This is a genomic window from Rhizobium sp. RCC_161_2 (genome assembly GCF_041355235.1).
Taxonomy (GTDB): Bacteria; Pseudomonadota; Alphaproteobacteria; order Rhizobiales; family Rhizobiaceae; genus Rhizobium.
On the sequence record NZ_JBFUPL010000004.1, the window covers coordinates 166,765 to 219,125 of the forward strand.

72 protein-coding genes, 2 tRNA genes and 2 pseudogenes (2 of these 76 only partly in view) are annotated in these 52,361 nt (G+C 59.3%); 31 read left to right on the forward strand and 45 right to left on the reverse strand.

Translation table 11 applies throughout. From position 1 onward, the window contains the following. On the forward strand, positions 1-745 hold the 3' portion of the coding sequence (locus tag AB6803_RS12390) for an aspartate aminotransferase family protein (protein WP_371109171.1). 623 nt of this gene lie to the left of the window's left edge; only the last 745 of its 1,368 coding nucleotides appear in the window; its start codon lies off the left edge, out of view; the stop codon is at positions 743-745. Here AB6803_RS12390 and AB6803_RS12395 read toward each other — a convergent pair whose 3' ends face one another. Both AB6803_RS12395 and AB6803_RS12400 read right to left on the reverse strand, forming a co-directional pair. Next, entirely contained in the window at positions 746-1,366 is a 621-nt protein-coding gene (locus tag AB6803_RS12395; protein ID WP_371109172.1) for an NUDIX hydrolase, read from the reverse strand. A gap of 53 nt (positions 1,367-1,419) precedes the next feature. Beyond that, positions 1,420-2,439: a glycosyltransferase family 2 protein gene (locus tag AB6803_RS12400; protein ID WP_371109173.1), complete on the reverse strand. Its 1,020-nt coding sequence runs from the start codon at positions 2,437-2,439 to the stop codon at positions 1,420-1,422. 93 nt (positions 2,440-2,532) lie between these two features. Between AB6803_RS12400 and AB6803_RS12405 the strand changes: the two genes are divergently transcribed. Next, positions 2,533-3,492 carry a lysylphosphatidylglycerol synthase transmembrane domain-containing protein gene (locus AB6803_RS12405; RefSeq protein ID WP_371109519.1) on the forward strand — a complete coding sequence of 320 codons (960 nt, stop codon included), beginning with the start codon at positions 2,533-2,535 and terminating at the stop codon, positions 3,490-3,492. Positions 3,493-3,498: 6 nt separating this feature from the next. Here the strand turns inward: AB6803_RS12405 and AB6803_RS12410 are convergent, their stop codons facing one another. From AB6803_RS12410 to AB6803_RS12425, 4 genes are read right to left on the reverse strand one after another with little or no spacing between them, the layout of a single operon-like run. After that, positions 3,499-4,740: an RNA polymerase sigma factor gene (locus AB6803_RS12410; protein WP_371109520.1), complete on the reverse strand. Its 1,242-nt coding sequence runs from the start codon at positions 4,738-4,740 to the stop codon at positions 3,499-3,501. 10 nt (positions 4,741-4,750) lie between these two features. Continuing rightward, on the reverse strand, positions 4,751-5,128 hold the full coding sequence (locus AB6803_RS12415) for a YciI family protein (RefSeq protein ID WP_371109174.1): 378 nt from the start codon (positions 5,126-5,128) through the stop codon (positions 4,751-4,753). Between the two features lie 18 nt (positions 5,129-5,146). Then, complete coding sequence (locus AB6803_RS12420) at positions 5,147-5,509, reverse strand: YciI family protein (RefSeq protein WP_371109175.1); 363 nt, start codon at positions 5,507-5,509, stop codon at positions 5,147-5,149. A 10-nt stretch (positions 5,510-5,519) separates the two neighbouring features. Then, the gene (locus tag AB6803_RS12425; RefSeq protein WP_371109176.1) at positions 5,520-5,879 is read right to left on the reverse strand and encodes a YciI family protein; all 360 of its coding nucleotides are present in this window, start codon (positions 5,877-5,879) and stop codon (positions 5,520-5,522) included. Between the two features lie 155 nt (positions 5,880-6,034). On the opposite strand from AB6803_RS12425, the gene AB6803_RS12430 reads away from it, so the two are divergent. Next, positions 6,035-6,265, forward strand: a complete 231-nt coding sequence (locus AB6803_RS12430; protein WP_371109177.1) for a hypothetical protein — start codon at positions 6,035-6,037, stop codon at positions 6,263-6,265. Positions 6,266-6,285: 20 nt separating this feature from the next. Here AB6803_RS12430 and AB6803_RS12435 read toward each other — a convergent pair whose 3' ends face one another. The 3 genes from AB6803_RS12435 to AB6803_RS12445 all read right to left on the reverse strand — a co-directional run bounded on the left by AB6803_RS12435 (position 6,286) and on the right by AB6803_RS12445 (position 8,654). After that, positions 6,286-7,788, reverse strand: a complete 1,503-nt coding sequence (locus tag AB6803_RS12435) for an AMP nucleosidase (RefSeq protein WP_371109178.1) — start codon at positions 7,786-7,788, stop codon at positions 6,286-6,288. 123 nt (positions 7,789-7,911) lie between these two features. Further along, positions 7,912-8,088 carry a hypothetical protein gene (locus AB6803_RS12440; RefSeq protein ID WP_007693156.1) on the reverse strand — a complete coding sequence of 59 codons (177 nt, stop codon included), beginning with the start codon at positions 8,086-8,088 and terminating at the stop codon, positions 7,912-7,914. 227 nt (positions 8,089-8,315) lie between these two features. Beyond that, on the reverse strand, positions 8,316-8,654 hold the full coding sequence (locus AB6803_RS12445; RefSeq protein WP_371109179.1) for a DUF2147 domain-containing protein: 339 nt from the start codon (positions 8,652-8,654) through the stop codon (positions 8,316-8,318). A 455-nt stretch (positions 8,655-9,109) separates the two neighbouring features. Here AB6803_RS12445 and AB6803_RS12450 point away from each other — a divergent pair, with 455 nt between their 5' ends. After that, positions 9,110-9,373: a sel1 repeat family protein gene (locus tag AB6803_RS12450; protein ID WP_007693152.1), complete on the forward strand. Its 264-nt coding sequence runs from the start codon at positions 9,110-9,112 to the stop codon at positions 9,371-9,373. Between the two features lie 219 nt (positions 9,374-9,592). Here the strand turns inward: AB6803_RS12450 and AB6803_RS12455 are convergent, their stop codons facing one another. The 3 genes from AB6803_RS12455 to AB6803_RS12465 all read right to left on the reverse strand — a co-directional run bounded on the left by AB6803_RS12455 (position 9,593) and on the right by AB6803_RS12465 (position 11,807). Next, positions 9,593-10,705 (reverse strand): pyridoxal phosphate-dependent aminotransferase, encoded by a 1,113-nt coding sequence (locus tag AB6803_RS12455; protein WP_371109180.1) that lies wholly within the window; start codon positions 10,703-10,705, stop codon positions 9,593-9,595. Positions 10,706-10,919: 214 nt separating this feature from the next. After that, positions 10,920-11,249 (reverse strand): hypothetical protein, encoded by a 330-nt coding sequence (locus AB6803_RS12460; protein WP_371109181.1) that lies wholly within the window; start codon positions 11,247-11,249, stop codon positions 10,920-10,922. A gap of 159 nt (positions 11,250-11,408) precedes the next feature. Beyond that, positions 11,409-11,807, reverse strand: coding sequence for a PilZ domain-containing protein (locus AB6803_RS12465; RefSeq protein WP_174016490.1), 399 nt, complete (start codon positions 11,805-11,807; stop codon positions 11,409-11,411). Between the two features lie 226 nt (positions 11,808-12,033). Here AB6803_RS12465 and AB6803_RS12470 point away from each other — a divergent pair, with 226 nt between their 5' ends. From AB6803_RS12470 to AB6803_RS12480, 3 genes are all read left to right on the forward strand, one after another. Continuing rightward, the gene (locus AB6803_RS12470) at positions 12,034-12,480 is read left to right on the forward strand and encodes a host attachment protein (RefSeq protein WP_371109182.1); all 447 of its coding nucleotides are present in this window, start codon (positions 12,034-12,036) and stop codon (positions 12,478-12,480) included. 251 nt (positions 12,481-12,731) lie between these two features. Beyond that, the gene (locus AB6803_RS12475) at positions 12,732-13,169 is read left to right on the forward strand and encodes a glyoxalase superfamily protein (RefSeq protein WP_371109521.1); all 438 of its coding nucleotides are present in this window, start codon (positions 12,732-12,734) and stop codon (positions 13,167-13,169) included. Positions 13,170-13,235: 66 nt separating this feature from the next. Beyond that, on the forward strand, positions 13,236-14,603 hold the full coding sequence (locus AB6803_RS12480; RefSeq protein ID WP_371109183.1) for an MATE family efflux transporter: 1,368 nt from the start codon (positions 13,236-13,238) through the stop codon (positions 14,601-14,603). Positions 14,604-14,652: 49 nt separating this feature from the next. Here AB6803_RS12480 and iolB read toward each other — a convergent pair whose 3' ends face one another. From iolB to AB6803_RS12505, 5 genes are all read right to left on the reverse strand, one after another. After that, positions 14,653-15,450 carry a 5-deoxy-glucuronate isomerase gene (gene iolB, locus AB6803_RS12485; protein WP_371109184.1) on the reverse strand — a complete coding sequence of 266 codons (798 nt, stop codon included), beginning with the start codon at positions 15,448-15,450 and terminating at the stop codon, positions 14,653-14,655. Positions 15,451-15,463: 13 nt separating this feature from the next. Next, positions 15,464-16,381 carry a myo-inosose-2 dehydratase gene (gene iolE / locus AB6803_RS12490; RefSeq protein WP_371109185.1) on the reverse strand — a complete coding sequence of 306 codons (918 nt, stop codon included), beginning with the start codon at positions 16,379-16,381 and terminating at the stop codon, positions 15,464-15,466. Positions 16,382-16,449: 68 nt separating this feature from the next. After that, on the reverse strand, positions 16,450-18,300 hold the full coding sequence (gene iolD, locus AB6803_RS12495) for a 3D-(3,5/4)-trihydroxycyclohexane-1,2-dione acylhydrolase (decyclizing) (protein ID WP_371109186.1): 1,851 nt from the start codon (positions 18,298-18,300) through the stop codon (positions 16,450-16,452). A gap of 25 nt (positions 18,301-18,325) precedes the next feature. Next, positions 18,326-20,260: a 5-dehydro-2-deoxygluconokinase gene (gene iolC, locus AB6803_RS12500; RefSeq protein ID WP_371109187.1), complete on the reverse strand. Its 1,935-nt coding sequence runs from the start codon at positions 20,258-20,260 to the stop codon at positions 18,326-18,328. Positions 20,261-20,443: 183 nt separating this feature from the next. Continuing rightward, a complete protein-coding gene (locus tag AB6803_RS12505) occupies positions 20,444-21,319 on the reverse strand; it encodes a MurR/RpiR family transcriptional regulator (protein ID WP_371109188.1) in 876 nt (291 codons plus the stop codon). Between the two features lie 232 nt (positions 21,320-21,551). On the opposite strand from AB6803_RS12505, the gene AB6803_RS12510 reads away from it, so the two are divergent. The 3 genes from AB6803_RS12510 (at position 21,552) to AB6803_RS12520 (ending at position 24,362) form a co-directional block, all read left to right on the forward strand. Then, a complete protein-coding gene (locus tag AB6803_RS12510) occupies positions 21,552-22,670 on the forward strand; it encodes a Gfo/Idh/MocA family protein (protein ID WP_371109189.1) in 1,119 nt (372 codons plus the stop codon). Positions 22,671-22,815: 145 nt separating this feature from the next. After that, entirely contained in the window at positions 22,816-24,033 is a 1,218-nt protein-coding gene (locus tag AB6803_RS12515) for an NAD(P)/FAD-dependent oxidoreductase (RefSeq protein WP_371109190.1), read from the forward strand. Positions 24,034-24,161: 128 nt separating this feature from the next. After that, positions 24,162-24,362 (forward strand) — tRNA-Ser (locus AB6803_RS12520). Between the two features lie 55 nt (positions 24,363-24,417). Here the strand turns inward: AB6803_RS12520 and AB6803_RS12525 are convergent. Further along, positions 24,418-24,768, reverse strand: a pseudogene (locus AB6803_RS12525) (tyrosine-type recombinase/integrase); the annotation flags it as partial. Between AB6803_RS12525 and AB6803_RS12530 the strand changes: the two are divergent. Next, positions 24,664-25,032 carry a hypothetical protein gene (locus AB6803_RS12530; RefSeq protein ID WP_371109191.1) on the forward strand — a complete coding sequence of 123 codons (369 nt, stop codon included), beginning with the start codon at positions 24,664-24,666 and terminating at the stop codon, positions 25,030-25,032. The pseudogene AB6803_RS12525 and the gene AB6803_RS12530 sit on opposite strands and share 105 nt — an antisense overlap. Positions 25,033-25,468: 436 nt before the next feature. Here AB6803_RS12530 and AB6803_RS12535 read toward each other — a convergent pair whose 3' ends face one another. The 27 genes from AB6803_RS12535 to AB6803_RS12665 form a co-directional block, all read right to left on the reverse strand. Beyond that, positions 25,469-25,735 carry a hypothetical protein gene (locus AB6803_RS12535; protein WP_371109192.1) on the reverse strand — a complete coding sequence of 89 codons (267 nt, stop codon included), beginning with the start codon at positions 25,733-25,735 and terminating at the stop codon, positions 25,469-25,471. Further along, entirely contained in the window at positions 25,728-26,033 is a 306-nt protein-coding gene (locus AB6803_RS12540) for a hypothetical protein (RefSeq protein ID WP_371109193.1), read from the reverse strand. The genes AB6803_RS12535 and AB6803_RS12540 overlap by 8 nt, the downstream gene beginning before the upstream one ends. Continuing rightward, positions 26,026-26,322 carry a hypothetical protein gene (locus tag AB6803_RS12545; protein ID WP_371109194.1) on the reverse strand — a complete coding sequence of 99 codons (297 nt, stop codon included), beginning with the start codon at positions 26,320-26,322 and terminating at the stop codon, positions 26,026-26,028. The genes AB6803_RS12540 and AB6803_RS12545 overlap by 8 nt, the downstream gene beginning before the upstream one ends. Beyond that, positions 26,315-26,653 (reverse strand): hypothetical protein, encoded by a 339-nt coding sequence (locus AB6803_RS12550; protein ID WP_371109195.1) that lies wholly within the window; start codon positions 26,651-26,653, stop codon positions 26,315-26,317. The genes AB6803_RS12545 and AB6803_RS12550 overlap by 8 nt, the downstream gene beginning before the upstream one ends. Continuing rightward, entirely contained in the window at positions 26,650-26,922 is a 273-nt protein-coding gene (locus AB6803_RS12555; RefSeq protein ID WP_371109196.1) for a hypothetical protein, read from the reverse strand. Before AB6803_RS12555 ends, AB6803_RS12550 begins: the two co-directional genes overlap by 4 nt. Before the next feature lie 236 nt (positions 26,923-27,158). After that, positions 27,159-28,628, reverse strand: a complete 1,470-nt coding sequence (locus AB6803_RS12560; protein ID WP_371109197.1) for a hypothetical protein — start codon at positions 28,626-28,628, stop codon at positions 27,159-27,161. Beyond that, positions 28,615-29,043, reverse strand: coding sequence for a hypothetical protein (locus AB6803_RS12565; protein ID WP_371109198.1), 429 nt, complete (start codon positions 29,041-29,043; stop codon positions 28,615-28,617). The genes AB6803_RS12560 and AB6803_RS12565 overlap by 14 nt, the downstream gene beginning before the upstream one ends. Positions 29,044-29,262: 219 nt before the next feature. Further along, the gene (locus tag AB6803_RS12570; protein ID WP_371109199.1) at positions 29,263-30,078 is read right to left on the reverse strand and encodes a hypothetical protein; all 816 of its coding nucleotides are present in this window, start codon (positions 30,076-30,078) and stop codon (positions 29,263-29,265) included. Further along, positions 30,075-30,449, reverse strand: a complete 375-nt coding sequence (locus AB6803_RS12575; protein WP_371109200.1) for an HNH endonuclease — start codon at positions 30,447-30,449, stop codon at positions 30,075-30,077. The genes AB6803_RS12570 and AB6803_RS12575 overlap by 4 nt, the downstream gene beginning before the upstream one ends. Continuing rightward, positions 30,449-30,811, reverse strand: coding sequence for an NAD(+)--rifampin ADP-ribosyltransferase (locus tag AB6803_RS12580; RefSeq protein WP_371109201.1), 363 nt, complete (start codon positions 30,809-30,811; stop codon positions 30,449-30,451). Before AB6803_RS12580 ends, AB6803_RS12575 begins: the two co-directional genes overlap by 1 nt. Next, positions 30,796-30,963 carry a hypothetical protein gene (locus AB6803_RS12585; RefSeq protein WP_371109202.1) on the reverse strand — a complete coding sequence of 56 codons (168 nt, stop codon included), beginning with the start codon at positions 30,961-30,963 and terminating at the stop codon, positions 30,796-30,798. Before AB6803_RS12585 ends, AB6803_RS12580 begins: the two co-directional genes overlap by 16 nt. Continuing rightward, entirely contained in the window at positions 30,960-31,316 is a 357-nt protein-coding gene (locus tag AB6803_RS12590; RefSeq protein WP_371109203.1) for a hypothetical protein, read from the reverse strand. Before AB6803_RS12590 ends, AB6803_RS12585 begins: the two co-directional genes overlap by 4 nt. Next, entirely contained in the window at positions 31,313-31,648 is a 336-nt protein-coding gene (locus AB6803_RS12595) for a hypothetical protein (RefSeq protein ID WP_371109204.1), read from the reverse strand. The genes AB6803_RS12590 and AB6803_RS12595 overlap by 4 nt, the downstream gene beginning before the upstream one ends. Further along, positions 31,645-32,070, reverse strand: coding sequence for a hypothetical protein (locus tag AB6803_RS12600; protein ID WP_371109205.1), 426 nt, complete (start codon positions 32,068-32,070; stop codon positions 31,645-31,647). The genes AB6803_RS12595 and AB6803_RS12600 overlap by 4 nt, the downstream gene beginning before the upstream one ends. Position 32,071: 1 nt before the next feature. Beyond that, entirely contained in the window at positions 32,072-33,064 is a 993-nt protein-coding gene (locus AB6803_RS12605; protein ID WP_371109206.1) for a hypothetical protein, read from the reverse strand. 9 nt (positions 33,065-33,073) lie between these two features. Next, positions 33,074-33,406, reverse strand: a complete 333-nt coding sequence (locus tag AB6803_RS12610; RefSeq protein WP_371109207.1) for a hypothetical protein — start codon at positions 33,404-33,406, stop codon at positions 33,074-33,076. Then, complete coding sequence (locus AB6803_RS12615; RefSeq protein ID WP_371109208.1) at positions 33,403-34,449, reverse strand: hypothetical protein; 1,047 nt, start codon at positions 34,447-34,449, stop codon at positions 33,403-33,405. Before AB6803_RS12615 ends, AB6803_RS12610 begins: the two co-directional genes overlap by 4 nt. After that, on the reverse strand, positions 34,433-34,669 hold the full coding sequence (locus AB6803_RS12620; RefSeq protein WP_371109209.1) for a hypothetical protein: 237 nt from the start codon (positions 34,667-34,669) through the stop codon (positions 34,433-34,435). The genes AB6803_RS12615 and AB6803_RS12620 overlap by 17 nt, the downstream gene beginning before the upstream one ends. Beyond that, positions 34,666-34,986 carry a hypothetical protein gene (locus AB6803_RS12625; RefSeq protein WP_371109210.1) on the reverse strand — a complete coding sequence of 107 codons (321 nt, stop codon included), beginning with the start codon at positions 34,984-34,986 and terminating at the stop codon, positions 34,666-34,668. Before AB6803_RS12625 ends, AB6803_RS12620 begins: the two co-directional genes overlap by 4 nt. A 2-nt stretch (positions 34,987-34,988) precedes the next feature. Further along, on the reverse strand, positions 34,989-35,234 hold the full coding sequence (locus AB6803_RS12630) for a hypothetical protein (protein ID WP_371109211.1): 246 nt from the start codon (positions 35,232-35,234) through the stop codon (positions 34,989-34,991). A gap of 5 nt (positions 35,235-35,239) precedes the next feature. Beyond that, the gene (locus AB6803_RS12635) at positions 35,240-35,581 is read right to left on the reverse strand and encodes a hypothetical protein (protein WP_371109212.1); all 342 of its coding nucleotides are present in this window, start codon (positions 35,579-35,581) and stop codon (positions 35,240-35,242) included. A 286-nt stretch (positions 35,582-35,867) separates the two neighbouring features. Continuing rightward, a complete protein-coding gene (locus AB6803_RS12640) occupies positions 35,868-36,305 on the reverse strand; it encodes a type II toxin-antitoxin system HicB family antitoxin (RefSeq protein WP_371109213.1) in 438 nt (145 codons plus the stop codon). Between the two features lie 13 nt (positions 36,306-36,318). Then, a complete protein-coding gene (locus AB6803_RS12645) occupies positions 36,319-36,507 on the reverse strand; it encodes a type II toxin-antitoxin system HicA family toxin (RefSeq protein ID WP_371109214.1) in 189 nt (62 codons plus the stop codon). Positions 36,508-36,634: 127 nt separating this feature from the next. After that, positions 36,635-36,868, reverse strand: a complete 234-nt coding sequence (locus tag AB6803_RS12650) for a hypothetical protein (protein ID WP_371109215.1) — start codon at positions 36,866-36,868, stop codon at positions 36,635-36,637. Between the two features lie 10 nt (positions 36,869-36,878). Continuing rightward, positions 36,879-37,283: a hypothetical protein gene (locus AB6803_RS12655; protein ID WP_371109216.1), complete on the reverse strand. Its 405-nt coding sequence runs from the start codon at positions 37,281-37,283 to the stop codon at positions 36,879-36,881. Between the two features lie 72 nt (positions 37,284-37,355). Next, positions 37,356-37,676 (reverse strand): hypothetical protein, encoded by a 321-nt coding sequence (locus tag AB6803_RS12660; protein ID WP_371109217.1) that lies wholly within the window; start codon positions 37,674-37,676, stop codon positions 37,356-37,358. Positions 37,677-37,696: 20 nt separating this feature from the next. After that, complete coding sequence (locus AB6803_RS12665; protein WP_371109218.1) at positions 37,697-38,488, reverse strand: S24 family peptidase; 792 nt, start codon at positions 38,486-38,488, stop codon at positions 37,697-37,699. A 76-nt stretch (positions 38,489-38,564) separates the two neighbouring features. Here AB6803_RS12665 and AB6803_RS12670 point away from each other — a divergent pair, with 76 nt between their 5' ends. The 20 genes and pseudogenes from AB6803_RS12670 to AB6803_RS12765 form a co-directional block, all read left to right on the forward strand. Beyond that, complete coding sequence (locus tag AB6803_RS12670) at positions 38,565-38,765, forward strand: XRE family transcriptional regulator (RefSeq protein ID WP_371109219.1); 201 nt, start codon at positions 38,565-38,567, stop codon at positions 38,763-38,765. Continuing rightward, positions 38,762-38,995, forward strand: a pseudogene (locus AB6803_RS12675) (DUF2312 domain-containing protein); the annotation flags it as partial. The gene AB6803_RS12670 and the pseudogene AB6803_RS12675, both read left to right, overlap by 4 nt. A 404-nt stretch (positions 38,996-39,399) precedes the next feature. After that, positions 39,400-39,717, forward strand: coding sequence for a hypothetical protein (locus AB6803_RS12680; protein ID WP_371109220.1), 318 nt, complete (start codon positions 39,400-39,402; stop codon positions 39,715-39,717). 154 nt (positions 39,718-39,871) lie between these two features. After that, entirely contained in the window at positions 39,872-40,069 is a 198-nt protein-coding gene (locus AB6803_RS12685; RefSeq protein ID WP_371109221.1) for a hypothetical protein, read from the forward strand. 377 nt (positions 40,070-40,446) lie between these two features. After that, a complete protein-coding gene (locus tag AB6803_RS12690; protein ID WP_371109222.1) occupies positions 40,447-40,842 on the forward strand; it encodes a hypothetical protein in 396 nt (131 codons plus the stop codon). A 41-nt stretch (positions 40,843-40,883) separates the two neighbouring features. Further along, on the forward strand, positions 40,884-43,133 hold the full coding sequence (locus AB6803_RS12695) for a DNA cytosine methyltransferase (protein ID WP_371109223.1): 2,250 nt from the start codon (positions 40,884-40,886) through the stop codon (positions 43,131-43,133). Beyond that, entirely contained in the window at positions 43,130-43,330 is a 201-nt protein-coding gene (locus tag AB6803_RS12700) for a hypothetical protein (protein ID WP_371109224.1), read from the forward strand. Before AB6803_RS12695 ends, AB6803_RS12700 begins: the two co-directional genes overlap by 4 nt. After that, a complete protein-coding gene (locus tag AB6803_RS12705) occupies positions 43,327-44,592 on the forward strand; it encodes a site-specific DNA-methyltransferase (protein WP_371109225.1) in 1,266 nt (421 codons plus the stop codon). The genes AB6803_RS12700 and AB6803_RS12705 overlap by 4 nt, the downstream gene beginning before the upstream one ends. Further along, complete coding sequence (locus tag AB6803_RS12710; protein WP_371109226.1) at positions 44,589-44,777, forward strand: hypothetical protein; 189 nt, start codon at positions 44,589-44,591, stop codon at positions 44,775-44,777. Before AB6803_RS12705 ends, AB6803_RS12710 begins: the two co-directional genes overlap by 4 nt. Then, positions 44,774-45,580: a hypothetical protein gene (locus tag AB6803_RS12715; protein WP_371109227.1), complete on the forward strand. Its 807-nt coding sequence runs from the start codon at positions 44,774-44,776 to the stop codon at positions 45,578-45,580. The genes AB6803_RS12710 and AB6803_RS12715 overlap by 4 nt, the downstream gene beginning before the upstream one ends. Next, complete coding sequence (locus AB6803_RS12720) at positions 45,577-45,951, forward strand: RusA family crossover junction endodeoxyribonuclease (RefSeq protein ID WP_371109228.1); 375 nt, start codon at positions 45,577-45,579, stop codon at positions 45,949-45,951. Before AB6803_RS12715 ends, AB6803_RS12720 begins: the two co-directional genes overlap by 4 nt. Beyond that, positions 45,948-46,754 (forward strand): hypothetical protein, encoded by an 807-nt coding sequence (locus tag AB6803_RS12725; RefSeq protein WP_371109229.1) that lies wholly within the window; start codon positions 45,948-45,950, stop codon positions 46,752-46,754. Before AB6803_RS12720 ends, AB6803_RS12725 begins: the two co-directional genes overlap by 4 nt. Positions 46,755-46,795: 41 nt before the next feature. Beyond that, positions 46,796-47,290, forward strand: coding sequence for a helix-turn-helix domain-containing protein (locus tag AB6803_RS12730; protein ID WP_371109230.1), 495 nt, complete (start codon positions 46,796-46,798; stop codon positions 47,288-47,290). 53 nt (positions 47,291-47,343) lie between these two features. Next, entirely contained in the window at positions 47,344-47,580 is a 237-nt protein-coding gene (locus AB6803_RS12735) for a hypothetical protein (RefSeq protein WP_371109231.1), read from the forward strand. Positions 47,581-47,816: 236 nt separating this feature from the next. Further along, positions 47,817-48,368, forward strand: a complete 552-nt coding sequence (locus tag AB6803_RS12740; protein ID WP_371109232.1) for a DUF6362 family protein — start codon at positions 47,817-47,819, stop codon at positions 48,366-48,368. Positions 48,369-48,476: 108 nt separating this feature from the next. Further along, positions 48,477-48,548, forward strand: a tRNA-Gly gene (locus AB6803_RS12745). 267 nt (positions 48,549-48,815) lie between these two features. Further along, positions 48,816-49,436: a putative metallopeptidase gene (locus AB6803_RS12750; RefSeq protein ID WP_371109233.1), complete on the forward strand. Its 621-nt coding sequence runs from the start codon at positions 48,816-48,818 to the stop codon at positions 49,434-49,436. Positions 49,437-49,457: 21 nt separating this feature from the next. Then, positions 49,458-49,967: a DUF2280 domain-containing protein gene (locus AB6803_RS12755; protein ID WP_371109234.1), complete on the forward strand. Its 510-nt coding sequence runs from the start codon at positions 49,458-49,460 to the stop codon at positions 49,965-49,967. Then, a complete protein-coding gene (gene terL, locus AB6803_RS12760) occupies positions 49,912-51,357 on the forward strand; it encodes a phage terminase large subunit (RefSeq protein WP_371109235.1) in 1,446 nt (481 codons plus the stop codon). The genes AB6803_RS12755 and terL overlap by 56 nt, the downstream gene beginning before the upstream one ends. A gap of 6 nt (positions 51,358-51,363) precedes the next feature. Next, positions 51,364-52,361: the 5' portion of an anti-CBASS protein Acb1 family protein gene (locus tag AB6803_RS12765; RefSeq protein ID WP_371109236.1), read on the forward strand. The gene runs 874 nt beyond the window's last position; the window shows 998 of its 1,872 coding nt (coding positions 1-998); it begins with the start codon at positions 51,364-51,366; its stop codon lies off the right edge, out of view.

Genomic DNA, 52,361 nt, shown 5'->3' on the forward strand with positions numbered 1-52,361 from the left:
GGAAGAAAAGATCGACGAGCTGGGCGAGGACAATGTCGCCGCTTTTATCGCCGAACCGGTGCAAGGGGCAGGCGGCGTCATCATTCCACCCGCGACCTATTGGCCGGAGATCGCGCGCATCTGCAAGGCGCGGAATATCCTGCTGGTCTGCGACGAGGTGATCTGCGGCTTTGGCCGGTTGGGCTCCTGGTTCGGTTATCAGCATTTCGGTGTCGAGCCCGATCTCGCGCCGATCGCCAAGGGCCTGTCATCGGGCTATCTGCCGATCGGTGGCGTGTTGGTCAGCGACCGCATCGCCGATGTGCTGATCAACGATGTCGGCGAGTTCAACCATGGCTTCACCTATTCCGGCCACCCGGTCTGCGCCGCCGCCGCATTGGAAAATCTTAGGATCATAGAGGATGAGCGGCTGATCGAGCGCGTCCGCGACGAGATCGGCCCTTATTTCGCAAAAGTCTGGGGAAGCTTGGCGGACCACGACATGGTGGGCGAAGCGGTCAGCATCGGTCTGATGGGCGCGCTCCAGCTCGCCGCCGACAAATCCACCCGCCGCCGCTTCGAAAAGCCGGATGCCATCGGCTCGGCCGTGCGCAACCACGCCTTGACCAACGGTCTCGTCCTGCGCGCCACCGCCGACCGCATGCTGGCCTCGCCGCCGCTGATCATCAGCCACGAGCAGGTGGATGAGATGGTCCGCATCACGCGGCTGGCGCTGGATGCCGTCTGGGCGGAGGTGAGAGCCTAGTCAGCTCTTGTTCGCCGGGGATGGCGCATCCCATTTGCCCGCCTTGTGCAGGGCAAGCGTCAGCGCCGCAACATGAATGACCTGGATCATCTTGCCCTCGAGCGCCAGCCCGATAGCCTTCCGGATCGGCATGCGGATGAGGCGGATGCGCTCGGTCGGATCGTCTGAGGGCTTCTCGGTGAGCTCGACATTGCGGGCAAGTACGATATGACACAGGTTGGTGTGGGTGGCCGGGTTGGCGGCAAGGCTGCCCACATACTCCCATTCAGGAGCAGAGAGCCCGGTCTCTTCCCTCAGCTCTCTCGCCGCCGCCTCGACCGGGCTGGCATCGCTCTCGTCAACCGCGCCGCCCGGTAGCTCCAATGCGACGACACCCAGACCGTGGCGATACTGCTGCACGAGGTAGATATTGTCCTCTGCGTCGAGCGCTATCACTTCCACCCAGTCGGGATATTCCAGCACGTAATAGGGGGCAATTTCCACGCCCTCCGCCGTGACGCACGCATCGGCCCGGACCTTCAGCCACCGGTCGTGCAGCAGATGGGTCGAGCTTTTCACCTCCCATGTTGGAAGATCGGCGGGGTCAGGCAAGGCACTTGTTGGCTTTTCGGTCGGGTCCATGAGTGGTTCCGGCGTTGAGACGACGAGGATCGGCCTATCCGTGCACCGGAAGCCTATGCATCCTGATTGTTCCGATCGAAGATCTTGCGGACGATATAGTTCGGCGACAGATCGTCCCGATAGTAGATGCGCGCGATCATTTCGGCGAGGATGCCCGTCGTGATCATCTGCACGGACGATAGCAGGAGCACGACGCCAACCAGAAGCAGCGGCCTGTTGCCGATATCGTCGCCGAAGATGAACTTTGCAATGAAGAGCCAGAGCAGGACGACTGCGGAGAGCGCTCCGAGGCCAAGGCCGAGAGAGCCGAAGAAATGCCCCGGCCGCGCCTTGTATCGCATGAAGAACATTACGGACAGCAGATCGAGAATGACGCGGAAGGTCCGCGAAATCCCATATTTCGATGTGCCGTGCTGGCGTGCATGGTGGGTAACAGGGACTTCACCGATGCGGGAGCTCGGCACGACGCCGGCGACCCAGGCCGGGATGAAGCGGTGCATCTCGCCCATCAGCTTTACCTGCTTGATGATCGTGGAGCGATAGATCTTCAGGCTGCAGCCATAGTCATGCAGCTTGACGCCGGTGATGCGGCCGATGAGGTAATTGGCGCACCAGGAGGGGATTTTGCGCAGGAGGAGCCCGTCCTGGCGATTCTTGCGCCAGCCGACGAGCAGGTCGAGCTGCCGGCGCTCCAGCTCCTCGACCATCGAAGGGATATCCTTCGGATCGTTCTGCAGGTCGCCGTCCATCGTAGCGATCAGCCGGCCGTTGGCGGCATCGATGCCGGCCTGCATGGCGGCGGTCTGGCCAAAATTGCGCTGAAGTTCGACGATGCGCAGCGTCAGCCCCTCGCGTCCGAGCGAGCGGCGCGCGTTGGCGAGCGTCGCATCCGTGCTGCCGTCATCGATCAGGATCAGTTCCCAGGGTTTGGTGAAATCCACCATGGCGGAACAGATGCGCTCGATCAGCGGTCCGACGCTTTCTTCCTCGTTAAAGACGGGCACGACCAGCGAAAGCTCAAGGGCGCTTGCTGTGTCGGCCAGGGAGAGGATCGACTCTGCCGTTGTCTGCAACTGTTCTTTCTCCTAAAAGACCGGCAGAACCTGCCGGACGGAGCGAGCGACATGTCCGGCGGCTGCCTCCGCTCGCGTTGGGTGCTCTACTACATGAAGACTCCGCTGGTTGCCAGCCGACAGAGCTGGTTTATTCGCAACCGCATGACGCTGCTCACGCTTGCCGTCGTGCTTGCCTATGCCGCCTTCATCGAGTGGTTCTGGGGCTGGAGCTCGATCCTGGCGCAATGGGGCAAGGTCGGCGCTCTGCCCATCCTGTTGGCGCTGGCGCTTCTGACCGGCACCTACTTCCTGCGCACCTGGCGCATTTACGATTATTTCCCGAAGGAGACGGGCGGCCATTTCGCGGCACTCTTCCGCGTGACGCAGGTCCATAATCTTCTCAACATCATGATGCCCTTCCGCACCGGTGAGACCAGCTTCCCCGTGCTGATGCGCTCGGAATTCGGCATTCCACTTGCCCGCAGCACCTCGGCGCTGTTCGTCATGCGGCTGTTCGACCTGCATGCGCTGCTGGCCGCAGCGGGTATCGGCCTTGCGCTTGCCTCGCCCTATACGGCACTTGCCTGGATAGTCTGGGTCGCATTCCTGTTTCTGCCGGTCGCGGGTTTTGCCCTGCGCCGGCCGCTGATCCGTTTTGCCGCCAAGGTACTGCCGAAGAAGATGCAGGGATTGGTGCATGAGCTGGAGCGCGGCCTACCCGCCGACGCCGGCGCCTTTGCCCGCGCCTGGCTGACGACGGTGGTCAACTGGCTGGTGAAGGTCGCGGTGCTTGCCTGGGCGCTCGGCTTGATGAATGTCACGCCGCTCTCGGCCAGCTTTGGCGGCGCGCTCGGCGGCGAGCTGTCGTCGGTGTTGCCGGTGCATGCGCCAGGCGGTGTCGGCACCTATCCGGCCGGCATCACCGCCGGTGCCATGGCCTTCGGCGCCTCGGGCGCAAAGGCGGCGATCGACAATTTGGCGCAGGCCAGCATCAACGCGCATCTGCTGATCGTCGTCTCGGCTTTGACGGGGACAGCACTCGGCCTGCTCGCCTCCCGGAAACGTGCCTGATCGAGCCTACCGCCCGGTCTTGCCGGCAAGTTCGGCCAGTCGTTTGCGCAGGAATGCCTGCTCGGGTGCCTGATGGCAAAGCGAAAGTGCGGTTTCGTAAGATCGTCGCGCGTCGTCGTCGCGGTTGAGCTGGCGCAGGAAATCGGCTCTTGCCGCGTGGGCGAGGTGATAACTAGCCAATCGATCCTCGCCAAGCAGAAGGTCAACGATCCGCAGTCCCGCCGCTGGTCCATCGGACATCGAAACGGCGACAGCCCGGTTGAGCTCGACCACCGGGGAGGGATGAGCCACCAGCAACAGATCGTAAAGCGCCACGATCCCTCGCCAGTCGGTCTGGTCCGGCGTTGCCGCGCGCGCATGCTCGGCAGCGATTGCTGCCTGCAGCGCATAGCTGCCGACGCTTTCGCCCGCCATTGCCTCGGCCGCGAAGGCCAGTCCCTCGCGGATCTTCGCGCCATCCCAGAGCGCACGATCCTGATCGGCGAGCAGAATGAGATCGCCGGAGACGCTTGCCCGTGCCGACCGCCGCGAATCCTGCAGCAGCATCATCGCCAGCAGACCTGCAACTTCCGGATCGGGCAGGAGCCTCAGCAGCAGGCGGCCGAGACGGATGGCCTCAGTGGCAAGGTCGGCGCGGACGATCGTTGCGCCCGAGGAGGCGGAATAGCCTTCGTTGAAGACGAGATAGATGACATGCAGCACCTGCGCCAGCCGTTCCGGCAGTTCTGCTTTTGCCGGAACTTCATAGGGAATATGGGCCGCGCGGATGCGGTTCTTGGCACGGACGATACGTTGAGCGACGGTCGGTGCCGGAACCAGAAAGGCGTGGGCGATCTCTTCCGTCGTCAGTCCGCAGACCTCGCGCAGGGCCATCGCCATCTGCGCCTCGGCAGGGATGAGCGGATGGCAGCAGGTGAAGATCAGCCGCAGCATATCGTCTTCGATTTCCTGGCGCTCGGCGATCTCCATCATCTCGCCCTCCGGATAGAGGCTGTCGGCAATATCGGCCCGGGAGGCGTCGAAGCGTGTCCGCCGCCGAATGTGGTCTATCGCCCGGAAGCGACCGGCGGAGACCAGCCAGGCATAGGGATTGGCCGGTATCGTCTCTTCCGTCCATTGCTTCGCTGCGGCTGCGAAGGCATCGTGAAGCGCCTCTTCCGCCCGGTCGAAATCGCCAAGCAGACGGATCAGCGTTGCCAGCACGCGGCGCGACTGGCTGCGGTAGATTTCGTCGATGATTGCGTTCAGGGACACGGCGTCAGCGTTCCTCCGCAAGGTCTCCCCGAAGGGTCAGGATACGCACCGGACGAATCTCGATGGCGCCGTAACGCGCCGAGGGAATGTGTTTGGCGATATCGGTTGCGCTCTCCAGATCGGGCGCTTCGATGAGGTAGAAACCGGCCAAATGTTCTTTCGTCTCCACAAATGGCCCATCCGTCACCGAAAACGTGTTGCCCTGCGGCCGGATGACGATCGATTTGTTTCGGAGTTCCAGCGCATCTGAAACAATCAGGGTGCCGTCCTGACGCAGACCCTCGTCATAGACGAAATGCTCGCCGATCAGATGGTTCATCTGGTTTTGTGTCAGCCGTCCGTCGACGTCGACGGATGTGTAGATCAGGCATAGAAATCGCATCACTCTCTCCCTTGGCGACTATTCATCCGGAAACCGGATGTCGAAGGCTGCACGGACCTCGATCATGCCGTAACGGGCAACGGGGAAGGTAGCAGCGATGCGGGTCGCTTCGTCGATGTCCTTTGCCTCGATCAGCACAAAGCCGCCGAGATGTTCCTTGATCTCGGCGAAAGGACCGTCGGTAACGGCGGCTTCGCCCTTGCGCACCCGCACCGTCCTGGCGGTTTCCGGCTCCCGCAGGGCATTGGCGACGATGAGATGCCCGCTGTCGCGCAGCCGTTCGTCGCTATCGATGGACTCCTGCGTCAGCCGCCGTCCTTCTTCCTCGGAAAGCTCGGCGATTTCGGCGGTCTCGAACCAGACCTGGCAGAGAAATTTCATCGTCGTCTCCTCAGAGTTCGGGACCGAAGGAATAGATCGGGCGCACTTCGATGGCGCCGAGCTTTGCGAGTGGAATGCCCGCCGCGACGCGAATGGCGTCGTTCAGGTCCTTGGCGTCGATCAGGATGAAGCCGCCGAGATATTCCTTGGTTTCGATGAAGGGGCCATCCGTCACCGACGTCTCGCCGTTGCGGACCCGCACGGTCACCGCCGCGCTTGGCGACTGCAGCGCCTCGGCATGGATCATGTGCCCGCTTGCCATCAGATCCCGATCGTAACCGAGCGAATCCGAATCGAGCCTGTCCTTTTCCTCTTTCGTCATGGCATCGAGCCTCGTGCCGTCGAACCAGACCTGGCAAAGATATTTCATCGCAGCCGTCTCCTCTTCCATTTGCTGACAGCCATAGACGAGCGGGCCGCGCGCAAATCGACATCCTCTCAGGCACCATGACAAAAAAACTGAACGCTGTCGAAAACAGCCCGCGCCGGTCGACAAGGTCCGTCTTCAACAAAGGAGAGATGGACATGTATAATCTGGAAGCAGCACTGCTAAGTCAGTGGAGACAGAAGGCCCTGTCGGAGAAGGAGCTGTTGGAGATCGGCGATCTCCGCAAGGACATTCTTCGCACGGCAATCGGCTTCGGCGCCTTTGCCGTGCTGATCCTCTGCCTCAGCTGGGCAGCGGAGCCCACGACCGATCATTCGCAAGTGGCTACGGTCGATCACATGCCGCAGATGTCGGAAGTAAAGGAATAAGGGGCAAGATGCCCCTTATGTCATTGAAACGCCGTCTCAAAAAAGCTGCGCAGCTTGCGCGAATGCAGCTTTTCCGGCGGCATTTCGGCCAGTTTCTGGATGGCGCGGATGCCGATTTGCAGGTGTTGGTTCACCTGGGTGCGGTAGAAGGCGGTCGCCATGCCCGGTAGTTTCAGCTCGCCGTGCAGCGGCTTGTCAGAGACGCAGAGGAGCGTGCCGTAGGGAACGCGGAAACGGAAGCCGTTGGCGGCGATGGTCGCCGACTCCATGTCCAGAGCTACGGCGCGGGCTTGCGACAGGCGCTTGACCGGGCCTGCCTGATCGCGAAGCTCCCAGTTGCGGTTGTCGATCGTGCCGACCGTGCCGGTACGCATGATGCGCTTCAGCTCGAAGCCTTCGAAACCGGTGATTTCGGCAACGGCCGCTTCCAGCGCGACCTGCACTTCGGCAAGCGCCGGGATCGGCACCCAGACCGGCAGGTCGTCGTCGAGAACGTGATCCTCGCGCATATAGGCATGCGCCAGCACATAGTCGCCGAGCCGCTGGCTGTTGCGCAGGCCGGCGCAATGGCCGAGCATCAGCCAGGCATGCGGGCGCAGCACCGCGACGTGGTCGGTGATCGTCTTGGCGTTGGACGGTCCGACGCCGATATTGACCAGCGTGATGCCGGCATGGCCTTTCTTTTTCAGATGGTAGGCCGGCATCTGCGGCAGCCGAGGCGGGGTCGTATCGCCTTCCGGCTGGCTGGAACCGGCCGGCGTAGTGATGTTGCCCGGCTCGACGAAGGCGGTATAGCCGTCCCCGCCCTTGGCCATCAGGTCGCGCGCCCAGTTGCAGAATTCATCGACGTAGAACTGATAGTTCGTGAACAGCACGAAGTTCTGGAAATGCTTGGCGCTCGTCGCCGTATAGTGGGACAGGCGGGCGAGCGAATAGTCGATGCGCTGCGCGGTAAACGGCGCGAGCGGCGAGGGTTCGCCCGGCGGCGGGATATATTCGCCATTGGCGATTTCATCGTCCGTGGTGTTCAGGTCCGGCGTATCGAAGAGATCGCGCAGCGGAATATCTGCGAAGCCGGCAGCGGACGCTTCCACATAGGCTCCTTCGCCGAAGGCGAAATGCAGCGGGATCGGCGTCGTCGATTCCGACACGACCACCGGCACATTATGGCTGCGCATCAAGAGTGCGAGCTGTTCCTTCAGATAGTGCTTGAAGAGCTGCGGGCGGGTAATGGTGGTGGTGTAGACGCCGGGCGCCGTGACATGGCCGTAGGAAAGGCGCGAGTCGACATGGCCGAAGCTGGTCGTCTCGATGCTGACCTGCGGATAGAAAGCGCGATAGCGCGCCGTGATCGGCGCTCCGTTGGCAAGCTCGGTGAAATTATCGATCAGGAAGGTTGTGTTGCGGTCATAAAGCTCGGTCAGAGCCTCGACTGCCTTGCCTGGGTCGGTGAAGCTCCGCGGCTGAAACGGGCTGGGGGACGAGATTTCGAGGGGCGAAAAGGGAGAGATTCGGTTGCTCATGCGCTATTATATAGTGGTGTCTTTAACAAGCAAACGACGTTGCAAGGCACGATCTCGGATTTTCGCAGCTATTTTTATGCCGCCGCGCGGTTCCGTTCCTGAAAATCGGCCGGAGGTCCCCGACTATTGCACCGTGGTGCAATAGGGGGCTCCCGTCTGCAGGCAAGTGAAGCTTGCGCCGAAATGCGATTGCGCGCCGCTGCGGCCGGTGTGTTCGACCGCCATCGAAAACGTGAATGCAAAGACGGCGGCAAACAGCATGATGACTGCGAAACGCCATGCCATGATGATCGTATTCATATTCCTGGACCTACCCGTGCCCTATACTGAACACTGTTTTGCCATGGTCAGGCTGAACGGGTGCTGAGGTGCCGGTTCATCCGGCGTTCAGGAAGATGACCGAGGAATTGAGCCCGGGTTGAAAGGACGTGGAGCGGAAATGGAACGCGTCGCACCTGTCCGGACGGCGGATGAGAGGGCGTGAAAGCTCCCGCCCTCGCGGAGTCTTGCCGATGAGGCGAGGGTTTTTAAAGCTTCGTCCAGGTCTGCGATTTGCAGAAGACCTTCAGGACGCACCCCTGCATCTTCAAAGTATTGCCGTTCGTGGTGCCGGAGCCGGCATAGGTCTTGTCGGCGGCGGGGTCAGTGATCTCGCCGGTATAGGCGCCACCCTTGCCTTGCATCTTGCCGATCTGCCGGCCGGCATATTTGCCGGTTTTCAATGTCACGCAATAGCTGTCAGCGCAGGGCGTGATGGCGGCGGTGTCGCCCGCCACGGTCTTCCAATTGCCGACGATCGGCTCGTCGGCGAAAGCGGTGCCTGTGCTGAAGAGCACTGCGACAGTGATGATGGTGGTGCGGATCATGTCTTTCCTCCCGAAAGCATCCCGTTTTCATAACCGGGATTGCGGCGAAATTAGCTTACGCGAACGTAAAGGTAAATATGTTCCAGGGCGTGAAATCCCCGTTTTGCCGGCCATTTTCGCCGCGCAGAAAATGCATCTCTCATCACCCGGCTCTTTTTGTGGTGAAGGAAGGGTTTAAATCCAAATCTTAACAATGGGTAAAACTCGCGCAAAAGTCCTTAATTTGCAAGGGAAGCGATGTTTAACAAAATCCCAAATTTACCAAGCATTTGTACTTTGTTTGCATCGAATTAAGCATGCATTTTAGTCGTTTTTTGAAAGCCGTCTGCGATAGTGAAGCCATCAAACGAGCGGGGCAAACCCGCCGGCCGGAAGGACCATCAAGCCGCGATAGACGGCAAGGTCCGGACGGAAAACAGGGCAGACGCAACGAGACTGAAACAGGGATAAAACCGATGGCACGCTTCGAAATTCCGATGTCTGAAATGGCCATGATGGGTGGCAACAGCGCCGATGCCCTTTGCGAACTGGGCGTCAATTATGCAACCGGCAGGGGCTGCAAGGCAGACCCGGTTGCCGCCCATAAATGGTTGAATATCGCCGCCATCAAGGGCAGCGACCGCGCCGCCGAGCTTCGCGCCGACGTCGCTGCTACGCTGACCAAGATGCAGCTCGCCGCAGCGCTCCGCGCCGCCCGCGAATGGATGACAATGCACTGAAGCCTGCGACAAAGAATACGACAATAATAACCTCAAAAGAGGGGCGACCGGCAGCGAGCGGAGAGGCGCGCTGCTACTAAACAGGGAGACCGTGACCGGCCGGAAACAAGGCCGGCGCGGTTTTTTGTTGTGCCAAGCAATTCCAGGAAAAGTGCGCAGGCGGTTTTCCGTCCTGAATTGCGCAAAGACAATAGGATAGAGCGATCTAGCGCTCTAGCTTTAGCCGATCGCCTTCAGCACATTCGGCAGGGCTTCGGCCAGAAGATCGAGATCGCGGTCTGGGCCGACGCTGATGCGGATGCAGCGGTTGAGCGGCGCCACGCCCGGCATGCGGATGAAAACACCGTGTTGGATCAGCCCGTCTACGATGGCGCGGGCATAGGTCCCGTCGCGGCCGCAGTCGACGGCGACGAAATTGGTGGCGGAGGCGAGCGGCGAGAGCCCGTTGTCGCGGGCGATCATGCCGATCTGCTCGCGGGCGGCCTGGATCTTGCCGATGACTTCGGCGAGATAGGCTTGGTCCTTCAGTGCGGCGAGTGCTGCTGCCGTCGCCAGCCGGTTCATGCCGAAGTGATTGCGGATCTTGTCGAAAGCCAGCACCGTCTCCGGCACGCCGATGACATAGCCGACACGGGCGCCGGCAAGGCCGTAAGCCTTGGAGAAGGTGCGGGTGCGCAGCACGTTCGGCAGATCGATCAGCGTGGAAATATCGGGCAGAGAGCTGGCCGGCCCGGTCTCGCTATAGGCCTCGTCGAGGATGAGCAGGCAGCTTTCCGGCAGGGCGCGGGCAAAGGCGACGATCCTGTCGGCGTCCCACCAGCTTCCCATCGGATTGTCGGGATTGGCGAAATAGACGAGCGGTGCATTCTCGCGTTCGACCGCGTCCAGCAGCCCGTCGAGATCCTCGCGATCGTTGACATAGGGCACCGTCACCAGTCGCCCGCCGAAACCGACGACATGGAAATTGAAGGTCGGATAGCCGCCGAGCGAGGTGACGACGGGCATTCCCGGCTCGATGACCATGCGGGCGATCAGGCCGAGCAGGCTGTCAATGCCTTCGCCGACGGCGATGTTTGCGGGCTTGACGCCGAGATGCGCAGCAAGCGCCGCCTTCAGCGCGAAATTTTCCGGATCATTGTATTTCCAGATATCGCCGGCCTGCTCGCGCATTGCTTCGATGACGGAAGGGGCGGGGCCGAAGCCGTTTTCATTGGCACCGATGCGCGCCTGGACAGTCAGCCCGCGCTGACGTTCGAGGGCTTCCGGGCCGACGAAGGGCACGGTGGAGGGAAGGGCGCTGATCAGCGGCGTGAAGCGCGGAAAGGCGGACATTCTGGCTGGTTTTCCCGGAATCTGTTGCAAGGCGCTGCACAATAAGCGCTTGGCGAGCCGTTGCAAGGGCAGAGGTATTGGGATCTGTGCTCGTTGTGTGAAGCTGCCGAACGCACTAGAAAAATGCGTAACAAAGCTAGTGATCGTATTTCTCAAGCAACTGAAGAGATAAGCCCTACCCGCGTGGCGTCATTTCGCAAATGACGCTTTCTAATCATTTGCAGGGAAAAGCGTCCATCATGGCTTGTGTGAGGACTTCGGGAAGTATGCGACCATCGACCTTGCCCCACGTAGGGTGTTTCTGTACATAGCCGTCGACAATGTGAACATATTGGTCACCGGTAATCGCCAGGCCGTCAGGCTGACAATACAGCATCGACCTACCGATTGCCTTCAGCTTCTGATTTGCTGCCTCGAGTCCTTTGCCAAAACCAAGAACGAGATCCTGAAGATGCTGGTCCCCGCTTGCAGTCTTGATCAAATCATTAATCGCAATGCTTTGTGTTTGCGCCGCGTGAGCGATAGCCGTCAACGACAGGAACACTATCGCTCCCCCAATCATTAGCCGCATGAATCTACCGTCCCACAATTGTTCTGTCAGAATTCATACAATTGCCGTTGGCGGAGGTCCATCCTTTTCTAGAACGGGCCTAACTACCTCGGCGACGGTAGCCGCCAATGGTTTTCCTACAAAACGCGTAATTTATGACGATCGTCGCCGGCCGCGCGCGGCCAGTGCTTCGGTGTTGCCGATCATGAAATCGGCGCGCACGACGCGTCTCAACGTTTCCGGCTCCAGCAGATTGATGAAGCGAACATAGATGCGATTGTCGATCCGGCTGACCTCGGCGCAGGCGATGCGATAGGCGAGACCGAGGATGTTGAGATAGTAATGCGCCGGCAGCCCCACGGTCGTGCCGACAAAGAAGCTGGCGCCGCCCCTCGAAATATCGACGATCTCGGCGCTGCGCACGGAGATACCCGTCAGACATGGGCGCACGGCAATCAGACGCGCCGGCCGTTGAACGTGGAACCGTTCCCAGCTGCGTTCATAGACTTCGGATTTGACTTTCGCCAGATGCGTTGAGCGAAGCATTGTCATTCCCCGTTGGAGGCGGCCCGAATTCATCTCGGTACAGCATGAACCTTGCACGGAGGTTTTGCATAAGCGTCAATCGTGCCTGTCGAATTTTAACGAATCTGCGCTTTCGCGGCCGATCGAGCCGCCACGCTTACCGAATATGACGATTTTTGAACCCTTCGGGCCATGAGGCGTTCCCTCCCATCGGCAATTTTAGCCGTGGCATGAAAGCATGAGGACAGAGATAATGGTCGATATCAGGATTGCAGGCGGGACATGGGTCGTCATTTGCGACGGCGCCAAGGCATTGTTTCTGGAGAATATGAGCAATGATCTGAAGCTGGATTTGAAAACGCGCGAAATCCTGGAGCAGCCGCATGTACCCGATCGGGAACTCGGCACGGGTAAGCCGGGGCGCAGTCATAAGGCCGCAGGTGTCGGAGGTAGCGCCGTGCAGGAAACGACATGGCAAGACCAGGCAGAAGAGGAGTTCCTGAAGGGCGTAGCGGCGGAGATCGATCTGCTTGTGCAGAGCAAGGGCATCAAGAGCATTGTCCTCGTCGCACCGCCCCATGCGCTCGGCGTCTTGCGGCCGCGGCTGGGGGCTCATTCACAGACGGCCATCCTCGCCGAGCTTGCCAAGGATCTGACGAATTTTCCGGTTGATCAGATCGAGCGTTATCTGGCTGCCTAAACAGGAAGGAAGGCGTGAACCGCCTTTCCATGGCGTTTTGAGCTGCCATCCACATTCCGGCGCCTTGTCTTGACAGGGGCTTTGGCTTCGACCATACGAAGACATGGTTCGAGGCGCCGGCCGCTCGCGGATGAAAATCCATGGTGAAGCCCTCGCGAATATGGTCACAGCCAATTCAAGGCGTGCTGACTGACGGTAATGCGAGCCCCGATCCGCAGTCGTAAATGCATGCCTTAGCAAAGGCTGAAACCGTGACGACGATCTATCCGTCCATTGATGAACTGAAGGTGCAAGCCCGGCGCCTGCGCCAGGCCATGGCCGAGCGCGGCAACGATATTGCCCACAGCGCGGCGCTGGAGCTGGTTGCCAAGCAACATGGCTTGCGCGACTGGAACACGCTGTCGGCGCTCGCCGCAAAGCCGAATGTCACGCCGAGCGTGGCGTTTGCCGTCGGCTCCGCCGTTCGTGGCCGCTATTTGAACCAGCCCTTCACCGGCAAGGTTCTGGCCCTTTCGGAGCAAGCGGGTGGGCTCCACAAGATCACCATCCATTTCGACGAACCGGTGGATGTCGTGACCTTCGAGAGCTTTTCCGCCTTTCGCCGGCGCATCAACGCCCAGATCGACGCCGACGGCATTTCGCCGAGGAAGACATCGGACGGCGTGCCGCATTTGTTACTCGACATCTGACAATCCTCTTTTTATCGATGGATCGCCGCCGCCGTAGATGGCGCGCGATGCCGCGTGGATATTGCCATGACCAAGCATTCCGAAAACAATATCTTCCTGACAGGCTGGCTGCCCGGCGTCTTTGCCCGTACGGCCGCACCGATCATCATGCTTACCACCATCAGTGGCCTGTTTGCCGTTATCGACGCCTATTTCCTCGGCATCTATGTCGGCGCCGCGGCGCTGTCTGCGGTGAGCCTGATCTTTCCGGCGCTCATGCTGCTGATCGCCCTGCAAGCCCTGGTCTCGAATGGCATGGCGAGCATTTTGGCGCGCCGCCTGGGGGCGGGGGATCGCGTGGGAGCGGGAAAAGTCTTCACTGCGGCCCATGCCCTTGCCCTCGCGGTCGCAATCCTGGTCAATGCCGCCTATTGGACCGTCGGCCGGCATGTCATCGCCGCGAGCGCGGCCGGCGACGCCACGGTTGCCGCCAATGCCGATGCCTTCATGGGCGTCATGGTCGGCTTCGCACCGGTCAGCTTTCTTTTGCAGCTGCACATCGACGCGCTGCGTTGCGAGGGCAAGATCGGTTTCATGACGCTGGTGACTCTTGCTTCGACGCTGCTCAATATCGTCGCCAATTGGCTGCTGATCGCGGTCGCGCATTGGAGTGTCATAGGGTCGGCCGCCGGTTCGATCGTAGCGCAGTTCATCTGCGTGGCGGTCGTTCTCGCCTATCGCTGGCGCCATCCCGCCGCACTCCGGCCCAGCATGACGGGCGCGGTTTCGGAATGGCGTGGAATCATCGTCTTCGGAGCACCGATGAGCCTTGGCTTCATCGGCATATCGCTGAGCTCGGCAGCAATCCTGTTCAACCTGTCGATTTGGCATGAGCGCGATTATGTCGCGACGGTCGCCGCCTACGGGATCATCACCCGGATATTGACCTTTGCCTATCTGCCGCTGCTCGGCCTCAGCATCACCCTGCAAACCATCTCCGGCCACAATCACGGTGCCGCGCTTCCGGCCCGTGTCGGCAGCAGTCTGCAGATCGCCATGGTCTCCGCGCTCATCTATTGCGCGACGGTGGAGCTGGTTGTCGAATTGCTGGCCCGGCACCTCGGCGGCGTCTTCGTCGGTGATGCCGTCATTGTCGGAGAAGTGGGACGGATCTTGCCCTGGACGATCGGCGCTTACTTCCTCTATGGGCAGATGATGATGCTCTCGTCCTATTTCCAGTCGATCGGCGACGCAAAACGGGGGGCGATCTTCGGTCTGTCGCGGCCCTATCTCTTTACGCTGCCGCTGACGTTCCTGCTGCCCTTTGTCTTCGGCGAACGTGGAATCTGGATGGTGCCGGTCTTTGCGGAGGCGGGGATGTTCGCGCTTGCATGGCTGGTCCTGTCGCGCAACGCCCGGGATCGCGGCTGGCGATATGGGCTGCTGCCGGCATAAAGAAAGAGGCCGCGCTGTCGAGGCGCGGCCTTTTCTATATTCAAGGCGGCTAAGCCTTGACGAGCCACTCATGCTCCGGCGCATTGTAGAATTTCCAGATGCGCTTCGGACCGGCCATGACGTTGAGATAGTAGAGGTCGTAGCCGTGACAGGCGGCGCAGGGATGATACCCCTTGGGCACCAGCGTCACGTCGCCATCTTCCAACGCCATGACTTCATCCAGCGACCGGTCGTCCGTATAGACGCGCTGGAAGGCGAAGCCCTGCGGCGGGTTGAGGCGATGATAGTAGGTCTCCTCGAGGAAACTCTCGTTCGGGAGATTGTCCTGATCGTGCTTGTGCGGCGGATAAGAAGATGTGTGGCCACCTGGCGTGATCACCTCGACGACCAGCAGGGAATGCGCAGCGCCATCGTCTTCCGGCATGATGTTGTTGACATGGCGGACATTGGTGCCCTGGCCGCGCGTTACAGGCGGATGCGTACCCGGGGGAATGGCGCGGGCCTCATAGGAGCCGCCGCCCGGAGCCGAGCAGACGGCAAGTTCCAGCTCGGTTTCCGCGGTCACCGACCAGCTTGAACCAGCTGGAATATAGAGCGCGTGGGGCGCGCCCTCGAAGGGGCTCATACGAGCGCCGAGCAGACCGAAATCCTTAGCACCAGCCTTGGCGCTTCCCTTGCCGCTGACCCAGACCAGGCAGACCTCGCGATCGCCCGTCTCGGCCGAGGCCGTCTCACCCGGCTTCAGCCGGTGAAGGTCGAAGCCGACATAGGTCCAGCCGGCACTTTCGGGCGTGACATGGTTGACGCGGCCATGGGAGCCATCAGGTTTGACCTTGAGATTTGGCATGGACGTTCTTCCTCTATCCCTTCGGAAAACCTTCGGTTTCCACCGTATAACCTGCGGCCGTCATGACGCGCATCAATTCGGCATGGCCGATCTCGGCCATTTTCTGCGGTGGAGCATTGCGCGGGTCCTGTTCGGCCTCGACGACGAACCAGCCTTCATAGCCGTAACCGGCCAGACGCTGGACGATGGCGCCGAAATCGAGCGAGCCGTCACCCGGTACGGTGAATGCACCAAGTGCCACCGCGTCGAGAAAGGACTGCCGGCTGCGATCCAGGCCGTCCACGACAGGCTTGCGGATATCCTTGACGTGTACGTGGTTGATGCGAGTGTGGTGATTGTCGATGGCGCGCAGGACATCGCCGCCGGCAAAGGCAAGATGACCGGCATCGAGCAGAAGCGGAATGCCCGCACCCGAATGGCGCATGAAAGCGTCGAGTTCCGGCTCGGTTTCCACGACTGCGGCCATGTGATGGTGATAGGAGAGCGGCATGCCCTGATCGGCGCACCACTCGCCGAACTCGGTCAGGCGACGCGCATAGGCCTTCATCTCGTCATCCGACAAGCGCGGCTTGGTGGCGAGCGGCTTGGAGCGGTCGCCCTGGATGGAGCGGCCGACCTCGCCATAGACGATGCAGGGTGCATTGACCGCCTTGAACAGTTCGATCATCGGCGCGATGCGGTCCTTGTTGACGGCAAGCTCCTCATCGACCAGCGTGCCTGAGAACCAGCCGCCGCACAGTGTCACATCGGCGGCGCGCAGGATAGGCAGCATCACCTCTGGATCGTCAGGGAAACGGCGGCCCTTCTCCATGCCGGTAAAGCCGGCGCTACGCGACTGCCGCAGGCATTCCTCGAGGGACACGTCGTCGCTGAGCTCCGGAAGATCGTCGTTCCACCACGCGATGGGCGACATACCGAGTTTGGCCTTCATCAATAGTCTCCTTAAAGGCATAGTTTGGAGGAGCAGCGCTGCCCCTCCAGAAAAATGAAAGAAATCGATCAGCGGATCCGCTGGGCGCCGCGGGCTTCTTCGTAAGCGGCGCGGGCCTTGTTGACTTGCGGGCGCGGGCTGACCTCGGGAACGGCGACATCCCACCAGTGACCACCTTCGTCTGTGGTGATCAGCGGATCGGTATCGATGACGAAGACCGAGGTGCGGTCGTTCTTCCTCGAGGCTTCGATTGCCTGTTCCAGCTCGGCGATGGAAGAGACCTTGACGGCGATGGCGCCCATGCTCTCGGCATGCGCCCGGAAGTCGATCTCGGGCATCACCTCATGGTACGAATCCTTCAGCAGATTGTTGAAGTTTGCGCCGCCGGTTGCCATCTGCAGCCGGTTGATGCAGCCATAGCCGCGATTGTCGAGCAGCACGATGTTGAGCTTGAGGCCGAGCATGACCGACGTGGCGATCTCGGAGTTCAGCATCATGTAGGAGCCGTCGCCGACCATGACGATGACATCCTTGTCGGGGCAAGCCATCTTGGTGCCAAGACCGCCGGCAATCTCGTAGCCCATGCAGGAGAAGCCATATTCCATATGGTAGCTGCCGGGAACCGTCGCCGGCCAGAGCTTGTGCAGCTCGCCCGGCAGGCCGCCGGCCGCGCAGACGGAAATGGCGTTTTCTCCACCGATCGTACGGGTTACCGCGCCGATGACCTGGGCGTCGGAGGGAAGGGCGGCATTGGTCGAGGCCATAGCCTTGGCCGCGGCTTCGACCCAGATTTTCTTTTCTTGGGTCGCCTTTTCCAGGAGCGCTGCCGGTGCCCGCCAGCCGGCAAGCCCGGCCGAGAGCGCCTTCAGTCCTTCTCGCGCGTCGCAAACGAGCGGCCGGCCGTCATGCTTCGATGCGTCATATGCCGCGATATTGAGGCCGAGGATGGAAAGCTTCTCGTTTTTGAACAGCGCCCAGGAGCCGGTGGTGAAGTCCTGGCAGCGCGTGCCCACAGCAATAATCAGATCCGTGTCTTCGGCAATCGCGTTCGCAGCTGAGGTTCCGGTCACGCCGACGGAGCCGAGCGCCAGCGGATGGCGCTCGTCGATTGCCGATTTGCCGGCCTGGCTGACGACGACGGGAACGCCGTGTGTCTCTGCAAACTCCGTAAGTTCCTTGGTCGCGCGCGAATAGAGCACGCCGCCGCCGGCGATGATGACCGGCTTTTCAGCCTTGCGGATGAGCGCGATCGCAGCGGCGAGTTCGTCTGCGTCCGGCTGCGGGCGGCGCGTCGTCCAGATGCGCTCCTCGAAGAAGCTTTCCGGATAATCGAAGGCTTCCGCCTGCACATCCTGGCAAAGCGACAGCGTCACCGGACCGCAATCGAGCGGGTCGGTCAAGACCTGCATGGCGCGCTTCAGCGCCGTGATGATCTGTTCGGGCCGGGTGATGCGGTCGAAATAGCGTGAGACCGAGCGGAAGGCGTCGTTGGCGGACACCGTGCCGTCGCCGAAATCCTCGATCTGCTGCAACACCGGATCGGGCGCGCGGTTGGCGAAGACGTCGCCGGGGAGGAAGAGAACAGGGATGCGGTTGACATGCGCGACGCCGGCGGCGGTCACCATGTTGAGGGCTCCGGGGCCGATCGAGCTTGTGCAGGCCATAAAGCGCTGCCGGAAGCTCGCCTTGGCATAGGCGATGGCGGCGTGCGCCATGCCTTGTTCATTGTGCGCGCGATAGGTCGTCAGTTCGTCGCGCACTTGATAGAGCGCTTCACCGATGCCGGCGACGTTGCCATGCCCGAAGATCGCCCAGACGCCGCCGAAGATCGGCAGCTTCTGACCATCGATCACGGTCATCTGCTTCGTGAGGAAGTGTGTGACGGCCTGTGCCATCGTCAATCGGATCGTCTTGCCCATGGGGCGCCTCCCAAATGCTTCTAAACTATTGCAGGCCGCGGGTTTTCAACCACGCCTGAGTCAGTTGCCCGAAGCGGCCGGCCATGTCGGCGATCGCTTCCTCGTCGTTCATGCCGCCCGATAGCCAGGCACGCGCTGCATCGGAGAAGATCGTCCGCCCGACGGCGAAACCCTTGACCGAGGGGGCGGCAAGCGTGGCTTCGAAGCTCCGGATCAATTCATCCGCCGGTGCCTCCAGGCCAAGCAGCACGATACCCCGGCACCATGGATCATTTTTGGCGATCACGGCATCGATTTTTTTCCAGGCAGCAGTCGAATCCTGAGGTTCCAGCTTCCACCAGTCGGGCTTGATGCCGAGCGCGTAGAGCTCTTCCATCGCGGTTGCGATCGTGTCGTCGGTGAGCGGCCCGTTCTTGCCGGCGATGATCTCGACCAGCAGTTCACGTCCGACCTTGCGGGCGGCTTCGAACAGGGTGCGCAGCTTCTCCTGCTGCTCCGCCTTCAGCTCCTTCGGATCGTCCGGATGATAGAAGCACAGGCATTTGATGCAATGGTTGAGCGGCCATTCGACGAGCTGCGAGCCGATATCCTGGCTGAATTCGAATTTCAGTGGCTTGGAGCCCGGCAGTTCGACGGGGCGGCCGATCCAGGAGAAATTCTTGGTGGCGGCATCGAAGAAGGCATCGCGGCCAAAGCGCTCGTCGATCAGCATACCATAGCCGGAACGACCGCCCGACACCCGAGCCGCTGCTTCGACCGCCAGCCGCTTGAAGGCGACGATCTTGTCATGGCCAACACCCAGTTCGTCGGCGACGCTGACGAGTTGCGAGCGGTGATCGATGGCGAGTGCCATCAAAAGCGGGATCTCACCGGTCCGGGTCGAGGCCCAATGGATGTGGTTGATCGCCTCGTCCTTGCGCAGCGCCCGATGCTCGCTGCCCGTCTTCAGGAAGAAGTCGAGTTCGGCCCAGGTCGGATATTCCGGCGAGCACAGCAGGCGCGAGACCGCGAAGGCACCGCAGGCATTCGCCCAGGTGGCGCAGGTCTTCAGCGGCTCGTCGCGCAGGTAGCCGCGCAGGAAGCCGGACATGAAGGCATCGCCGGCGCCGAGCACGTTGAACACTTCGATCGGGAATCCCTCACCGACGATGCCGGCTTCGAGGTCGTCCGAGATCGGCCCGTCATAGACGATGCAGCCCATGGCACCGCGCTTCAGCACGATGGTCGCCGGGGAAAGACGGCGGATTTCCTTCAGCGCGCCGAGCACATTGTCGACGCCCGAGCCGATCATGATCTCCTCTTCGGTGCCGATGATGAGATCGCAATCCGGCAGCGTCTCCCTCATCTTCGAGGAAACGCGATCCGACTTCACATAGCGCTCGAACCCTTCCGCGTGGCCGGCGAGGCCCCAGAGGTTGGGTCGGTAGTCGATATCGAAGATCACCTTGCGGCCGTTTGCCTTGGCGATGCGGATCGCCTTGCGCTGAGCCGCCTCGGTGTTCGGCTTGGAAAAATGCGTGCCGGAAACCAGCACGGCGCGGGAGGATTTGATGAAATCCTCATCGATATCGTTTTCGTCGAGCGCCATGTCGGCGCAGTCGGAGCGATAGAAGATCATTGGCGAAACGCCTTCGGCCTCGACCGCCAGCAGCACCAGCGCCGTCAGCCGTTCCTTGTCGGTGGCGATCCCCTGGATAGCCACACCTTCGCGCGCCGTCTGTTCGCGGATGAAGCGACCCATCTGCTCGTCGCCGACGCGGGTGATGAGGCCGGATTTCAGGCCGAGCCGTGCCGTGCCGATGGCAATGTTCGCCGGGCAGCCGCCGACCGATTTGGCGAAGGAGGCGATATCTTCCAGCCGCGAGCCGATCTGCTGGCCGTAAAGATCGACGGAAGAGCGGCCGATGGTGATGACATCGAGTGTCGCCTCCGGCTGAGTGCCAGGATTGTCGTGTGCCATGATGTCCTCCCGTCCAGGCATGATCCGGGAAACTCTACAGTTTCTGCTGGGGTCACGCGTCATTGAAAGTCCCGGTGCGTCTTGGTTTCATCCGGGTTGTGGTCGATTTCGCGGCCATCTCCCGAGACCGCGACCATGGATGCAATGAAACATTGGTTCCGAAATTTTGTCAATTCGGAATATTTATTCCATTTTGGTTTTCCGAGGTTTTCCTACCGTCTCTTTCCGCCGTCGTTCGGCAATGGCGACAGGAAAGGCCATGATCAGCGCCATGGACGCAGACAAGGAGCGGAAACCGGCAAAATCCGCCTCCGCCACTTCGAACCAGTGGGTGGCGCAGGCGGTAAGGGGCGAAAAGGCCGAATCGGTGATGGCGATGACCGGCACGCTGCGCGCGGCAAGATCCTGCGCCTGCAGCAGGCTTTCGGCGGCATAGGGGGAGAAGCTTGCGGCGATCGCCGCATCCTTCTCGGTCGCAAAGCGCGCGAGCTCGCCATCGATACCGTTTGGCGAGGCGACGATCTGATGACGGATGTTCAGCTTCGAAAAAGCGTAGGTCAGATGCGCCGTCAGCGGATAGGAACGGCGCTTGGCGATCAGATAGATGGTCTCGGCCGCCGCGAGCACGTCCACCGCCTTGGCAAAGGTGTCGGTCTCGATAGTGGCGGCAAGCTTGTTGACCGACTGGCTGGCGGCCGAGAGAAAGCCGGAAAGGATGCCGGCCTCTTCATCCTTGATGCCGGATTGCTCGAGCGTGATCAGTCGCTCCTCATAGCTCAACGTCCGGTCCCGCAGCCGCTCGCGGAAGATGCTTTGCAGGTCGGAAAAGCCTTCATAACCGAGGTGATGGGCGAGGCGCACAAGCGTCGACGGCTGGACATCGGCAGCCGCCGCAATGCTCGCTGTCGTGCCGAAGGCGATTTCGTCGGGATTGCCAAGCGCGAAGGCGGCGACCTGCGCCAGCCGCTTCGGCATGGAATCCTTGCGCTCTATGATGATGCTGCGCAGGCTTTCGAAATCCCGCGGCACCTTGGTTCGCGTCTCGATACTGTTGTCCATGCCCCGCCTTTTCGCCGCCATGCCTATTAATGAAACAAATATTCCATATTTCGAACGATAACGGATTTTGAAACAGTCGGCACGATTATTTTTAAGTCTATGAATTTATGTCGTTAAAATACGATTATTCCGATCTCCCGACATAGCTGTCCAATGAGCCCGCTTGTCAAAACGGTCTAAATATTCCAAAAAATGTACCTGCTTCAGAGGGAAGCTTGCGGAGGAGACGGAAATGAAGCCATTGGGCGTTGGGTTGATCGGAACCGGCTATATGGGCAAATGCCATGCGCTGGCTTGGAATGCGGTCAAGACCGTGTTCGGTGATGTCGAGCGGCCGCGCCTTGTGCATCTTGCCGAGGCCAATGCCGATCTGGCGCGGTCGCGCGGCGATGAATTCGGTTTCGAAAAGGCGACCGCCGACTGGCGCGAACTGATCGCCGACCCCGAAGTCGATGTCGTCTCCATCACCACACCCAATCAATTCCATCCGGAAATGGCGATTGCGGCACTGGAAGCCGGCAAACACGTCTGGTGCGAAAAGCCGATGGCGCCGGGCTATGCTGATGCCGAACGCATGCTGAGCGCTGCCAAGGCCTCTGGCAAGGTCGCCATCCTCGGCTACAACTATATCCAGAACCCGGTAATGCGGCACATCAAGGCGCTGATCGGCGAGGGCGCTATCGGCGAGGTCAATCATATCCGCGTCGAGATGGACGAGGATTTCATGGCCGACCCGGAAGGCCTGTTCTACTGGAAGAGCGAGCTTGCCTCCGGCTATGGCGCGCTCGACGATTTTGCCGTGCATCCGCTGTCGCTGCTCTGGTTCCTGTTCGGCCATGTCGAGGCCGTCATTACCGACATGGCAAAGCCCTATGCCGAACGGCCCCTGAAGGAGGGCGGTCGTCGTACGGTCGAGAATCACGATCTCGCCAATGTGCTGATGCGTCTCGGCGGCGGCATTTCCGCCGTGCTGATGGCGAATCGCTCCGCCTGGGGCCGCAAGGGCCGCATCGCGCTGCAGATCTTCGGCTCAAAGGGCTCGATCACCTATGATCAGGAGCGCATGAACGAATTCGAACTCTATCAGGCGGAGGGCAGGGGCTCCGAACAGGGGTTCCGCAAAGTCCTCGCCGCTCCCGCCCACAAGCCCTATGACCGGTTCATCCCCGCGCCTGGCCACGGCCTCGGTTTCAACGACCTGAAGATCATCGAATGCCGCGAACTGATCCGCGCCATTTCCGGCGATGCGGCATCGGTCATCAGCTTCGCAGACGGCCTGCGCATCGAAAAGTCGGTGCATGCCATGGCGCGTTCTTTCCACGAGCGCCGGTGGGTTGAAATAACAGCCTAAGGGTCTGCCCTAATTTCTGCCCGATCCGAGATGCAAGGTCAGCTGCAATTGACGCTTGCAAGGGTAAGCGTTACCCCTGAAATCCATAGGCTCGACGCCCTATATCAGGACGGCGAGCCGCTATAACAATAATGGAGTAAGGATCGTGACGGGCAGATTGGTCATTGTCGGGGCCGGGCAGGCCGGATTCGCGCTTGCCGCCAAAGTGCGGGCGCTCGGAGATCTGAGGCCGATCACCATCGTCGGCGCCGAAGAAAGCCTTCCCTATCAACGGCCACCGCTGACCAAGAAGTATCTTCTCGGTGAAATGGCCTTCGCCCGGCTGCTCTTCCGCCCGGAACATTGGTACGCCGACAACAATGTCGAGATCCGCCTGTCCACCTGGGTCGAGCAGATCAAGCGCGCCGCAAAGCAGGTCATCATGCAGGATGGCTCCGCCCTCGACTACGAGACGCTGGCGCTGACGACCGGCGCCACGCCGCGCCGGCTGCCGCCCGCTGTCGGCGGCGCTCTCGAGGGTGTCTATGTCGCCCGCGACAAGCGCGATGCCGATCAGTTGGCCGCTGAAATGCGCGCCGGCCGCCGCGTCCTCATCATAGGTGGCGGCTATATCGGCCTCGAAGCGGCGGCCGTTGCCCGCCATCGCGGCCTTGAAGTCACTCTCATCGAAATGGCCGACAGGATCCTGCAGCGCGTTGCCGCCAAGGAGACGGCAGACATCATGCGGGTGATCCACCGGGAACATGACGTCGTCATCCGCGAAAAGACCGGCCTCAAGCAGCTGATCGGCAAGAACGGCCACGTCGTTGCCGCCGAGCTGTCCGACGGCTCCACCATCGATGTCGATTTCGTCATCGTCGGCATTGGCGTCGCCCCGAACGACAGGCTCGCCAAGGAAGCCGGCCTGGAGGTCGGCAACGGCATTATCGTTGATTCGCTCGCCCGCACCTCCGATCCCTCGATCTTCGCTGCGGGCGATTGCGCCGAACTCCCCTGGAACGGTGGCCGCATCCGCCTCGAATCGGTCCAGAACGCCGTTGATCAGGCGGAAGCCGCAGCCGGAATCATCGCCGGCGGCAATGCGACCTATGATCCGAAACCCTGGTTCTGGTCGGATCAATATGACGTTAAGCTCCAGATCGCCGGCTTCAACCTCGGCTACGACGAGACCCTTCTGCGCCCTGGTACCCGCGAAGGGTCGGCTTCGGTCTGGTATTTCAAGCAAGGCCGTTTCATCGCCGTTGACGCCATCAACGACGCAAAGGCCTATGTGACCGGCAAGAAGCTGCTGGAAACCGGCATCAATCCGGTAAAATCCGTTCTGGCTGATCCCTCAGCAGATCTTAAGCAGCTCCTGGCCTGAGAGAGGCCGCAAGCCGGCTATCGGGTTCCTCCCTGCAGGATGCGCGCATCGCCGAATGCAGGGAGAACGCGCGTGCAGGCGAAAAAGGGCTTGCGTCGATAAATGAATGGCCCTATCAGGGCCGCACCGGAGAGGTGGCCGAGTGGTCGAAGGCGCTCCCCTGCTAAGGGAGTATCATTCTCCGGACGTTATTATCGCATCGATTTGATTTTGTTATATTTTTCGTCAAGAAGAATTTTTCCTGGCACACACTGTGCCGCAGGTGTGCCAAAGCGCTCATTTCTTGCCGAAAACGCGGTCGATCACTTCACGATCCGCATCCCCCTCCACATACGTCTCCATCAGCAGCCGGCGCGACTTCCACCCGCCATGATCGGCCGTCGTGGCAACGTCCACGCCATTCCTCACAATCATCTCGGTAGCAAAGCCGTGGCGTCCGATCTCATGGCTCGTCAGCCGCACCAACCCCGCAGCCTTGATCACCTTGTCGAAGCGCTTCTTAATCGTTGATCGATTGGCCGCACCGAAGACAAGTGTCTCGCTCATGCTTCGAATGTTAGCCAGATCGATGACCATGGCGCGCGTCAGGAACACTTTGCGCGGTTCTGTCTTCGTCTTGGTGAGAAACGCATGGCGCTCCTGCAGGCTCACGTCATCCCACGTCAGGCGGCAGGCTTCCGAAACGCGGGTGGCCGTCTCGAACATGAACCGAGCGGCGGCAGCCGTCTGTGGCATATCAAGGCGCTTTGCGGTCTTGTAGAAGACATCGAGCCATGCCTTGTTCCCGGCGGCGCGCATTGTCCGCGTTTCCTTGAAGCGCTTCACGCTGATCTTCTGCAGGCCCTTGGCGTCCGCCGCATGATTGATGATCGCGCGCATCGGCGTGATGACCTGGCGGTTCCATGTTGCCGGCGCGGCATTCGGATAGATGGTTTTAGCCGCGCTCCGGATAACAGGCCCCGTGATATCCTTGACCCTCCATTTTTCGAAGTGATCTAGGAGTAGAACCGTGAAGCGGGTATCGCGGCCATCCTCGATATAGAGCTTGAGCGCCTGCGGAAATGTCAGGATCGCTTCTTCGCCGTGGACAGCGGCACGACGGAGTTCGTTGTCATATTTGCTCGCGAAGTCTTCCGCGATCCGGCGGTCAGTCGTTTTCGTAGATCTGCGGTGTCGCTTTCCATCCACGGTGCAGTCGAAGTGCCAGTAGATGCTCCCTTTGCGCTTGTAGAGTTCTGGCATATGATCGGCTCCGGCTTGGCGGCGTGAACAATGGTATCGAGATCGGAAGGTAGAAGGAACATCGTTTTCCCAAGTACCCGGCAGGCTCCTAGAGCCCTAGCGCGTTCGCGCAATGTGCGCTCTGATATTCGTATGCCTGCCGCCTGGAGTTTGGCAACGGCTACGGCCGGAGAAATAGCTTCGTCGAATATGGTCACCAAAGATCCTCCGAATAGAGCTGCGGATCACGGCACCCCTCAACGGTGATCTGTCCAGCAGCGAAGGCGATGTAGAAAGCCTCCACTCGGTTCACGAACCGTCCGGTATCCGTAAGGAAGCCTTGGCTTTCCGGAACGGCCTTGGTGCCATCGATCCCCATCTCCAAATCCATAGTCTGGATGATGGTATGGTGACGCGCCGGCGGCGGCAGGGAGATCGTGCCGGCGAGTTGGATTGCCGCAGCGATGATGCGTTCACCCATGGTCCGCCTCCTTTGCCTTAGCAAGGGAGCGGATGGCGGCTGCCACGTCCAAATTGCCGCCGACATACTCAGGGCCGGTTTCGCCGCGCACCAGATGACTGCCTAGGCGTTCGGCGATCTTGGCAGCTTCTTCCAAAGCCGCACTCCGGCACTCCACAAGGCGGCACTCTATGATGGCGTCCACAGCTGGAATGTGGGTGATCGGATCAACGCTAGATGATGCAATGGCATAACGGATCTCGAGCCCGGCATTGTACGCGATTTGACGGACAAGCAAACGCTGGTCTTGATCAGCCATTCCCCACCTCCTGCGCTTCGCGGTAGCGATCTAGAGCGCAATAGGCGATCACATGGGCTTCGTAGGCGGCACCGTTGACGGCAGCCCTTTTGTAATTAAGCGCCTCTATCCTCACAAAGTCCTTCGCCATCTCGTCGCACAGGGCCTTGAGGGAGTCGGTGCGCTGACGTTCGGCGAGGAGAGCGCTGGCAACGTCTGCAACGCAGTCATCTTTCCATGTGTGATATTTAGCGATCCGATCGACAATCTCTGTCGCAGCCCGCATGATGTCGTCCGGTATATCAACCATCGTTCCGCCCCTCCGTATCATCTGAGCGCACCTCGACGGCAACAAAGCCGGGGCACCGTTTGTTCGGCTTATCTTCGTTCTTGATGAAACCGCAGAACATGCAGCACTTGATCTGCATCGAGGAAAAGACACGCTCGTGCCATATATGGCCGTTGTCTTCCTTCGGGGGATTGCAGCAGGCGACGATATGGAGTTTGCCGCTGCCACGGTGGCAATCGCAGGTGCAGTTGTCATAAGCGGGCGGCGCAAGTCGGCGACCAGCGCTAATCTCAAGATCGCCTTCTTGCGCGGCTCGCTTCTCAAACCATTCTTTATCGATCGGCAATTTCATGGCTGGCCTCTCGTATCTGGAACGGCACCTGAATTGATGAGATCGTCAGAGAGAATGCGGATCTCGATGCGGGTGATGCCGGCGGCTTTCGCGGCCTGTCCCTCGCTCAAAGTTCCTTCGACGTGAAGACGGGCGATGAAGCTGCGCATCCTCTGGCAATCGGGGCATTGCACGCGCTGGCGCCCATATGATCCGTTATGGCCGTGATTGCCATATTTCTTCCGACGCGTCTGCCATGCTCGCTTGCGGGTTTCGCTGATGGTCTCCATCTACTTCCGCCCCTCCAGTTCCTCTGTGGTGCGGAGGGGCGATACCTCAACGCGAATGCAGCGCCATCCGGCTTTATACGCGCGCTTCCAGCCTTGGCGAGGTGTCTCGTCTTCTCTAGCCCACGTGTCGGCTAGGCATGCTTGTGACTCAGCGCGGGCGGACCTAATGGAATCGTCATGTATGAAAGGGTAGGGATAACCTTGCGTGCAGAAGCATGCCCATGCTGTGGTTTTCATCACTTCGCCTCCTCTTGCTCAGGGGCGACGGCGCGGCCGAGGGCGGCTTCGGGGTAAAGTTGGCAAGACCCCGGTTCGCGATCGCTTTCAATGACGTAACCGCATGGCGTCATCGATGTGCTGTAGAACCCAACCACGGGGCCATTCCACGACGACCCCTTTGTCTTGGATACGCGCTCGCCAAGCTTGAACTTTGGCACGAAGCCGCGTTTGTTCTCAGCCCTAAGCGCGGCTATCTCGGTCACCTGCTGGCGGGCCTTGTCGTTCCAGAAGCGCCATAGACTTTGATCCATTGGTGTTTCGGTAGCGCGATCATAGCAATCCTCGCTGCAAGTCCATCGCTTATCGGAAAGCTGGCATTCAGTTCCGCCGTCTCCTTCCACGGTCGAAAGGTCAGTCTTGCCGCACATGCAGCATTGTACGGCTATCTCGGGTGCGGGGCTTTTGGATGCGATCAATAAGTCATGGCAGCCATTAATGATCATTTCGCGATCCTCACGGCTGACCAAAGATGAGGCGCCGTCCGACTGGCGATTGCCGGCAAGCCTAGATAGCGCCTGAATGAGAGCAATGTTGCTCGTCTGCACCTTCTCGGGTGCTGGGTCGCTTTGGGAGGTGGAGAGAGCGCTGCGGATGCGCTGCTCATAGTCGGCTTGGGCGGCAGCTTTGGCTCCATCTAGGCTATGGAACGCTTCCCCAAGGCACTCCCGTGCGGTTTGACCGGGAACACCCCATATTGCGTTGCATGTGAACGGCGGATCACCCGGTCCATGCACTGGCTTATCTGGCTGAATTGAGTACCAAACCCCAAGACCATCAGGTTGCGCGAAACCCTCGACCCACCCGTAACGACGCCACTCCAGCGCCTTCACGGCCACCGGCTCTTGCGGGGGTGGGGTAGTGAGCCGCCTTAACTTGTACCTATAGATCGCCCCTGCGACGTCATCCTCTGTGTATTCGATAGGAATTTCATCTAGTATCTCGGGGATCAGTTCCTTGTCGGGCATAGACCGCCAGCCGTAACTAAACTCGGGGCTGCTCTCTATTGCCGCTTCGATGGCTGACGAAACCATCTCATCAAGTTCGCTCGTCACCGTGGCCCCATGTGGGGATGGAGAGGCGGCTAGGAGTGCCGCCCACGCGCCTGCATCACTCGTATCCCTAGGCGCCGGCTCATCATGGGAATGCCAACCATTCTTGTATCGGTACCAAGCGCCGATCATACCGACGTCCATCGCTTTCGGCACCAACTGCCAGCCGTCCGGTACCGCCCTCTCATGCCGTTCAGCATCGGAGGGGGCGGAAAGGGCGGATTCGAGTTCGAACATCTCATCAAACGGGACGATCCACATCTTCTCGCCAGCATCATCTTGGATGCCAACCATCTTGCCGTTTCTTGCTTTGAAGTTGGAAACCTTCGATGAAACAACATCTTTCGCGGCTTCAATAATCCGTTCACTTATCGGCATTGTTCTTCTCCTGAGAGAGCTTGGCGCGGAGGGTGGCGATGAGAATGGCAAGCGCGGCAGTCGGTGCGTGCGAGCATTTGGCTGATTGACGGTCGAAGAATTCGAGCCGTCGCTGCACGAGGTCACACATCCATGGGCCTTGATCACGAAGGATTTCGGCGTCCCATTCGCATAGGTTCTCGATGCGCCACCCCGGCAACGCGCGCTCACATAGAGCAACGGCGGCGTCGATGGATGAGGTGAATGGCTTGGCGGCGCATCTGCCGCCGATGGCAATCTCGTCGGCCTCTACTTGCAAGGCCGCGTCGGTCTCTTCCGAAATCTCCCAAACGCGAACGGACAACCAGAAATCCAACTCCCGGCTCGGTCCCTTCGCGCTCTCCAGTGCGGCAATCAGCTCTTCAAGCTTTTGCATGAGAAGAGCCCCCCCTGCGGTGCGTCGTCGTCGATGGCAATGACCCGAACGGCGACGGGATCAAACATCACGTCGCAATCTTCACAGGCAGGCCACTCGGCAGGATCGAAGCCGAAGATGCCGCTCTCGTCTTCAACGGGCTCATATTCGAAAGACCGCTCGCATGACGGGCAGCGCACGCCCCAGGTCAGCGGATAAGGGACAGGTCTATCCTTGCACTCATACGGCATGAGATGCCTCCAGCTTGGAGAGGAAGGCGCGGGCGGATACGATCTGCGGGACATGTTCGATGAGCCCTTCGTCGTCGTCTGTAACGAGACCATTGACCAGATCAGCGATCACCTTCACGGCCTCGGCAAGCTTGGCCCGCAGGTATTTCGCCTCCTCGTTCAATTGCCTGATCGTTTCGTCCTTGCTCTCGATAAGCACTGAAAAACGACGGTTTTCACCGATAAGCTTGGCTTCAGCGCTATACCTTGCGTTCATGTGCCCGACCCGCTCGGCTTCAGTCTGGCGATACATCACGTCGGCTTGCTCAAGAGCCCTGTCGTATAGGCTCAGGTCGTCGGCAGGACCGCTTTCAGACTGCGGCAATTCAAGGTGGCCGCACACCACGCGCAGGATTTCCTCATAGGTTTCTCGCTGCGCTTCGGCCTTCCTCGCCCGCTCTTCCTCATCCGCTGCAATAGTGACCTGTAGATCACGGCTTGCTTTGATGTTCGCTATTTGCTGCTCAAGCTCTGCTATGCGGGAATCGGCAGTGGATTGGAGTTCTGCGTCCGCCAGAGCTGAGAGGATGACGCGCATGTTGTCGGGCTGGGTGGCTGCGATATAAGCCGCGTTCTTGGCCGGCTCCGGAGGCATGATGTCCCCGTTGTGCACGCAGACGGCGACCGCAAGGCCATCATGCCGAAGAATGTTCACGTCCTCGAAGAAGCTTTCCTCCGCCGCTTTAGGGTCAATATGCCAGGGCCCCGGCGTCACGCCCTCCATGGCCTTCGTGATCTGGTCGGATAGTTTCTTGGCGCTGGTCATGGCTGTTCCTCTCGGTAGAGCTGGCGCGGCGGCAAATTCTGCTTCGTCTGGCGCTTCTCGGATTTCTCGGTTCTTGGGAAGCCGGACGACTTGATCTTGCCAGCGGGCCGCACTGCGCCGGACGCTTTATCGCGCTGTCGGTCGGACTTCCGGATCTGGCGGATATCGGCTGCCGTCTTTTCCTTATGGCAAGCGCGGCATATCAGACGGCCATTGGCAACCGTTGGTTCGCCGCCAAGGGCGCAGGGAAGCACATGGTCAACTTCTCCTTCGCCAGGCTTCAGGACGGCACGGCATTTCTCGCATTGACCAGCGGCGCGCGCGATGATCGCGGCCTTGGTCTTGCGGTTGAATTCGAGGCGGTTCGCCATCACGCATCCTCCAGCATATACTTCTGGACGCGCTTGATGGTCTTGCCCTTCACCCGAATGACGCGGACAACGCGTGCCCGGTCGCAGGAGAAGGAAAAGCCTTCCGATCTGGCGTCAGGGTCTTCCTGAAGCTCACCGATCGGCTCAACCTCGTAGACCTTGCCATGACCAGACGGATGCATGCAGGCGTAGAGCAGTGCGCCTTCCTGCAAGGTGCAGACATAGACCTTCGAGCGGTCACAAACCGCGTGGCCGCCAAACCGGGCCAATGAAGGCGCTTTCGTCTGGATAGGTGGCAACACCAGGTCGCCTACCTTCAGGTTACCGTATCCGCCGTGGAAGTAGCTCACGCGCGCCTCCATATCCAAGACAGCCAGGAAAGACGCTTGCGCCAGCGATTCTTGGCGTTGTAGGCATCGAGCCGTTCGGTGATTGTGTCCTGCAGTTCAAGACGCTTGATCGTGGATGGGCGAGGGCTGCGGTATTTCTGGCGGCGGGTCTCAGCGGCGCTCATGCGGACCTCCGATCGCGGTAGTCCCGCCACCTGATGTATTCCATGAAGGTCATGGAGCCATCGTATGCGAGAAAGTCTATGTATCGCTGTTTGCTGCGCGAGAGCTTCGGAGGGGCAGGGCTTTCTGATACTGCGGCGCGCTTGCCTTCTTCCGTTGCCCAGAAGCAATCATCGCCACCGGCCAAAGGATGATCGCGGCGGACGGACATAAAGCCAAGTCCAACAAGGGTCATGCAATCCGCATGATCCTTGCTGCCTTCTCCGGTGACGAAGTGGTTTCGATAGAAGGTCCCTCGTCCGTGCTGGTCGAGGCCAAGCGTGTGTTGGAGGATGTGGAGTTGCTTCGGGGTCACGCTGCCAACTCCTTCGCGCTGTCGATGAAGTGTTCGCGATAGAGCCGATCAAACACAGCCTGAAACTGAGCAACGACAGCGTCGGCATGCTGAGCCTCAAGGAAATAGGCGGCAAAGCTCGCATGCATCTGCATCATGTAGGATGCCATGCCGATGAGAATGTGGTCTGCGTTTGAGCCAGGACGCACGATCTCGGCGTTAGCGAACTCGACCAGGCTATCGTGGACCTGAGAAACGGACATCCTAGCAATCAGGCTGGTGATGGGATCATCGCAGGTCAGCGCGTCGTCCTCGGACATGCTTCCAGGCAATAGGCGTGCGGTGTCGTTCATGCTGCTATCCCCTTCACGTCTTCCGGCGTGATGCCAAATTCAGATGCGATGAAAGCGATCGCCTCGCGCAGGAACTCGCCGAAGGTCGGCTCGTCCATATTTTCGAAGGCGATCGAGGACGGAACCTTGACGATGTAGCCGCCCATGATGACGTCGTCGGTGAAACCAGTCCGAAGCTTCACCATCTGGTGGAGCGCCTTTTCGGTCGGCGCGCAGCCGGTTGCCTTCACGACTTCCCGAAGGAACGCCCAATAGAAGCGAAGACGATCTGGGACGCGACCGGTGCGCAGATCGATGCGGATACGCTGGCCGTCGGGGAACTGGCGGATCAACTCGCGATCCATTTCCATTTCGCCGATAAGGCGGTCGCCGTTGCGGGTGACGTAGATTGGTGGGTTTTCGGAGTTCTTCTTCGCCGCCATATCAGCCTCCATTTAGGCCGTTGAGGCGGGCGAGCGCCCTGTCGCGAACCGCAAAGGCTGCATCGATCATGTCGGCGTGGCCCTCGGTTTCAAGCACGGCTGGCGCGTCGAAATCGGTCCAAATCTCTTCGACGGACTCTTCATCCTTTGCGGTCGCGAGCGATGTCTCGAGATCTTCCATAAACTCGCCGAGATCGAACTCGCCGTCGCCATGCTGCAAGTCGTCTACCGGTGCGGTATCTTCCTTGGCAGGTTCTGCGCCAGCCTTCGGCGGACGGGGAGGCGTGAGCGACTTCTTGGCAGGAGCGGACTGATCAGCCGGGGTGATGTCGCGCATCTCGGGTTCGTCGCGTTGTGTGCTGCGGGCGATTTCGCGCTCTTCGAACTCGTCGCGGATACCGCCAAGAACGTCGCCAAACAGTTCGCGAAGGCAGTAGCCGGCCGCGCGCCACGACAGCATGCGCTTCGGGAAACGATACCAAGTTGCATCGTTCGGCACGTTGTCGCGCCAGACCTTTTGTCCGTTTTCCCAAATCTGCTTTTTGACCGTCGCCCGGTCATCCCAAAGGCGAGCGCGGATCGCATCATCCTGAGTGAACTCCACGCGCTTGTCTTCGCCGGTATCAAGGCGCTTGGCTTCGCACCATCCGACCATCTTGCCGCCGACGATATCGCAGCCGGTTCGCAGATAAGCGACCTTGCCGGACTGGCGAACGACATTGATCAGGCCGTCGCCGTACAGGGCAGGCTTGCCGTTGATGACGGTGAAGCTGCGAAGCGAGACCATTGGCTTCAAGCCAAGCTCGGAGCCGGACATGATGACGATCGCCACGGCGCTGGCCGCATCGTCACCGGTCAGCTTGCCGACGAGCGAGGATGGAGCAAGGCCAGAGGCGACAACGGCGCGCGCCACGCGGAACGTTTCTTCAAACGTCTGCGGGATGATGGCCATGACTTGGCCGCCGCCTTCTAGGGCTGGAACGTGAGCGTTCATGATCTTCTCCTATTGGTCTACGTCGTCGAAGATCGACCGATTGCCCTTGTCGTCGAGCATCGTCCGGTCTTCAGAAAACATGCGCTGTCCATTGGGATACTTGGCATGCCGCTCCTCGTCGGTGCGAAGGTCTTCCACCTGGCGAAGGATCGCCACCGCTGCCATTTCGGATTCGGTCTTGATCTCCATGATCTCGACCTTTGCCTCGCCGTGCTTGGCAGGCACGTAGACGCACTGCCCGACCTCAACAGGGAAGTCCGCGAAATAGTCGTATGTCTTTCCGCTCTTCTCCCATGAGAACTTGACGGCTACGATTGTGCGGGTCGTTGTATCGGTCATCATGCAGCCCTCTGTTCAGAACGGATCGCCATACCGACCAGCTCGACACCGGAGCGCGCAGCCCGGTTCGCCAGCGTCTCGACGACCTCGCGGATTTCGGAGCGATCTTTCAGCGCCATCAGCAGCTTATCGAAGTCGGTGATTTCAGCCGAGACGAAGGTGCGGAGTGCCACGCGCGCGCCGGTCCGGCCAGCCGCCGCGTTTCTGGCCTGCGCATCGCGCTCGGCGTCGGCGGCAAGCTGTTCCAGCCTTTCGGCAGCAGCGATTCTGTCATTGTGCTCTTTGATCGCGTGACCGTCGGCGATGCCGTCCGCAACCTTCTTTGCCATCGCCTTTTCGGCGGAGATCCGTGCCTCATCGGCTTCGCGCTGGATGCGGTCAGCTTCAGCGCGCGCTGCTGCTTGGCGTTCGTTTTCTTTTCTCTGCTCCTCTTGCAGAAAGGCATCCATGTGCCGCTTGAGCTGCTTGCTCAGGTCTGCAGGGCCTTCCTTGAGATCACGCCACTTGTCATCGATGCGCCGTCCTTCATCGAGTGACGGCTGCTTCGCGACCTTGTGCAAGTCGGTCGCCTTCTTGGCGATGCCGGCCAGACGCTTCGACCAGACGGCGGCTCGGTCGGCTTGATCCTGCGTCGTGATCTTGGTCTTGAGGAATGCGGCGGCCAGTTCCTTCTCGCCGGCGAATTCTTCGGTCAGTGCCTCGAAAGGGTCGGACGGCTGATTATGATCCTTCGGGGCGAGCGCGTTGGTCGGCGCATCATCAGCCCATCCGTTACCAGCAGTCGCGGCGTCGAAGGCTTCCTCGGTCACTGGATGACGGCAGCACCAAGTCCAGATATCCTCCGGGTGCTTCACTTCCGCGCCGTTGCGGGTCGCAACGAACACGCCGTCCTCGTCCTGCCAGATGGCGACGGGTAACCACGGTCCGTTCTTACCGTCACGGACACGGTAGAAGCCCCACTCGGGCTGTCCGTCGTGCATCGGGCCGAGCTTGCCGGCGAGCGCATTGCTCCACCAAGCCCAGACATTTTCAGCGGCGTGCGACATAGACGTTCTCCTGATTTTTGAGGGCCTGGACGTGGTAGGCTTCGTTCGCGCTCGAAAGCGCCCCGTAGCTGATCGAGATCATGAAGAGGGTGAGCATCGCCATGGCAAAGAACTGCTCTTTGGCGGTGAAGGTGATGAGAGGGGCTACCTTGGCAGGCGCTGCGCGGCATTCAGTTGTCCGGCAGTCGCATTCGACGCCTCTAAGCGAGCAATGGATCACGACCGCCCCTCCGCCTTGGCGATGACCTCATCGAGATAGACAAGGTCTATTGCCACTTGGTCAGAAAGAAGCCTGCGAGCATCCTTTAGGCATTCAAGGAGTTCAGGAGCGGCGGCGATCAGACGCGCATTTGCTTCCTGCTCTTTCGGGCTGATGAAGCGCTGGCGGCCCATACGTTCATCCCCTGCGGTGCTCTGGCAGGCCATCGCAATGAATTCCCACTCGTAAGTCTTGAGCCCTGCCTGAACGATAGAGAAACCGATTTCAGCACCCATAGGGTCTTCAACTTCCCAAGGGCCGGGAGTGTGCTTGCTCATGGTCATTCAGCCGCAACAGAGTGAACGGAGCCGCGAGGGCTGATCTCGGGAACGCGGGCCGGCTCATCAGCGATGCGTTCGACGCGGTAGCCAAGGCGGACGGCCAACTGCTCAAACTCGTTCAGAGCGCCCTCATAGTGGCCGCGTGCTTCTGAGGCTTTGCCGGCGCACGACAGGTAATAGGCGACGTTGAGGCGCGTCTCGATTTCGTGGGCCTCTGTGCGGCCGTGCAGGTATTTGGTGTGCATGATGATCACTCCGCTGCGATTGAGTAGGGATAGGCCGATACCGGGCCGAGATGATTGAAGGCGCCCTTCCACTCGCGCTCACGAACCTGTTCGGTGGTGAGGCCGACAAAGCCGGTATGGAAGGGACGGGGCTCGACGATGCGATAGAGCGGACCAGCCGCACCGATTTCTTCGGCCTGCTGGCGAAGCTCGTGAGTGCGTCGGATGTATTCGAGATACCGAGCCGAAGCCTTCGGGGCATCCTTGCCGACGCGGTGCAGATCGCGGATCTTCTCGATCACTTGGTCAAGCATCTGGACGTATTGACGCATGGCGTCGGCGTTCAACTGTCTTGCCGCGATGTTCATCGTCTCGTCCTCATTGCCGGTTGGCTTGGTATGAGGATAAATGTAACAGATAATGCTACACTGTCAACTGTTATGTAGCATAAAATGATGCAAAATATTTGATGAACCCGAGAAATGTAGCAAAAAAATAGCGCGGGAGATCGGCGACCAGGCACAAAAAAGCCCGCGCTAGGCGGGCTGGGGGAGGGTGATGGAAGCTGGCGACTTAAGAAATCGAAACTCTAGACCGAAGGGTTTCGATGATCGAAACGTGTGTCGCGCAAAAAGAAACCCGCCGAAGCGGATCTCAAGCAGCATGGCTAAAAGGGGTATCAATTGTGAGAGTTACCCCCAAAGCTTTGAATGCGTCTTCAATAGCATCCAACTTGGTTTGATGATCAAGTCTGAAAAGTCTATCAATCTGCTCTCGATGACTCCAACCTAATGCGCGCTGAAGGTCAGCACGCGTCCAGCCCTTTTCGCGCATTAACATGTAAATGGCGGATTTCAGGTATACCATCATCGGCACCTCGACAAACCGCCCTTTACCGTCCGTCTCCTTCATAGGAAAAGGAATATCTTCGCCGTCGGCAATGCGTGCGGCTATCGCTTCTTCAATGGCATTGCGACCGTTACGGCAAGCTTCCTCCTGAGTTTTCCCAAAGGAGACAACTTCCTCGAAATCGGGTGAAGTTACCAGCCATACATCACCGTCTGGCTGAAGAGCCAGTTTGTACCAAGCCATCTCTCATCCTCTCTTATTTTAAGCCAAGCTGCTTTTTGATTGTGCTAATCAAGCCTGGACCCAGCTCTTTGTTCCCACCATGTGTAGGAAGCTGGGATTTCTTTCCGTCGCGGTAAATAGTAACATGACCGCTCCCGCCGCGATGGTTTTCGAACGTGCATCCCTGTTTGGCGAGCCATCGCCGAAATTCGCTTGTGTTCATTGATATATCGTATTCAACACTTCTGTTGAAGTCAACATAAGTGTTGAGCGAAAATTAACTATTAATTAACAAACAGATAAATATTTTCGTTCCAGTATCACTCACACCAAATAACCCTGATCTCCGCCTATGCATTAGGTTTCAAATGCTCATCGATCAACTCACGAGCCGCAGCGAACACGCCGCTGTCGTCATCGCCCTGGCTCTCCTCAAGCATCAAGAGCGCATGCTCATAGAGTTCCCGTTCCATGTGCTCGGTGAGAACGTTCATGCGGCGAAGTTGCGCAATCAGCGCGGCGACCGTGGCGGCCGTGGAAAGCGCCACCGCGCCGGCGGATAGAATGGCATCATTCTGGCCCATGCGTTCTCCTTCAGCAGTTCATATCGCCATCGGCCCAGCGAAGTACGCTACGGATATCCTTATCTCTGGACAAGGAATTCCCGGAGACAACGCTGATCTTGCTGCCTGACCCAGCCTTTTCGATCTTGGCCTTCCAGAAGAAATGGCGGCCATAGATACTGCTCATCGAATATGAAATCTCGCCAAAGCCGAGATCGGGATAGAGTTGAGCATCCAATATAAGTTGGGTCGCGACACCAGGGCTTCCGACAAGGCAGCGAGAGGCCGGATCATGAATCTTCCGATACAGGGCCTGATAATTCTCCGGAAAAGATTTTTCTGTGTTGGCGCTATATTTGTTCTGCGCAAGGGTGTCTGGGTTGTTCGAACAGCCAACCAGAGCAGATAAGAGTGCGGCCGTCAAAATTCGTTTCATCTGGTTTCCTGTAAACTTAGAAAGCGATGCCGCGCGCCGTTAGCCACCAATCATATGACGGCCATCCCTTCTTTACTGCATGCAATCTGATAGATTTTGACCTAAAAGAATATTGCTGTACTGGCTGTTATATCCGAACGCTTGAAACCCGGTGTAAGCCCCAAAACCGTTCTTCAGGTTGATGAGCCCACAATAAAGTTCCGGGCGGTTTTTAGCCTGTTTCAAGTCAGCTATTTGCGCTGAAAACGGGTCAGCAACAACCGATCTCAAGGATGAGAAGATCGACTTAATCACCCCTTGGTCAAGATTTTTATCTGACCCATCTACCACTTGTTGAGCGTGCGCAGGTAGCGCGATGCAAAGCACAAAAACAAACCCGAAAAGTCGCCGCATGGAATCCCCCAACATAAGACTTAATTCACGACGCCGAATTTTCTAAGGACGCGACCAACGATGAAGAGATCTTCGGCCCGCCATTCCTTCGGCTTGTGGCGAGGATTATCAGATATCACCGATACGATCTGCTCCTCCGCCCCTGGCTGGCTCGAAATCTCAAGCCGCTTCACGACCAAGCCACCAATCTCGTCGAGTACAGCGTACAGTCCCGAAGGCGATGGCCAGCGGTGACGGGTATCAATGAATACGACATCGCCTTCATTCAGCGTCGGCAGCATAGAGTCCCCCTGTACAGGGAGAACAGCAACATCTTGTGCCGCAAGCCCAAGGGATACGAGTAAGGCTGGCGGCAATCTCCAATAGTCGCGAACATTGTCCGCGGAGAATGTCATCCCATGACGACCCGGAACGCCCTCCGAGACTATAGCGAGGCCACCGCCTCCCATGCCGCCAGTCGCATCGATCTGAGGTGACCCGTCACTCGGCACGCCGCGAACGCCCGTCTCGGCGCCGATTGTCATTTGCTGATCTTCTGTCCGGGCCTCTGGTTCGTCCGGATCGAAACTCTGTATCAGCTTACTCTTGCCGCCGGGGAGACGGTTCAGCATTAAGTCGTTGACGCTAACATCCAGTAGAGGGGCCATGGCTTCCGCCCGATCACGCTTAAGTTTCGTGTGATCGTTGGCGAGGCGATTGATTGTCGCGCGAGACACGTCAAGCAGATCCGCCAGCTCCTCTTGTGAGCTAACTTTTGATGCTTTGATGAAGGGGTCGAGCCAATTCTTTGTCATGGCGATTTTATCCGCCATCTTTGCAGCATCTTCTATGCCATAAAATGTTACAGTGCCGTTGACATCTTGTGTAAAGTGTAGCAGTAATTGCTACATGACCCTTGAAGATTACATCCACGAGCACACCACTGTAACAGCTTTTGCGGCATTGCTGGGCAAGAGCCGGGCGCAAGTGCACCGGTACATGCGCGGTGAAAATCTGAGCAAGAGCGTCATTGAAGAGATTTGCTCCGCCACCGGCGGGGCGGTGCCCCCGTCTTCGTTTTTCCAAGCCAAGTCTGGGGTGGCAGCATGACCGACGTTCACAACGTTGCCCGCGATCAGCTCAAGTCTATCGTTCAGCGTGTAGAGCGTCTTGAATCCGAGATTGCTGACCTGAACGCCGACAAGTCCGACATCTACAAGGAAGCCCGCTCCAATGGCTTCGACGTGAAGGCGATCAAGAAGGTCGTCTCGAAGCGCAAGCTCGATGAAAACGAGCGCGAAGAGCAGGACGCGGTTTTCGATACCTATTGGGATGCTGTCCACGGGACGAACCTTGTGCATGCTCGCACACGAGAAAACATTGAAGAATTTGACCCGATCACGGGCGAATTCGGCGACGAACCTGTCAGCGTCACACGCTCCGACGGTGGTTTGAACATCGTCCACAAGCACACCGAAATTGCCTCGGCCTCTCAAGGCGAAGCCGAAGCCCCCAGCGTCGAGCGCATAAGCCCAGCTGAGACCAACACAGGCAGCGCCGCCGCCAACACAGGAGGCGATCATGTAACCGCTCATCAGTCGTTCGCAGCACGGGCTGGTGCTTCGGTTCAGGTCGCACCGGCCATCATCCTCCGCCCGAACTGCCGAAACCCGCAGATGTGCGGAAGCGGCACGATTGACCATTGCCACTCGTGCAAGGTCGCGATGCGGGAAAGGGAAGTGGCATGAGCACTCTTTCCAATCGCCAGATCAAGGCAGTTCGCAAGGTTCATGTCTGCGAGCAATGCAACAGAAAAATAGATGTCGGATCTCCGGCTCAATACCATTTTGGGATTTGGGAAGGCGAGCCATTCGGCACTTACACCCATATGGAATGCCATGCTGCCGCCCATGCATATGCCGAACTGAATGACCTCTGGTTTGAGGATTACCCTTGGTTCCAGTTCATGGATGACAGCGAGCACGATCATCATGCGTGGCTCCTTCAAAATCATCCGGTCGTCGCTGATCGCCTCAATATCAAGCGCGAGGCTGCCGAATGACAAACTCAGATCCAAACCACAAACCACTCCCAAGCCATTACATCGGCTGCCCCAAATGCTGGAAGCCACTGTCCATCGCTGAGCAGATCGAGCGCCATTGCGAAGAATGCATGATGGATGTTCGGCCGGAAGAAATCCGGAATCGGAGGGCAGCATGATTGACCTTCTCCACGAAATGGTCGGGCCTTTCCTGATCACGATCATCACCGGCGCCTTCTTTGGCAGCATGGTTATCGCGATTTCCAAGATCAAGCCGAGAGATGCCAGCGACACCGCCGGCGCATCGGAAGGCGATCAGCAGCACTTCCACATTCGCGCGGTCGAGGACGAGTTTCGCCGCGAGGACTTTTGAATTTCAATTGAGCGCGTCCCCCTCCCAAGCTCCGCGCGCTCAAGACTGGTCTCGGCCTTCGTCCTCCGAATTTTCGGTGGCCGGGACCAGAACTTTTAGCCGGATACGCTTATTCGCCAGCCGCATGACGACGGCTTGAGTAACGGCTCCGAGACTTTCGAATGAGGCTGGCGACGACAGCGGATCGTCGCCAGCAGCAGAGCCAGACGAGGCGGCGGAACTAGCTCTGCGAAATGGAATGACGGTTTGCTCCCGAGGCGGGCCGTGGGTGGAGATTGAAGGCCCTGGAAGGCCGCCGTCTCCACCCTGATTATCTTCGGTCCTGTGCATCTGTAGCTCCTTGAACAAGAGCCAACCTAAAGCACGGAGACGACAAGGTGTTGGGTTTCGAACAGGAGAACTTGGGACATCGCCCCAAGAAAAAGACCAGCAGGAACAAGGTAATGAGTTCGATAGTAGAAGCCAGAGTATTGATGCAGGACGCTTGGCCGACCCATCGGTTCGGCAAGCTGGACAACATTTTCTATCACGCAGTGCGGTTCATTTCTCCGCGCGTTGAAAAAGAATTCACGCCGCGCCGCGCCCGATCGATTTGGGAAGGCACCGCGCGACGTATCGACAGCGACGAAATGGATGCCCTACGGGCAGCGATCATCGAGGAGGCCCATCGTGAGCAACAGGAATTACGCGCCCGTCTGGCTGCGCTGGACAAAAAGGTTGCCGCTTTCGCTGCGCGCTCGGCTGGCCGACCGGTGGCGGGCTCGGGCGAATAAGTGGGCCGATAGGGCTGAATGGATCATGGGGGATTGAGCGAATGACGCAGAACAGTGTGCCGCTGATCGTTGATAGTTTTGCAGGTGGCGGCGGTGCTTCAACCGGTATCGAGATGGCCTTGGGCCGCTCGCCTGATATCGCCATCAACCACAATGCTGACGCCCTGGCGCTGCATGCGGTCAATCATCCCGAGACGCTCCACCTGTCGGAGAACATCTTCAAGGTCGATCCTCTCGACCACGTCGCCGGCAAGCATGTCGGGCTCGCTTGGTTCTCGCCTGACTGCAAGCATTTCAGCAAGGCCAAGGGCGGCAAGCCCGTCGAGCGCAATATCCGCGACCTCGCTTGGGTCATCGTCCTTTGGGCGCAGCGCGCCAAGCCCGACGTCATCATCATGGAGAATGTCGAGGAATGGAAGGAATGGGGTCCACTGATCGAGACCGACAAGGGTCTGATGCCTTGCCCTGATAGTCGGGGTCAGACGTTCCAGAAGTGGTGCAAGGCCATGAAGGCGGCTGGCTACAAGCTGCAGCACCGCGAGCTTCGGGCTTGCGACTATGGCGCTCCGACTATCCGCAAGCGCCTCTTTGTCATCGCTCGCCGCGACGGGAAGCCTATTGTCTGGCCGGAGCCAACGCACGGCGCACCGACCGACCGCGACGTCATATCGGGAAAGAAACGTTCTTGGCGCACCGCTGCCGAGATCATCGATTGGTCGCTTCCTTGCCCGTCGATCTTCGATACGTCCAGCGAGATCATGGGGAAGTTCGGCCTTCGCGCTATCCGTCCACTTGCCGATGCCACGATGGCCCGCGTAGCGCGGGGCACTAAACGCTACGTTCTGGACGCTGCACGTCCGTTCCTTGTTCAGACCGGTTATGGGGAGCGCAAAGGGCAGGAGCCCCGCTGCTTGGATCCAGAAGCCCCGCTTGGTACCGTCGTTGCCGGCGGTATCAAGCACGCCGTCGTCGCTCCTTCGATCACCCGCTTCAACACCGGTGCGACTGGCAGCGCCATGGACGAGCCCGTCTCGACGATCACCGCGAACAGCTACATCAAGAAGCCTGGCGGCGCTGCGCCTATCGGGATGATCGCTCCAAGCCTTTCGGCTTTTTACGGTCCCGGCGCTGGTGGCAAGGATCGCTCGGCCAGTGCTGAAGAGCCGGTGAGGGTGGTTACGACCGAGAACAGGCACGCTGTTGTTGCGCCTCACCTCATGACCATGCGGAATTCCGGCAAGCCGTTCAATGGCGCTGATGAGCCGGCACACACGATTACCGCCGGCGGCGCTGGCCTTGCGCTCGTCGCCCCCGTTCTAACCTATGCCCAGCAGGGCGGCGCGAACAGGTCGGTAGAGGATCCGCATCACACCATCACGGCCAGCAAGAAAGACCAGAACGCCGTAATCATCCCGACGCTTGTCGGCTGCGGTGGCCGCGCTGGACAAAGCCGTCCGCGTGGCGGCCACGAGCCTATGGCAACTGTGACCGCAAAGGCTGACGTCTGCACGGCTGCGGTCTTTGTTGCGCAACACAACGGCGACCCTCGCAAAGATGGGCATGAAGCCACGCGCCCCGGCAGGTCGGCAGATGACCCCTTAGCGACGATCACGGCCACCGGCACCCAGCAGCAGACCGTTGTCGGTTTTCTTGCGCAGAATAATTATCAAGAGCCTGGGCATGATGCGCGAGATCCTCTGTCGACGATAGTCGGCAAGGGAAGCACCCAAAGCCCGGTTACTGCCTTCATCTCCCGCCAATTCGGCGCATCGATCGGCCACGGCATCGATGAGCCGTCGGCAACCGTCACCGCTGGCGTCAACAAATCAGCGCTCGTCGCTCCTCATCTCCATGCCTATTACGGCTCCGACCAGGACACGCCAGAAGACGAGCCCTTCCACACCATCACGACCAAGCCACGGTTCAGTCATGTCGAGGCGGAGATCAGCGCGCCGCCGTTCACTCCTGACCAGCACGAGCGCGCCCGCGAAGTCGCAGCCTTCTTGCGCTCCTTTGGTTTCTGGGATGATCGAGAGTTCGTCACCCTGACCATTGGTGAAGCAGAGTTCGTCATCGTTGACATCGGCATGCGGATGCTGACACCCCGTGAGCTGTATTCGGCCCAGGGTTTCCCGGCGGATTACAAGATCGATGCGGATGCCGATGGGCGACCGTTCCCGAAGAACGTCCAAGTCTCTTGCGTCGGCAACTCCGTGTCGCCGCCAGTCGCCGCTGCCATCGTTGCCGCCAACTGCCAGCACCTCGTCGAATATCGCGAGGCTGCTGAATGACCGAACCCACTGAAATGATCTCCTGGCTCGACAAGCGCATAGCCAGCGCCATGACCTGGCTCGACGACCATGGCCGTCAGAGCAAGCGTCCTCGCCCTGAAGGCGAGATAGCCGCCAAGGAATACGACATCGCTCGGTTTGACGAGATCAAGGCTGCCTACGTGAAGGCTCTTGAGCGGAAAGGGCAGGCGGCATGATCCAGTTCCTCGACGGTCGCGTCACCCTTCATGTTGGCGATTGCCTTGAACAGATGGCCCTCATGGCGCCTGATAGCGTCGATTGCGTCGTGACGTCTCCACCGTATTGGGGTCTACGCGATTACGGCGTCGAAGGCCAGATCGGGCTTGAACCGACACTTGCCGAGCACTTGGCCGTCATGGTGCAGGTATTCGAGGCCGTCAAGCGTGTCCTAAAGCCAACCGGAACGCTGTGGGTCAACTATGGCGACTGCTACGCCACGACGCCAAACGGACGCAGCGCGGCCGATACGAAGGCAGCGGGAAACGATGACCGAACATTCCGTGACAAGCCTTTTTCGACCATCGGTGGCAGCCTGAAGTCGAAAGACCTCTGCATGATCCCGAACCGCTTGGCGATTGCCTTGCAGGATGCGGGCTGGTGGGTTCGCAGCGAGATCATCTGGGGCAAGTCCAATCCGATGCCGGACAGTTCCGGCAATCAGCGGCCATCGACCGCTCATGAGAAGATTTTCAAGTTCACCAAGTCCGCCGATGCGGATGTCTGGCGCGCTCGCGATACCGGCGAAGTCTCTTTCGCTCCCGATCTCTCCGAGCGGTGCGCGCTCATCACCGATCCAAACCGAGATGGTGCGCGTTGGATGCGCCTTGGCTCCTACTATGACGCGGAGTCCGTGAAACAGGGCCGCACCCAGGATGAGGACGCGGCAACGTTTCGAGGCGGCTCCTATGTCGGCGGGAAGCCCGGCCCGCGCACTGTGACCGGAAACAAGCGCGTCAAGATGCCTGATGGCTGGGACACCGGAGAGGGTGGTCACGGTTCCCGTCATCGTCGCGGTCGCGAGGCTGGGAAGATGATTGAGGTCACGCCCCGTCATCAAGGACACATCAATCACACGGGACTGGACGAACTCGGTCGCGGCGACGGGCGACTGCTTCGGAACTATGAACCGGCGCCCTTGTCGGTCTGGGAGATGGCCACGCAAGCATTCTCCGAAGCCCACTTCGCCACGTTCCCCCCAGAGCTTGCCGAGCGCTGTATTCTCGCCGGATGCCCCAAGGACGGACTGGTGCTTGATCCTTTCGGCGGGGCAGGGACAACCGCGCTCGTCGCCCTTCGCCACGGCCGGCGCGCGGCGCTGATCGAACTGAACCCTGAATATGCCGAGATTACCCGCCGGCGGATCGAAACAGAATGGCGCGTCCCGCAGAAGCCGAAGGAAGTTGATTTAGGCCCTCTCTTCGCAGGGAGCGCAGCATGACCTTCTCCCAAGCATATAAGCTCTTTGGGCCTGACGTCGAAACCATAGCAGAAGAAACCGGCATCCCCCCTGGCAGAGTCGACCGCCTCATCAACGAAAAGCTGAACAAGCGATACGAGAACCGGATTCGCAATGAGCGGGTGCGTTCCGAGCTGCGCGAGATACGCGCGAGGAGGCCGGTATGACAGACGCCGCGTTATTTCAGCCTGATATCCAGCCGGTAGGCAAGGTCACGTCATCGGACGTCAAAAAGGCGATCAGTGATATCTTCGCGCCACCAGCTTACCAGACATTCTTCGAGGTATCCAACGCAACCGGATACGGCATCAAGAGCTATGCCGATGCGATTGCCATGGGTGTTTGGCCTTCTACCGGCCACGAGATCCATGGCTTTGAGGTCAAGGTCAGCCGATCGGACTTCCTTAACGAGATGAAGAACCCTGAGAAGGCCATGCCGATCATGCAGTATTGCCATCGGTGGTCGCTCGTATGCCCGGCTAACATGGTCAAGCCAGATGAGGTTCAGGCGACTTGGGGCATTTATTGGTTCAAGGACGGCGTCATTCGGAAGGCACGGCAAGCACCTTTGCTCGAAGCCAAACCGCTGACCGCCGGCTTCGTTGCTGCGCTCGTCCGCCGCGCCGGTCAGCTAGACACAGCCTCTATCAACAAGGCCGTGGCCGAAGCCCGTGAACGCTGGGATCGGGATAAGAAGCAGGATATCGAGGACGAGGTGCGGCGCCGCAGCGGTAGCCGCGACGCCGCGCTGAAGCTCCTCCATGCCATGGAAGCCGCATACGGACACAATCTGGATAGCTGGGATATCGAGGCCCTTTGCAAGGCTGTCGCCATTACCGCAAAGCTCGGCCTTCACGAGAGTTGGTCAAGCCCGATATCGATGCTGGCGATGATAGAGGATTCTGGAAACCGCATTCGCAAGGTGTTGTCAGAGGCTGGCGTCGATCTTCCGAAGAGGAAGAACGCATGAGCGAAGTCCTTCGCGAGATTACATTCGATCTGCCTATGCCTCCATCCCTTTGGAAGCTCTATCAGGGTCGCGGGTTCACCATGCGCCGATCGGTCGAATACAAGACTTGGATCGAAGAAGCCGGCTGGATGCTGATTGCCCAGCGCAACCGAGGAGGCAAGTTCCGCCGGTTCGCTGGCGATGTGGCAGTGACTATCCAGGCTTATCGCGGCGCGAACAAGGGCCGCGATATCGACAACATCCTGAAGGGCATTCTGGACCTTCTAGAGTCTACCGGAACAATTTCCAACGATAAATGCGTGGTCGATCTTCATGCCAGATGGGTGAATGAGGGTGTGCCATGCACTGTGACCGTGAGGGACGCGGCATGAGCAGATGGTTTCGCCACTATGCCGGCATGATGCGCGACGAGAAGCTTGTCAGCGCCGCCATTCGATCGAAGCAGCCGGTCGAACGTGTGGTTTGGGTTTGGGGCGCGATTTTGGAAAGCGCAAGTGAGGTGAATGATGGTGGAAGATTCGACTTTGACGCCGGAGAAGCGGCTTACTTTTTGCGAGTCGGTGAAGATGACATCGAGAATATTCTATCTGCCCTGGTATCTTTGGGGCGGCTTTCTGAGGGCGCTGTGGTTCGATGGAGCGACCGCCAGTTTGAAAGTGACCAATCTAAAGACCGGCAAAAGCGTTACCGTGATCGTCTCAAATCGTCACGTGACGGTGGAGTGACGTCACGTGACGGTGAGGTGACGGCCCAAGATACAGATACAGATACAGATACAGATACAGATAGTTCTTCACTTCGTTCAGAACCATTTGAAAAAGAAACGCGCGAGCGCGGCGAATTTTCTGATTGGTTTAATTCTTGGCCTTCGGCTGCCAGTGATAACGATGATGACGCTTTAGCAGCATGGCGAGAGCTGAGCGAGGCGGATCGGTCGGAAGCTTCAAAACAATCCTCAGCCTATGTCGATGCCGCTAAGGGCGGCGGCCGCACGGCGATCTGCTCAGCCGCCAATTATCTCCGAAAGCGCATGTGGACCCGACTGGCGAAGCTGAAACCTCCTGACAAGCCGGCGCCAAAAGCCATCGGCCTATCCCACCTGCAGAAGCCACAATCCCGAGAAGAATACCTAGCCGACGAGTTACGGCGATCAAAGCGGAGTTTCGAGAGATGAACATCCAGTTCGAGACCAAGACATACCAGACAGGCGCCGAGATGATCGAGGAGGCCAAGGCACGCCGCAAGCGGTTCGAGATTGCGGGACGGCTGGCGAAGATGAGGAAGTCAGCACTTCTGCCCGCGCCCAAACCAGCGGCCGAAGCATTCGTCACCAAAAAGCTTCCGCTGTGGGAGCAGATCAATTTGAACTTCGACGCTCATGTCGTCGCATACCGTGTGTCGATGTCTATCAGCTCGTTCTCGCTGTCCGGCTCGGCACGTCCTGCATCGGAATGGGGCGGGAAGGTTCGACGCTCGATCGACAGCATCGTGTTGGAGGTGTTGGCAAATTATCCAGGCGTATCCATCGCCAACGTTCAGAGCAGCCGGCGCACACGGAAGGTCGTCAAGCCTCGGCAAGAGGCCATGTTCGAGGTCTTTATCCAGCGTCCTGACCTATCGCTTCCGATGATCGGCAGATGGTTCCGCAAGGATCACACGACAATTATTCATGCCGTCCGCAAGATCGAAGCGATGCGAGGTGCTGCATGACCAATCGATACGCAGCATATCCGCACAAGCTCCCGAGCGGACGGTATTGGGCCATGACGCGCCTGTGCCGGGACGCTCACCCGTCTCCGATCATGGACGCCGGCGGCAAGCCGAAGATGTTCGGCAGCAAAGGCGAAGCTGCTGAAGAGTGCCTGAAACACATACTGGCCTTCATGAATGGTCGTGAGATCCGCGGCGAAGTGTTCGACGGGCCGTCGGTCAAGGAGGCGAAGTTCGCGATGGCTGACAAGCTGTTTCGCAACGGGGCGATGATGGAGGCGGGGCGATGACATTCTGGGAATTCGTTTTGAAGATTGCGGCTCAAAGCCCGTTCACATTCTTCATCGTGATCTGCTGCCTCTATTACGGCTGGAAGGCGCCATGGATCGTGGCGAAGCGGGCTATTCGATCCCGCGACATCCAGCGGCATGGATGGCCAAGTGCGCCAAACATGGATGCTGACGGCGATCTAGTTTTCAAAAGCAAGGACTGAACCGAGCGGCGGCTCGAACACGAGGGCAATGAAATGGCGAAGATCAGGAAGAAGCGAGAGAATAAAATCAAGGGTGGACTACCGGGTCCAGGCAAGAAGGTTTTGCCGGAAGACGATCGACAGGTGACGGCAAAACACCGTCTCGCACCGCAACCGCCGCGCCGGCCTGCGCCGCCTATCGCCACAGTTTCGCGGGTGTCCAGGACTAATGTGCAGGAGAGGGTCATCAGGGCGATGAAGACCTTGCGAGCGTTGCCTGATCGCGAGAAACGGTTCTTCATCGTCAAGTCCTCGTCGCCCGACTACGTGCGGGAATACATGGATGCCTATGACCAGGACAACGACATCGTTCCGCGCTTCAACCCGACGCCGGCGGACGTGTCGGATTGCCTCACGGCCCTGTCATGGATCAGGCACCTCGACAAGAGGGCGTGGCAGATACTCTGGTGGCGTTCGTTCGATGTTTCATTCGGCCTGATCGCCAAATACATCGGCCGCAGCGACGAAACGGCACGCAAACGTTTCGAGGAAGCAATCACTGATGCGTGGATAGCAGTGAATAACCCTAAGAAAATGGCGTCATGATAGAGAAAATGGTTGGCAAACTTGGCAATATGTGGCCTATTTGCCTATAGAATCAGGTGATTTGCGTAAGATCACCAAATCAAGCCGCCTTCGGGCGGTTTTTTGTTCGCTGCGATCCTCAAGGTGAGGTCTTAGACTTCCAAGCTAATAAGCCCGGTTCGATTCCGGGTCGCCGCTCCAAGATCTCTGCCATCGTGATCGGTTACGCTGCAGCGTAGCTAGGATATAGCGGGAAGCAGAGTGTGCCATTGGACATGATCCGGTGGCACTAGGCCGCCAACTGCCGAATAGAGTTGGCGTCGCGATGGCGGCGGAAAGATAAACCCAGATCCAAGGCCTCGGCCTGAATGCGGTGCGGCGCGTTATCACCATCATCAACCAGTTTAGCGCCAGAGAGCCCGTCACCGGATTGTCACCCGGTCGGCGGGTTTTCGTTTGGAGAGTGACATGCGCCCTGTGCCGCCCGATAGCCTATTCGACGTCGGCACGGCCACAGCATTCATTCCCGCGCCAGATGTCGCCTCGTGGGTAGAGGCGACATTCTTCGATGAAGCCTCGACAGTCCACAATCCGGATCACGAGCACCTGGCCGAAGCCCATATCGGTTACCTCTGGACGACCGTCGAGAACAACCGCAAGGGCAAGCGCGTCATAGGCCAGTGCGAAGAGGGAAAGCCTCAAGGCGCAATGGGCAAATGGTCCCGCGCTCGCGCTGAGCAGCAGGTGATCGAATGGTTCGGCTCGACACCGGATTTCATCATCACGCTCGATGCTGAGTATTGCCGCCAGTGCGGAGATGCTGAGTTCATGGCTCTGGTAGAACATGAGCTGTACCATGCAGCCCAAGACGTTGACGATTTCGGCCAGCCGAAGTTCAGCAAGTTCAGCGGTCTGCCGGTATTCACCATTCGGGGACATGACGTCGAACAGTTCATCGGCGTTGTCCGTCGATATGGCGCAGATGCGTCCGGCGTCCGCGAGATGGTCGACGCAGCCAACCGGCCGCCAGAGATCGCCCGCGCTCGCATTGATCATGCATGCGGCACATGCAATCTGCGCGTTGCCTAAAACCTGATGGTTCCCTGAAGTATGGCCAAACTCAACCGCGAGCAGCAAACATATGCCGTTCAGGCGCTTGCATGCTTCGATTCCCCGTCGGTTGTCGCTGCTGCACTCAGGAAAGAGTTCAACGTCAGCCTGACGCCGCAGTCGGTCGAGGCATACGATCCGACAAAGAAGGCCGGGCGTAATCTTGCCCTTCGCTGGAAATCGCTGTTCGAGGAAACTCGCAAGACGTTCCTTGAGGACACTGCCTCGATCGGCATCAGCCATCGCGCCGTTCGGCTACGCGCCCTTCAGCGCATGGCCGATAAAGCTGAAACGCAGGGCAATATGGTGCTCGCCTCGAACCTTTTGGAGCAGGCGGCAAAAGAGGTCGGCGACAGCTACACCAATCGTCAGAAGCTCGATCACATCTCCAGCGACGGAAGCATGACGCCGAAACCTGCATCCTTTGATTTGGCGAGCATGACGGATGAAGAGCTTGAAGCTTATCGAACTCTATCTGCCGCCGCTGGCCGAAATCGAACTGGAGATTGAGCGGCGAGAATGTGCCCGATCCTTCGCCGGCTTCGTAAAGCGCGCATGGCATGTCCTTGAGCCCGCAGCGGAGCTGAAGTGGGGTTGGTCGCTTGATGCGATCTGCGAACACCTCGAAGCAGTCCATCGCGGGGATATCCTCAGTCTTCTGATGAATGTCCCGCCAGGTTGCATGAAGTCGCTGCTAACTGGCGTGCTGTTCCCGGCGTGGGAATGGGGACCGGCCAAGCGGCCAGATCTTCGTTATCTCGGGACATCGCATAAGCAGGACCTCGCAGTCCGCGACAACATGAAGTGCCGCCGGCTGATCAAGTCGGACTGGTATCAATCCAGATGGCCGGTGACTCTAACCGGCGACCAGAACGCAAAAACCAAGTTCGAGAACGACGCTACAGGCTTTCGCGAGGCGATGGCCTTCACATCGATGACCGGCTCGCGCGGCGATCGTATCATTCTCGATGATCCGCTCTCGGTTGATGACGCCAATTCTGACGCTGCCCTTCTGGCAGCCGAGCTTACATTCACAGAAGCGCTACCGACGCGCCTGAACAACGAGAAGTCGGCGAAGATCGTCATCATGCAGCGCCTGCACGATCGCGACCCGTCCGGAATCATCCTGGCGAAAGGGCTGGACTACGTTCACCTTTGCCTGCCAATGGAATTCGAGCCGGCAAGGCGATGCCATACGGTCATAGGGTTCTCGGATCCTCGCACCGATGAAGACGAACTGCTCTTTCCAGAGCGTTTCGCACGCGAGCAGGTTGACGACCTCAAGAAGACCATGGGCTCCTATGCTGTGGCTGGTCAGTTCCAGCAGCGGCCAGCGCCTCGCTCCGGTGGCATGTTCCAACGTGGAGACTTCGAGATCGTCGAAGCGGTGCCCGCTGGCGCACGTCGATGCAGAGCCTGGGATTTCGCAGCGTCCAAGGAAACGCCTGGCAAGCAGCCAGACTGGACCGTCGGGCTGCGCATGGCATATGCAAAGGGAACATTTTACGTCGAAACCGTCACTCGCGGTCGCTGGTCTCCCAGCGTTGTCGAGCAAAACCTGAAGAACACGGCTTCGCAAGATGGCGGCACGGTTACGATCCGCATGCCTCAAGATCCTGGCGCGGCTGGTAAGTCAGACGCCGAGAACAAGGTCAAGCTCCTCGCCGGCTATCCCGTCAAGGTGTCTACGGTCACAGGTGATAAGGCTACGCGGGCACGGCCGGCATCGGCTCAGGCTGAAGCTGGGAACGTCAAGCTGATCCGCGGCGATTGGAACACTGCATTCCTCGACGAGGTATGTGCTTTCCCGTCGGCGCAGTTCGATGACCAAGTCGACGCCTTCGCAGACGCCTTGAACGAGTTGGCACTTGGCTCGTCCTTCTCCTTCGATAACTTCTGAGGCCCCATGGGAAACACCAACGTCATATCGCTTATGCGCGACAGCCTGACGAGCTTGGTTTCCCGTATGGGGACGAGCCGCGACAAGGCGGCGACAACCTTCTACACCCAGCCGTTCATGACGGACGAGCAGATCATCGCCGCCTATCGCGGTTCTTGGCTGCCTCGCAAGATCGTTGATATCCCGGCGCTGGACAGCTGCCGCAAGTGGCGGAACTGGCAGGCCCAGGACGACCAGATCGAAACGATAGAGGCCGAAGAGAAGCGCCTCAACGTCAAGGGAAAGGTGCTGGAAGCCTATAAGAAGGCCCGGCTGTTCGGTGGCGCAGCGCTTTATATCGGGACCGGAGACGCCGACCCATCGCAGCCGCTGGATACCGATCGCATCGTCAAAGCTGGCCTGAAGTACCTCACGGTCATGACGCGTCGGCAGATCGCTGCGGGGGAGATCGACCGAGACCCATCGTCCGAATGGTTCGGCAAGCCGAAGATTTATACGGTCAGCGGCGCCAACGGAACGCAGCTCACGGTCCACCCGTCACGCTTGGTCGTGCTGAACGGTGCGATGGCGCCGGATGAGGAATTCAACTTTGCCCTGACCCAAGGCTGGGGTGAGAGCATTCTCACCGCCACGCTCGACGCGATCAAGAACGCGGACAGCACGGCCAGCAACATCGCCTCGCTGATCTTTGAGGCCAAGATTGATATCATCAAGGTTCCGCAGTTCAGCGCGAACCTCGGCAACCAGGCATATGAGGATCAAGTTCTCCGCCGCTATACGCTGGCGAACACGATAAAGGGCATCAACGGGACGCTGATCCTCGATAGTGAAGAGGAATACGAGAGCAAGACCGCCGCGATGGCAGGCCTCACCGACATTCTAATGGCCTTCATGCAGATTGTCTCTGGAGCCGCAGATATCCCGGTGACGCGCTTGCTTGGTCAATCGCCCGCCGGCCTCAACTCCACCGGCGACAGCGACATGAAGAATTACCATGATCGCAT

Coding starts and splice junctions, on each gene's coding strand:
- AB6803_RS12395 (WP_371109172.1), bottom strand. CDS start 1,366: ATGGACCCGACCGAAAAGCCAACAAGTGCCTTGCCTGACCCCGCCGAT.
- AB6803_RS12405 (WP_371109519.1), top strand. CDS start 2,533: ATGAAGACTCCGCTGGTTGCCAGCCGACAGAGCTGGTTTATTCGCAAC.
- AB6803_RS12415 (WP_371109174.1), bottom strand. CDS start 5,128: ATGCGATTTCTATGCCTGATCTACACATCCGTCGACGTCGACGGACGG.
- AB6803_RS12420 (WP_371109175.1), bottom strand. CDS start 5,509: ATGAAATTTCTCTGCCAGGTCTGGTTCGAGACCGCCGAAATCGCCGAG.
- AB6803_RS12425 (WP_371109176.1), bottom strand. CDS start 5,879: ATGAAATATCTTTGCCAGGTCTGGTTCGACGGCACGAGGCTCGATGCC.
- AB6803_RS12430 (WP_371109177.1), top strand. CDS start 6,035: ATGTATAATCTGGAAGCAGCACTGCTAAGTCAGTGGAGACAGAAGGCC.
- AB6803_RS12435 (WP_371109178.1), bottom strand. CDS start 7,788: ATGAGCAACCGAATCTCTCCCTTTTCGCCCCTCGAAATCTCGTCCCCC.
- AB6803_RS12440 (WP_007693156.1), bottom strand. CDS start 8,088: ATGAATACGATCATCATGGCATGGCGTTTCGCAGTCATCATGCTGTTT.
- AB6803_RS12445 (WP_371109179.1), bottom strand. CDS start 8,654: ATGATCCGCACCACCATCATCACTGTCGCAGTGCTCTTCAGCACAGGC.
- AB6803_RS12450 (WP_007693152.1), top strand. CDS start 9,110: ATGGCACGCTTCGAAATTCCGATGTCTGAAATGGCCATGATGGGTGGC.
- AB6803_RS12455 (WP_371109180.1), bottom strand. CDS start 10,705: ATGTCCGCCTTTCCGCGCTTCACGCCGCTGATCAGCGCCCTTCCCTCC.
- AB6803_RS12465 (WP_174016490.1), bottom strand. CDS start 11,807: ATGACAATGCTTCGCTCAACGCATCTGGCGAAAGTCAAATCCGAAGTC.
- AB6803_RS12470 (WP_371109182.1), top strand. CDS start 12,034: ATGGTCGATATCAGGATTGCAGGCGGGACATGGGTCGTCATTTGCGAC.
- AB6803_RS12480 (WP_371109183.1), top strand. CDS start 13,236: ATGACCAAGCATTCCGAAAACAATATCTTCCTGACAGGCTGGCTGCCC.
- iolB (WP_371109184.1), bottom strand. CDS start 15,450: ATGCCAAATCTCAAGGTCAAACCTGATGGCTCCCATGGCCGCGTCAAC.
- iolE (WP_371109185.1), bottom strand. CDS start 16,381: ATGAAGGCCAAACTCGGTATGTCGCCCATCGCGTGGTGGAACGACGAT.
- iolD (WP_371109186.1), bottom strand. CDS start 18,300: ATGGGCAAGACGATCCGATTGACGATGGCACAGGCCGTCACACACTTC.
- iolC (WP_371109187.1), bottom strand. CDS start 20,260: ATGGCACACGACAATCCTGGCACTCAGCCGGAGGCGACACTCGATGTC.
- AB6803_RS12505 (WP_371109188.1), bottom strand. CDS start 21,319: ATGGACAACAGTATCGAGACGCGAACCAAGGTGCCGCGGGATTTCGAA.
- AB6803_RS12510 (WP_371109189.1), top strand. CDS start 21,552: ATGAAGCCATTGGGCGTTGGGTTGATCGGAACCGGCTATATGGGCAAA.
- AB6803_RS12530 (WP_371109191.1), top strand. CDS start 24,664: ATGGCGCTCCTGCAGGCTCACGTCATCCCACGTCAGGCGGCAGGCTTC.
- AB6803_RS12535 (WP_371109192.1), bottom strand. CDS start 25,735: ATGGGTGAACGCATCATCGCTGCGGCAATCCAACTCGCCGGCACGATC.
- AB6803_RS12540 (WP_371109193.1), bottom strand. CDS start 26,033: ATGGCTGATCAAGACCAGCGTTTGCTTGTCCGTCAAATCGCGTACAAT.
- AB6803_RS12545 (WP_371109194.1), bottom strand. CDS start 26,322: ATGGTTGATATACCGGACGACATCATGCGGGCTGCGACAGAGATTGTC.
- AB6803_RS12550 (WP_371109195.1), bottom strand. CDS start 26,653: ATGAAATTGCCGATCGATAAAGAATGGTTTGAGAAGCGAGCCGCGCAA.
- AB6803_RS12555 (WP_371109196.1), bottom strand. CDS start 26,922: ATGGAGACCATCAGCGAAACCCGCAAGCGAGCATGGCAGACGCGTCGG.
- AB6803_RS12560 (WP_371109197.1), bottom strand. CDS start 28,628: ATGCCGATAAGTGAACGGATTATTGAAGCCGCGAAAGATGTTGTTTCA.
- AB6803_RS12565 (WP_371109198.1), bottom strand. CDS start 29,043: ATGCAAAAGCTTGAAGAGCTGATTGCCGCACTGGAGAGCGCGAAGGGA.
- AB6803_RS12570 (WP_371109199.1), bottom strand. CDS start 30,078: ATGACCAGCGCCAAGAAACTATCCGACCAGATCACGAAGGCCATGGAG.
- AB6803_RS12575 (WP_371109200.1), bottom strand. CDS start 30,449: ATGGCGAACCGCCTCGAATTCAACCGCAAGACCAAGGCCGCGATCATC.
- AB6803_RS12580 (WP_371109201.1), bottom strand. CDS start 30,811: ATGGAGGCGCGCGTGAGCTACTTCCACGGCGGATACGGTAACCTGAAG.
- AB6803_RS12585 (WP_371109202.1), bottom strand. CDS start 30,963: ATGAGCGCCGCTGAGACCCGCCGCCAGAAATACCGCAGCCCTCGCCCA.
- AB6803_RS12595 (WP_371109204.1), bottom strand. CDS start 31,648: ATGAACGACACCGCACGCCTATTGCCTGGAAGCATGTCCGAGGACGAC.
- AB6803_RS12600 (WP_371109205.1), bottom strand. CDS start 32,070: ATGGCGGCGAAGAAGAACTCCGAAAACCCACCAATCTACGTCACCCGC.
- AB6803_RS12605 (WP_371109206.1), bottom strand. CDS start 33,064: ATGAACGCTCACGTTCCAGCCCTAGAAGGCGGCGGCCAAGTCATGGCC.
- AB6803_RS12610 (WP_371109207.1), bottom strand. CDS start 33,406: ATGATGACCGATACAACGACCCGCACAATCGTAGCCGTCAAGTTCTCA.
- AB6803_RS12615 (WP_371109208.1), bottom strand. CDS start 34,449: ATGTCGCACGCCGCTGAAAATGTCTGGGCTTGGTGGAGCAATGCGCTC.
- AB6803_RS12625 (WP_371109210.1), bottom strand. CDS start 34,986: ATGAGCAAGCACACTCCCGGCCCTTGGGAAGTTGAAGACCCTATGGGT.
- AB6803_RS12630 (WP_371109211.1), bottom strand. CDS start 35,234: ATGCACACCAAATACCTGCACGGCCGCACAGAGGCCCACGAAATCGAG.
- AB6803_RS12635 (WP_371109212.1), bottom strand. CDS start 35,581: ATGAACATCGCGGCAAGACAGTTGAACGCCGACGCCATGCGTCAATAC.
- AB6803_RS12640 (WP_371109213.1), bottom strand. CDS start 36,305: ATGGCTTGGTACAAACTGGCTCTTCAGCCAGACGGTGATGTATGGCTG.
- AB6803_RS12645 (WP_371109214.1), bottom strand. CDS start 36,507: ATGAACACAAGCGAATTTCGGCGATGGCTCGCCAAACAGGGATGCACG.
- AB6803_RS12650 (WP_371109215.1), bottom strand. CDS start 36,868: ATGGGCCAGAATGATGCCATTCTATCCGCCGGCGCGGTGGCGCTTTCC.
- AB6803_RS12655 (WP_371109216.1), bottom strand. CDS start 37,283: ATGAAACGAATTTTGACGGCCGCACTCTTATCTGCTCTGGTTGGCTGT.
- AB6803_RS12660 (WP_371109217.1), bottom strand. CDS start 37,676: ATGCGGCGACTTTTCGGGTTTGTTTTTGTGCTTTGCATCGCGCTACCT.
- AB6803_RS12665 (WP_371109218.1), bottom strand. CDS start 38,488: ATGGCGGATAAAATCGCCATGACAAAGAATTGGCTCGACCCCTTCATC.
- AB6803_RS12670 (WP_371109219.1), top strand. CDS start 38,565: ATGACCCTTGAAGATTACATCCACGAGCACACCACTGTAACAGCTTTT.
- AB6803_RS12680 (WP_371109220.1), top strand. CDS start 39,400: ATGAGCACTCTTTCCAATCGCCAGATCAAGGCAGTTCGCAAGGTTCAT.
- AB6803_RS12685 (WP_371109221.1), top strand. CDS start 39,872: ATGATTGACCTTCTCCACGAAATGGTCGGGCCTTTCCTGATCACGATC.
- AB6803_RS12695 (WP_371109223.1), top strand. CDS start 40,884: ATGACGCAGAACAGTGTGCCGCTGATCGTTGATAGTTTTGCAGGTGGC.
- AB6803_RS12700 (WP_371109224.1), top strand. CDS start 43,130: ATGACCGAACCCACTGAAATGATCTCCTGGCTCGACAAGCGCATAGCC.
- AB6803_RS12705 (WP_371109225.1), top strand. CDS start 43,327: ATGATCCAGTTCCTCGACGGTCGCGTCACCCTTCATGTTGGCGATTGC.
- AB6803_RS12710 (WP_371109226.1), top strand. CDS start 44,589: ATGACCTTCTCCCAAGCATATAAGCTCTTTGGGCCTGACGTCGAAACC.
- AB6803_RS12715 (WP_371109227.1), top strand. CDS start 44,774: ATGACAGACGCCGCGTTATTTCAGCCTGATATCCAGCCGGTAGGCAAG.
- AB6803_RS12720 (WP_371109228.1), top strand. CDS start 45,577: ATGAGCGAAGTCCTTCGCGAGATTACATTCGATCTGCCTATGCCTCCA.
- AB6803_RS12725 (WP_371109229.1), top strand. CDS start 45,948: ATGAGCAGATGGTTTCGCCACTATGCCGGCATGATGCGCGACGAGAAG.
- AB6803_RS12730 (WP_371109230.1), top strand. CDS start 46,796: ATGATCGAGGAGGCCAAGGCACGCCGCAAGCGGTTCGAGATTGCGGGA.
- AB6803_RS12735 (WP_371109231.1), top strand. CDS start 47,344: ATGACGCGCCTGTGCCGGGACGCTCACCCGTCTCCGATCATGGACGCC.
- AB6803_RS12740 (WP_371109232.1), top strand. CDS start 47,817: ATGGCGAAGATCAGGAAGAAGCGAGAGAATAAAATCAAGGGTGGACTA.
- AB6803_RS12750 (WP_371109233.1), top strand. CDS start 48,816: ATGCGCCCTGTGCCGCCCGATAGCCTATTCGACGTCGGCACGGCCACA.
- AB6803_RS12755 (WP_371109234.1), top strand. CDS start 49,458: ATGGCCAAACTCAACCGCGAGCAGCAAACATATGCCGTTCAGGCGCTT.